This is a genomic window from Paenibacillus sp. FSL E2-0201, assembly GCF_037963325.1.
Lineage (GTDB): Bacteria > Bacillota > Bacilli > Paenibacillales > Paenibacillaceae > Paenibacillus_AQ.
Window position 1 is genome coordinate 1038084 of record NZ_CP150154.1, and the last position, 57671, is coordinate 1095754.

Sequence of the window (57671 nt, forward strand, 5' to 3'; positions counted from 1 at the left end):
ATTATTTAAATTTGTATAATGGTGTCGTTTTATAAGTTATGTTGAAAATAATGGATGTATTTTACATATATATGTTAGTTCTTATTAACTATAACGGAATAAATACCAAAATTTAGGAATAAATCCTTCTAAAAAAATAATAAATTTTTTGTAACTATTTTTCAAATGGAAGCGCAAACATGGATAATGTCAACTTGTTATTGTGATTTTTCTCATGTATGATGCTTTTATCGAACACAGTACAATCTCGCATTTTCCAAAAAACTGGAGAATAGGGTGGTGGGATGAGAATCAAGCCAACTGCAGAAGACAAACTGATTGCGTATTACAGGTACTTCTCTTTGTCCCTCACATCGCTCATGTATCTTCTAGATCAAACGGGACCTTCCGTAATTTATAAATGCCTTGTTATTGCCATACTCTTTCTGTTTGCACAAACGTTCTCATTTTGTTATCGGAGGTTACGAAGCAGGCCAAAGACTCTCGTCCTGGCTGTTAGCGTAGAGATGGTGGGAATTATTGCATTGACCTTGTTTACAGGTGGATACGAGAGTTCGTTTAGGCTCTATGTGCTAAACCCTGTATTGATTGCTGCGGGCTCATTGTCCATTTATTTTGGATGGTCGCTGCTCTTAAGTTACATCAGTATTTTCGCGGTGCTTTGTTATTTTGTTATCAATTCTGCGAACAAAACTTTTCTAGAAATTGTATTTGTAAATGGGAATCTGTTTCTAACACTGGTACTTACGGTTATAATAATGCAGATCGTTAATCGGATGAAGTGGCAACGTGAAGAATCGAATGCTCGCACGAAAGAGACGATGGAGCATATCAAATCGCTGTACCATATCGTGGAAACCTCAAGCCAACATGATTTCATGAATATCGGTCAAGTGATCACCGATTATGTTGTTAAGCTAACGAAGCTAGACAAGGCTTTGTTTTGGTTCGCCAAGAAAAGCGGAGAACCAGCTCCGCAGAGCAGGCAGACCGGCTGGCAGCAGGAAGAGGAACAGTTCCTATTCTCAGAGCTGGGAAAACATGAGCATGAATGGAGATTGCAGCGAGAGCCTATTTTTAGAAATCTTCCGGGATTAGGAGATTTCCTGCTGATGCCTGTACGGATGAGCACCCGTTTTGTAGGGATGATTGGACTCAGGCTGGAGTCTGCAGAGGGGCTGGAAGGCCGCAGATGGTATATTCAACAATTGATATTCTTATCTGAGCTAAGTGCGAATATTCTTGAAAGGCATGAGCTTGGTGTGATCGAGAACCGGTTGATCATCACGAACGAACAGAACCGGATTGCGGATGAAATGCATGACAGTGTATCGCAGAGCCTTTTTGGCATTGTGTATGCGACGCATTCGCTGAAGGAATCGTGGAAGAGAATGTCAGATCATGAGCTAGAAGAACAAATTGAGCTTATTCATGACTCTGCTACCAAGGTTGCTAAAGAACTGCGGATCACGATCTACAGTCTTAGCTCCAAGAAGAGCGGCGGGCCTACATGGTTGGGCATGGTAAGATCACATTTGAAGAGCTTATCCAGATTAAATGATGTTGATATTGATTTAAAAATAACGGGAGATGATTTTAGTCTCCCTTATCCTTACCACAAGGCGCTTTTTCGGATTATCTCTGAAGCCACTGGAAATGCCATCAGGCATGGCGCTGCCAGTCGAGTGGATGTAGAGCTATCTCTGAAGCCGACTTGGATCCGATTATTGATTTGTGACAATGGTGTTGGTTTTGATACTGATTTGTTATGTATTGAATCCGAAGATAGTGTAAGCGGGCTTGGCATGAAGAATATGCAATATTTGACCCAGTCGCTCGGTGGCGACTTTCAGTTGTCCAGTAATGAAAGTTCAGGAACAAGAATTATGATTTCAATTCCTGTCGGTGTAGCTGAATTAAAGAATGCATAAACTTTAGGCGGGAGGTCGTTTCTGTGAAAATCGTCATTGTTGATGATCATCCTTTAGTTAGAAGAGGACTGGCATCTGTCATTTCCATGCAACCGAATGTGCAGTTTGCAGGTGAGGCAACGAATGGTCAAGAAGCGCTTCTTGTGATTGAGGAGACGCAGCCTGATCTCGTACTGATTGATCTTAAGCTAGCAGATGAATCGGGGTTGGATGTCATCAAGACAGCACGTGCTCGTGGTATCGTTAGTAAGTTCATTCTGTTGACGTCATCTGCGAGCAGAGAAGATTTCCTGAAGGCTGAAGAGGTACTGGTAGATGGATATGTACTGAAAGAGGCGCTGCCGGAGGAGTTACTGTTTGCTATCCAATTAGTGCACAAAGGCAGGAAGTATTACGATCCTGGTCTGATGGAAGATAAAATGCGCATGAGCGGAAGCAGCCCAACGGATGAATTGACACCCAAAGAGAAGGAAGTTCTGATCGAGTTGGGACAGGGCGCTTGCAATAGAGAAATTGCCTCACGCCTTTTCATTAGCGAATTTACGGTGAAGAAGCATGTCAGTCAGATTTTAGCAAAATTACAGGTGGCTGATCGTACACAGGCGGCGCTTTATGCAAATGCTGTCGGTTTAACCAAATATGAAATGTCTTATGAGTGAAAATTGAAATAATTCATAAGCATTGTACATGAACACGGACAGAATGTCCGTGTTTTTTTGTGCGTCAAAACTTAAATTAGCCCTAAATATGGTACTAAAGTATACCATCACCCCCTCTTACGGTGTAACACACCTTACTCCAAAGTGAACAGGAAAGTAATGATATGACCCATGTGGCGAATGATGTGGATTGATAGAATTAAAGCAACAACTGAAACTTTCATGAATTATTTCAGAATGTAATTTATACGGAAGGAGGGTTACTGTGGAAAAGACGATTCTGGATTACATTAACCTGATTAAAAAAAGGTTTTGGCTCATCATGGTGTTCGTTTTGATCTCCTGTGCTACGACTTACTATGTTAGCAAAAACTTCGTTGAACCCGTCTATTCCGCTTCCGGACAGTTGCTTGTCAACAACATTGCCAAGGCTCCCGAGAGCAACAATCTTAACGATTTGAGCTTTAGCCTGAATTTAATTGAGAGTTACAAGGAAATTATGAAATCACCGACCATCATGAAAAGCGTAATAGAAAATCACCCGGAGTTTGGTCTGACGGCTGATGAACTAAGCCAGAAGCTTGAGATTAAAACTTCAGAGAAGAGTCAGGTGATCAACCTAAATGTACAGGATGAAAACTACACCAAAGCTGCCGGGATCGTAAATGCGGTTTCGCAGACATTCATTCGTGTATTGCCATCGCTGATGAGGGTAGACAATGTTACCTTGCTGACACCGGCTGATCCGACTGATGTTCCAGGGCCCTCGAACGGCGGGTTTGCGATGAATCTCATTATAAGCTTTGTTGTATCGCTTATGGCTGCTCTAGGAATTATTTTGCTGATGGAAACACTTAACGGCACATTAAGGTCTGAAAAGGAAGCGGAATATGACCTTGGTCTTCCGGTAATTGCTTCGATCGCAACCATTCGTAAACGCGATTTGGGTAAGGCGGCAGGCGGCAACACAAGAGTGAAGGAGGGTGCTTATGTTACGGCTAAATAAGAGTCTGGTTACGGACGTTAATCCATCCTCGCATATCTCGGAATCGTTCCGATCGCTACGCACATATATACGCCACCTTGGATTAGCACAGGATAGCGGAGGGAAAGTGCTGCTCTTTACGTCAGCAGAAGCTGGAGCAGGCAAGACGACGATTTTGTCGAATCTGGCGGTGTCTTTCGTCCAGGATGGGAAGAAGGTAGCGGTGGTGGACTGCAATCTGCGACATCCCGGTCTTCATACAGTGTTTGAAGTAGAGGGTAGTGACGGGCTTGCGGCTTATTTAAGTGGGCAAGAGGAAGCGGATAACATCGCTGTCCTCGGAAATCTGGCCAATCTTTCGGTCATCCCGGCGGGTAAGACTCAGGTTAGTCCGCCGGATTTGCTAGGTAACCCTAAAATGACCGCTTTGCTCGAGGAACTAAAAGAAAACTACGATCTGATCCTACTGGATTCTCCTTCGGCAGTCGACTTCAGTGATGCTCGTATATTGGCGCCACAAGCGGACGGCGTAATCCTGGTGGCCAGATACGGAAAGTCCAAACGGGAATCGATTCGCAAAGCGAAGACGCTGCTTGAACAGACCGGCTCTAATCTAATCGGAATTGCCATGAACCAGGCGAAGTAAATGTTTATGCTTTCGAAGTGAGTTTTGCCCGAAGTGAAATCATTGAAGCTAATACTTACAAAACTTAAGTTTATGCTTTCGAAGTGAGTTTTGTATGAAGTGGGATCATTGAAGCTAATGCTCACAAAACTTTTAGGAGGTAAAGTGCGATGAAAAAAGTAAAAAAAGTAATCATACCCGCGGCAGGACTAGGTACGCGCTTTCTTCCTGCAACGAAAGCCATGCCTAAAGAAATGCTTCCGATTATCAATAAACCAACGATTCAATACATTGTGGAGGAAGCTATTGCTTCCGGTATTGAAGATATCATCATTGTTACTGGTAAAGGTAAAAGAGCTATTGAGGATCATTTTGACAATGCGTTTGAGCTGGAGTCTAGGCTTCTGGAAGATGGAAAACTGGATCTGCTTAAAGAGGTTCAGCGTTCAGCCAAGGTGGAAATTCACTATATCCGCCAGAAAGAACCAAAGGGTCTGGGTCATGCCGTATGGTGTGCAAGACGGTTTATCGGAGATGAGCCATTCGGTGTCATGTTAGGCGATGATATCGTCACAGGAGCCGTACCTTGCCTTAAGCAGCTGATCGATCAATATGAAGAAACACAAAACTCGGTTATCGGAGTTCAAGAGATTCCTGATGAATTCACGAATCGTTACGGTATTATTGAACCGGATTTGCAGGACGGTAAATTGTATCGGGTTAACAATTTTGTAGAGAAGCCGCCACTTGGTACGGCACCTTCCAATCTGGCGATCATGGGCCGGTATGTGTTTACTCCGAAGATCTTTAAGTATCTTGATTTGATGGAAGAAGGCGCTGGCGGAGAGATCCAGTTGACAGATGCTATTCAGAAGCTGAATCAGAGCGAACGGGTATATGCCTATAATTTTGACGGAACAAGATATGATGTCGGCGAGCGGCTTGGATATATTTTGACCACACTTGAATTTGCACTGCAGAGCGAAGATTTGCGCTATCCGGTAATGGACGCAATGTCGGAATGGCTGAATAAAATGGGACAAACCAGCTTGAGTAGTTAAGTTGAGTTCGCAAAATTTTAGATGAGGAGGATGAGCATGCAAAAACTGCCGGAAGACTACGAGGCGGTCCTGCCGAAACTTTACATGCTGCATACCGATGAGAGAAGGAAAGAAGCGGAGTCCTATCTGATAATGAAACGGATGATCGATATCTTTTTTTCCGCTCTTGGTCTTCTCGTGTTAATGCCATTATTTGTTGTCGTGGCGATTCTGATCAAGCTGGAAGATCCGAAGGGTAAAGTGTTCTTTCGGCAAAACCGGGTTGGCAAGAATGAAAAGCAGTTCCCTATGTATAAGTTCAGATCCATGGTTAGCAACGCTGAGGAGTTAAAGGAAAACCTGATGGCCTATAACGAAGTGAGCGGTGCAATGTTCAAGATTAAGAACGATCCTCGGATCACACAGATCGGGAGATTTTTGCGCAAGACGAGCATCGATGAGCTACCTCAGCTGTGGAATGTGCTGATAGGGCAAATGAGCCTGGTTGGTCCTCGTCCTCCACTGCCAGAAGAAGTGGCTCAATATACGGAATATGACAAACAGCGTTTGACGGTTACACCAGGCTGCACCGGGTATTGGCAAGTAAATGCCCGAAACAGTGTGGGCTTCGACGAAATGGTTCAGCTGGACTTAACCTACATTCATATTCGGAGCACCATGCTGGATCTAAAAATCATTGCAAAAACTGGGCTGATGTTACTCGGTTCAAAAGATGCTTATTAATAATGTGGAAATTAGGTGAATGCCGATGCGTGAATACGGAGACGTTCCTAAGCTTTCCATTATCATCTGTACCTACAACAGAGCACCTTTATTGATCAAGACGCTTCAGTCACTTTTAAAGTTGGATTACTTAGAGCAGGCGGAGATCATTGTTGTGGATAACTGTTCCAAGGATGATACTGAAGCGTGCGTCAAAAAGTTCATAAGAACCCATGGAGCTGATGTGGATATCCGCTACATGATGGAACCTATACAGGGGCTGTCAGCGGCTAGGAATACAGGGATTCTGGCTTCCAAATCCCAGCTGATCGCCTTCCTAGATGATGATGCGATACCTTGCCGGAGTTGGATTACAACGATTGTCAGTACTTTTGAGAGTAAACCGGAGGTTATGGCTATGGGAGGCAAAATCTCTCCTATCTTCGAAAGTAAACGTCCGGATTGGTTGATTAAGCCTTTCGAACTTCCATACACCATTGTTGATTTAGGCAGCCGGATTAAGGAATATCCCAAGCAGCTTCACCCTTGTGGAGCCAATATGGCAATGCGGAAGCTTGTATTCGACATCAGTCTTTTTCCTTTAGACCTAGGAAGGAAGGGAGATTCTCTCCTCTCTGGGGAAGAGACTTGGTTATTCGGACAGATTCAAAAAGAAGGGCATTCCATTCTTTATCATCCGGAAATGGCCGTTGATCATTTTGTTCCAGCGGCTCGTTTGACGGAAGATTGGATCATGAGGCGGTATTATAGCCAAGGAATCTCAAATGCTATGAAAAGCGAAGGAATAAAAGGCAAGCTGCTTCTAATGGGAAAAACAGCCGCTAAGCTCGTGTATATCCTGGCTGATTCTATTCTTTCACGAAGCAAAGGGAGAAGACTTTTGAACAAATGCAGGCTGGAGAGTATTCGTGGAACGCTTCATATGATTCTCAATCGGGAGAGGCATTCCGCAGCGGGGTGAGGGATTAACATGACTAATTTTGAGTGGGGCTCCAAATTAAATGTTTTGCCATACGGGATGCTCTATCTCATGTCGGCCCTGTTCTTTGGAACGGCGGTCATCTACCAGCCGATGATTGCGATAGCTGCCGTGCTTCTGATTATTTTGCTGGGAATCTCGATTTCACGGCCGGAGTGGATCAGTTATTTCGTTTTAATAACGACGGCAATATCGATTAACTTTTTATATGATGGCAGCATGTTCGGAATGGAAATACTGTCACTTTATAAATTGGTTATCGTGATGCTGCTTGTTCCTTGTATTCTGGTCAATGGTTTGCGGTTTCGTCTGAGTCACCCCTTGTGGGCAATGGTGGCGCTTCTAGTGATTACCTTTGGATCTTCGATTTGGCTGCCAGAAATGACCTCATCCATTGCTGTTAAAGCTTTTATCGGTCTATCTATTCCATTCGTATTTTTATTAATTAACTGGAAAAAGAATGTAGCCGAGCTGCAAATCAAAATTATCTGTATGCTTCCCCTTGTTAGCGTAGTGGTTGGTTTGTTGCTGCAGCTTGCGCATGTTCATAATTTTCTCAACATCGAGTATACAGGCGCTGTACGGATTCAGGGGGCTAATATTCCTGCGCATCTAGCGATGCTGGCCTTTATGGGAGTAGCGATTCCATTTATAGAGGTGAAGCGGAATCCGCAGCAAGCACGCTTTTTCTATATCATGTTAGTTCTAAATTTCTTTATCTTGATTGGAACAGGAACAAGAGGGCCTATATTGGCACTTGGACTTACCGTTCTCTATTACTTCTATGATATTCTTCGTCAATATTTGAAGGGTAGAACCTATCTGCTAATTCCGTTGTTGGGTGCATTTTTCCTGATTATGGTCGCTGTCTTCTGGCAGCTCGATAATTTTGAGAAACGTTCCTTTGAGAGACAGACAGATACGGCTGTTGATTTATCAGGAAGGTCGGAGGCATGGGAGTATTTCTTAAATAAGGCTGCGGATTCTCCTTGGTCTGGCAGAGGGCTTGGAGCAGTTACGGTAGCAAATGATGGAACGTTGTACAAGGGTTTTGTAGTTCCGCACAACGAGTATATCCGCTTTTACTTCGATGGGGGATATATTGGCGCTATTCTGTTGATGTTCTCTTTATTGGCTGTATTTATTCTGGTGTACAGAGCATTGGCTCCGCCGATCAAACCTTATTATCTGTTATTTATTGCAGCGTTTTTAATCTACTCATTCTCCGATAACACGCTGTCGACGGTCCAATTTATTATTCCGTTCTGTTGGTACCTGAACTGCCTGTATCGATCTTCACAGCCAACCGATTCCCCACAAAAAGAAGTGATACGATGAATCAAGTGAATATGTTCGATGTCAATTTTGATAATTATGATTTTATGGATCTGCTTGATTACATTGATAAAACCATTCAGGAGAGGAATCAGTCTTATATCCTCACTTGCAATGTAGACCATGTGATCAAGCTTCGTAAGGATAAAGAATTTCAAACGGTGTATTCGAAGGCAGGCGCAGTTGTTGCTGACGGAATGCCACTGATCTGGGCATCCAAAATGCTAGGCAAGCCGCTTAAGCAAAAGGTATCCGGAGCGGATCTATTTAATCGATTGGGCAACGCCTTTGAGCAAAGGAAGTACCGGCTGTTCTTCTTAGGCTCAGCTGAAGGCGTAGCGGAACGGGCAGCGATGAATTTGAAAACAGCGCATCCCGGAATAAATGTAGTTGGCTGTTATTCTCCATCCTATGGATTCGAGCACAATGAGGAGGAGAATGAACGCATTATAGAGATGCTGACTGAGTGCCAGCCAGATATCGTGTTTGTTGGTGTAGGAGCGCCTAAGCAGGAAAAGTGGATTTATCGCCACTATACCTCTTATCAAGCTCCGATATCGATCGGAGTGGGAGCGACCTTTGATTTTCTATCAGGCTCAGTGAAACGAGCGCCTAGCTTCATGCAAAAAACAGGGTTCGAATGGTTCTGGCGGCTTAGCCAAGAGCCGGGTCGACTCTGGAAAAGATATCTTGTAGATGATGCACAATTTCTACTTTTATTACTTAAGGAACTGCGTAAGCGGGATAAGGTGAAGGAAGGAGGCTTGGAATGAGTGTATTTACGCCCCCATCTGTTAGGTTTATCAAGGCAGCTGGTATAACAGGGGGAACTGTTGCTGTAGGTGTCTCTCTTCCGCTGATCATCGGATTCTCCAGTGCGCTGCTGAGTTCATCGAACAGTCTGCAGGGAGCCATTCTCTCAGCCATCCTATTCCCAGCCTTCTTGTTAGCCATACTTAGACCCAAAATGCTGGTTGCGTATACCTTGCTAATCTGGGCAGTTGCTCCAGAGCTACGCCGCATTGCTGACTGGTCAGAAGGAGTGTATCACTCTGTATCCTTGCTAAGTTTAGCCCCCTTGTTAACCGGTGTAACCTTGATTATTCCGCTGCTGAAGGAGATTCACAATATTCAAAAAGCCTCCACGCGGATCATGTTACTGTTCGCAGTTGCGCTGGGTTATGGAGCTTTAATCGGCTTGGCCAAGAATGGTATGGGCTCAGTTTATGACTTAGCGAATTATATTGTGCCACTGCTGCTATTGCCGTACTTTGCCGTCACAAAGTTCAAGCCGAGGGATATCGATCGATTGCTTAAGGCTTTTTCCAATATTGCCGTCCTAGTTGCCATTTACGGGATTGTTCAGTATTTGACTGTGCCACCTTGGGATGTGTTCTGGATGAAACATGCGGACATGATGTCCATCGGAAATCCATATCCATTGGAAATTCGAGTGTTCTCCACACTCAACTCACCGGGTCCGGCTGCAACATTCTTAGCATTTGCTTTAGTTCCAATGATACTGGAGAAAAAATGGCGGGGAACATTGCGCTGGATTGGTGTTCTGCTGGTTGTAATCTGCCTTCTGACTACCTTAGTACGCGCGGCATGGCTGATACTTCTGGTGATGTTGCTCATGTACATTGGAACCTCTCCTTCTAAGGGAAAATGGAAAACCTTGATCCAATTAGCTTTTGTGGCTGCTGCGTTGTTCTGGGTAGTACCGAAATTGCCTGGTGCCGAAGGACTGGTGGCCCGGGTAGAGACACTTTCTTCTGTTCAGGAAGATCACTCTTATAATGAACGACTAAGTTTATGGCAAAACATGCTGCCGATGGTCGCCGCCAATCCAGTAGGTCAGGGAATTGGTAGTGTAGGTCAAGGGACTAAGCTTGGTAACGACGGTGAGCTTGGAGAGTATGGAATTATGGATAACGGAGTTATCGCCTTACTGCTAACCTTTGGTGTTCTGGGTGCTATTTTCTTCTTCGGAGCTTTAGGCGCAGTTGTCAAACAGATATTCGCTAGAGTAATCAGAAGGGACCAATTGCAGCCATACGCCCGACTTGCGTTAGCTACTTGGACCGGTGCGATAGTCAGTCTGGTGTCAGATAATGGGTTTCCCGGACTCAAGGGATACTTAATCTGGATGCTAATCGGTCTTGGCCTCAGCGCAAGGGAGATTACTCAGAGTAGAAGGAAGGGAACACCGTATGCAGCAGTTGAATGCAAAGTCTCTCCCCACTAGAACAATCTGGTCATCCTTTAGAATGTTCACAAAGAGTAAGGACAACAGCTCGGCAGCCGTAAAAACTATGTTTGTCAGTGTCATGATCCTACTGATTAACATGTTAACGGGTGTACTGACCGCCCGTTATCTTGGGCCGACAGGGCGTGGGGAACAGACGGCAATGATTAACTGGTCACAGTTTCTGGCGTTTAGCATGAGCTTTGGGATTCCGTCAGCTCTGATCTATAACGCTAAGAAAAACCCGGATGATGCCGGAGTGCTTTATCGTATGGCATTGCTGCTTGGTATCATTTTTGGGGTCATAGCGATGATTATTGGTATCGTGGTCTTGCCTTACTGGCTGAAATCCTTCAGTCCGGAGGTCGTGACCTTTGCTCAGTGGTCTATGATTCTGTGTCCGATTATAGTGATCTCTCAAATTAACAATGCAGCTTTTCAATTCAGAGGAGAATACAAGAGGTTTAATTGGATTCGCTATCTAGTCCCATTGCTTACACTGATAATGATTGGGATATTGATCGCGCTGGATCAGATGAATCCTTTTACAACTGCAGTTGCCTATCTCCTTCCGGGAGCGCCACTGTTTATCGGAATGACGATTTCCTTGCTTCGCACCTATAAGGTGAAGATGAGAGGGGCCTTTCAGAATTTAAAAAGATTATTCACTTACGGGCTGGGTTCTTACGGCAATGACTTGCTTGGTAATTTCTCTACCTATATCGATCAGATCGTAATTGCCGGTTTGTTACGACCTGCTGATCTGGGGCTGTATGTAGTGGCTGTGAGTCTATCGCGAATGGTTAATTTTTTCTCAAGCTCGATTACGGTCGTGTTGTTTCCTAAGGCTTCTGAGCTGTCAAAAGAACAGGCAGTTGAGTTAACATTCAAAGCCTTCCGAATAAGTACGACCTTCACCATGTTTGGCGGAGTAGTCCTGATGCTCTTAGCCCCTTTAGTGATTCCGCTGATGTACGGCAAAGACTTCAATGCAGCATTAACCGTGTTTCGCTTGTTGCTCCTTGAAGTGACCATTAGCGGAGGGACGATCATTCTGGCGCAGGCCTTTATGGCGCTAGGCAAGCCGAAAATTGTTTCGATGCTTCAAGGTTTCGGCTTACTCTTGGTTATCCCAATGTTGTTCCTGCTCATCCCTAAATTTGGCTTACTCGGAGCAGGGATAGCGATGTTGTCATCATCAATCCTGCGATTCTTCTTCATTGTTCTCAATATAAAGTACACCTTAAAAGTTAAACTTCCACGGTTACTCATTACCCGGGAGGACATCCAGTGGATGAAGACGACGATGAATTCTTACATTCGCAAGAAACCGATGGATATGAATGGATAATGCGAAAGACAAAGGAGGAAACCTTCATGGATTCAGTAAAAAGCGTGGTAGGCGGCCAAGGCGATTATCCAATATCGGCTGTCATTATCGCTCAGGATGACGAAGTTCGAATATCTAAAGCCATACAATCCTGCAGGTTATTCGCCGACGAAGTGGTTGTGATTGACGGAGGCAGCAAGGACGGGACAGTACAGCTTTCCGAAAGCTTAAATTGTCGAGTATATGTCAACCCATGGCCCGGATATGCGAAACAGAGGGAGTTCGGAGTAGAACGCGCGGTTCATGATTGGGTCTTCCTTATTGATACTGACGAAGTGGTGAGCGACGAGTTGGCCGCAAGTATTCTTGAACTGAAACCGGGGCTTATCGATCAATCGGTTGCCTATTCTATCTATCGGATCGGCGACTTTATGGGCAGATGGCTGGATCGTGGCGAATATCTAGTGCGCCTTTACAACCGTAAAGCTTATGGCATTCGAAACAGCTTGGTGCACGAAATGCCCGAGGTTTCTGAAGAGCGAACTATACGTTTGACAGGAACGCTCTGGCATTATGGGTACCGCAGTATTAACGATCATGTGGCACGCTTCAATAAGTACACTGACTTGGAAGCTGAAAGTGCGTATGCCAAGGGCAAACGATTTCGGGTCAGTCATCTGCTGGTAAGACCGCCAGCCCGGTTCCTGCAAAAGTATTTCTTACACGGGTTGTTCAAGAAGGGAATGTCAGGTTTCGGTGTATCCGTATTCTGGGTCATGTATGAATTCATGGTCGGCTTCAAGCTTTACGAATTAATTAGATCGGGAAAGCTGACTCAGCACAATGCGAAGAAGAGTCAGATTGAGAAGGAGAATAAAGGAGAGAGAAGCTATGCCGTACAGTGACGGATTGAACATTATGACGACTGGTCTTAGCTGGCCGTCGCTACAGCCGGGTGGGCTTAACACGTATTTCAAATCCGTTTGCGAGCAACTCTCCTCACGTAATCGGGTGCATGCGTTGATTTGCAGTCAAGAAACGCCTGCTACACCCGAGGAATTGATTATTCACAATGCCGGAGATCCAAAGGATGGGATCTGGAAACGTAAGGATGCTTTCCAGCGTAAAGCGGCTGATCTGATGGGAGAGGGCAGTGGCCGTATAGATATTTTATACACTCACTTCGCTCCTTACGGTATTGGTCCAGCGCTGGAAGCAAAAAAACGTGGGATTCCTGTAGTGATGACTTTTCATGGTCCATGGAATGAAGAAATGAAAATTGAAGGCCAAGGCATTAAGCACCGGGTCAAGACAACTATCGCCAAATCCATTGAACATAGAGCTTATAAGCTAGCGGATAAGTTCATCGTGCTTAGTGAGACGTTCCGCGATATTCTCCATAAGCTGCACGGAGTGCCTCTACACAAAATTATAGTGATACCAGGAGCAGCTAATGTGGAACGTTTTATTCCCGCTACGAATCGATTGGCGATTCGCCGAAGCTTAAATTTACCTGAGGGAGCAACAACCGTGCTGACTGTCCGGCGGTTGGTCAATCGGATGGGACTACTCCAGCTGCTTGAAGCTTGGAAGCAAGTTGCGGAGCGTTTCCCGAATGCGATGCTGCTGATTGGTGGCAAAGGGCCGCTGCGGGGGGAACTTGAAGAAAAGATCGCAGACTATGGCTTAAGCAACAAGGTAAGACTGCTAGGCTACATTCCCGATCATGAACTAGCCTCTTATTATCAGGCAGCGGACATGTTCGTGGTTCCCTCACAGGCATTGGAGGGCTTTGGTTTGATTACCGTTGAAGCCTTATCTTCAGGATTGCCAGTGATGGCTACACCGATTGGCGGCAATAAGGAAATCCTGCAAGGCTTCCGGCCGGAATTGCTATTTAAGAGTCCAAGTAGTGACCACATGGCCGAAGGCATGATCCATATGCTTAGCAATCGAAAGCTGCTTCCGAGCCGGGATGAATGTAGAGAACATGTACTGGAGAGATATACCTGGGAGCATGTTACGGATCAAGTAGAATCCGTGTTCCTACAAGCCTTAGGAGAGGAGGTGACCACGTAATGCTTAGAGTGGCCTATATAGATCACACTGCTAAATGGAGTGGTGGAGAAGTTGCCCTATTTAACATCCTTACCCATATTGGAGAACAGATTGATCCACTTGTAATCCTGGCCGAGGATGGTGCGCTGGCTGAACGGCTACGTGAAAAGGGAATGGATGTCCGTATTATTCCGCTAGATGAGAGCATCAGAAGTCGTGGTAGAAATGCAGTCAACTTGGGAGCACCTGCTGCAGCCTTCAAGCTGTTGGCTTACGGTCGTAAGCTTGCTCCGCTCTTAAAAGCGGAGAAGGTAGATTGCGTGCACACCAATTCTCTGAAATCTGCATTATACGGAGCCATCGCTGCTAAAATAGCGGGCGTTCCATTGATTTGGCACATCCGGGACCATATTGGAGCTCCTTATTTAAAGCCTGTTGTTGCTAAAGGAATTCGTTTACTGTCGCGCCTGCTCCCAAATGGAGTCATCGCGAATTCACATTCTACGCTGAATGCTTTGGAGCTGCCGCGTTCGAAGAAAACGCTGGTCGTATACTCCGCATTCGCTAAAGCGATTGGTAATGGGATCGGCATGCGGGATCAGAAGGAATTTAACGTATTGCTAGTTGGTCGATTGGCGCATTGGAAGGGCCAGCATATTGTGCTGGAAGCCGCAAAAAGCTTTAAGAACGAACCTCGCGTGAAGTTCTGGCTGGCCGGAGACGCTCTCTTTGGAGAAGAGGCTTATAAGCAGGAGTTGCTTCAAAAGATAAAAAACGACGAGCTTACTAATGTAAGCATGCTAGGGCATGTGGATGATATTCAAGGCCTTATGAATACCGCTGATTTACTGATTCATACTTCGGTAACTCCTGAGCCTTTTGGCCAAGTGATCATTGAAGGAATGGCAGCAGGATTACCGGTTGTTGCCTCCAATGAAGGCGGGCCGGTAGAAATTGTAGTTCCAGGTGAGACAGGATTACTGATAGAGCCTGGAGACGCGGCGATACTGGCAGACTCCATTAAATGGATGCTGGATCACCCAGAAGAAAGACGGCGGATGGCGGACAATGGGATGAAACGAGTGAAAGAGCAGTTTGTTATCGAGAATACGGTCAAGGACATCGTTGACTACTATAAAGGTTTGTTGGCGAGCACCTGACAGATGAGATGACACGGTAATTCTGAAGATGATGCTCCATAAAACTTTGAGGATGATTCACATGAAAATTGCGATAGCGCACGATTACTTAATCCAAATGGGCGGCGCGGAAAGAGTGGTGGAAGTCTTTCATCACATGTATCCCGAGGCTCCAATCTACACAACGGTTTTTAACGGAAGCCGCCTTACTGACAATCTCAAAGATGCGGATATACGTGCCTCTTGGCTGCAAAAGATACCGGGGGTAAAGACCAATTTTAAAGGGGTGCTGCCACTTTACCCAATGGCCATCCGTGATTTGGACTTTCGCGGTTTCGATATCGTCCTGAGTTCCAGCAGTGCTTTTATGAAAAGTATTCAAGTTCCTAAACATACGTTTCATCTTTGTTACTGCCATACGCCTATGCGCTTTGCATGGGATTATGACACCTACATGGAACGTCAGTCGAATTCCGGGTTGTTCAAGAAAATGCTTAAGGTATACATGCAGCAGCTCAAATCGTGGGACCAGCGGACTTCTAAAAATGTGAATCAGTTCGTAGCCAATTCTTCAGTAGTGAAGACAAGGATTCAGAACTATTATCACCGGGATGCAGATGTCATATTTCCACCGATTAATACAGCCCGTTTCACAAGCTCTTCTAGCATTGGTGACTATTATTTAATAGTATCTCGACTTGTTTCCTACAAGCGGATTGATTTAGCTGTAGAGGCTTTTAACCGTAACGGTCTTAAGCTGTACATCGTAGGGGATGGACCAGATCGTAAACGTCTCGAAGGCATGGCTAAGGACAATGTATCGTTTTTAGGCCGGCTAGAGGATGAGCAAGTAACCGGAATGATGGCACAGTGTAGAGCATTTATTTTTCCGGGAGAAGAGGACTTTGGAATCACACCGCTGGAAGCGAACGCTGCGGGAAGACCGGTCATTGCTTATCAAGCAGGTGGTGCACTAGATACTATTATTCCTTATGTAAATGGTGTGTTCTTTCAGCATCAAGAAGTGGAGGATCTACTAAAGGCTATTTACGAGGTAGAGTCCTTCGCTTGGGATATCGATCAAATTATGGAGCATGCACGTAAATTTGATGAGCAGGCGTTTATGGTTAAGTTCAAGCAGTATGTTGAGCAGGCCTACGTCAATTTTCTAAAAGGAGGATGATTGTATGAAGCTGACAGTAATCGGTACTGGGTATGTGGGTCTTGTATCTGGCGTATGTTTTGCACTGGGCGGACATCATGTCATCTGTGTGGATAAGGACGAGGAAAAGATTAAGAAGCTGAAACGGATGGAATCACCCATCTATGAGCCGGGAATTGAGGAACTGATTGAACTGAATCTTCGTGAGGAACGATTATCCTTTTCTGCGGATCTGCAGGATTCGGTACGTCGTTCAGATATTATCATCCTTGCAGTAGGTACGCCATCGTTGCCTAATGGTGAAGCAGACTTAACCTACATTGAGAATGCAGCTGTTGAAATCGCTAAAGCGATGGAAGGGCACAAAATTATAATGACAAAATCTACAGTTCCCGTAGGAACAAATGAGAAAATCTCCAACATGCTCTCTAAATCTACCCATCATTCTTTTGATATCGTGTCTGCTCCTGAGTTTTTACGTGAAGGGTCAGCGATTCGCGATACCCTCCATCCCGATAGAATTGTCATTGGTCTCGATAATCCAGAGCTGGAACCAACTATGCGCGAGCTTCATAAGGGTTTCACAGTAAATGTATTTGTAACAGATATACGCAGTGCTGAAATGATCAAATATGCTTCGAATGCATTTTTGGCCACGAAGATTTCCTTTATTAACGAGATCGCCAATATTTGCGAAAAAGTGGGAGCTGATGTAACCGAAGTAGCACAAGGAATGGGTATGGACCAAAGAATCGGGTCATCCTTCCTGCAGGCTGGCATCGGTTATGGAGGCTCCTGTTTCCCGAAAGACACTAATGCGCTCATTCAAATTGCGGGCAACGTCGATTACGAATTCAAATTATTGAAATCTGTAGTCGAAGTGAACAAAGGACAACGGTTTATGATCATCTCCAAGCTGCATGAATCACTTGGCAGTCTGCGCAGTTCGACGATTGGGATCTGGGGGCTTGCTTTCAAGCCTAACACTGATGATGTCCGCGAAGCTCCCGCCAGAGAGATTGTTGAGGCGCTGGTGGCTGAAGGGGCTACGGTTAAACTGTATGATCCAATCGCAGCTACAAATTTCAGGCAGCAATATGATCATCCGCAGCTTCGTTGGTGCAATCTGCCAGAGGAAGCGGCTGAGGGCAGCGATGCCGTATGCCTGCTTACCGATTGGAGCCTACTCAAGGACATTGATCTGCATCAGCTGGCGAAAAGCATGCGTAATGGGGTGCTGATCGATGGACGCAATGTGTATTCCAAGGAGCAAATCGAGGGTACCGGCCTCGTTTATCATTCTGTCGGCCGCCCGCAGATGGGTGGATTGAGCGGTTATTCTGCTAGTGTGGCTGGAGCGGTTTAATCTGAGTTATATTGATTGAACTTGTGATTTTTCTATTTAAGGGTGAGGCGTGACTCCAGAGAATGTTTGGACTTCCAGCCGCTGTTGTCTGCAGATTTCCTGATTTTAACCGCTAATAGCGGTAGAAATCCGCAGACAAAGGCGGACGCTATCGCTCCTCCAGTTCCAAAATTCTCTTCCGCCACTCCGTTCCCTTATCTTAAGTTTCTAAGCAATTTATAAAGTTAGGTACTCTGATTATATACCGCAGTAGCAGTAGCATTTGTAGTTGTCTCTGTCTTTGTCCCGTGGTGGCAACTAGCCTTGCTCTTGCCGTTGTTCTTGCAGTTGCTGCTGCTGCCTCCCCGGAGCAGAAGCCAATCTTTAGAAAAACGTGCTTGCTTCCGGCTGGCACAGCCCGGTGCAGCACGGATTAGAATTAAGAAGCAGTTGGTTAGGTAAAGAACGGAAAGGGAATTTGGAACTGTAGAAGCGTTAGCGTTCGCCTTTATCCTCGGATTTCTACCGCGGGAAGCGGTTCAATCAGGAAATCTGAGGATAACAGCGATCGGAAGTCCAAAATCCCTTGGAGTGGTTCATACCTAACAAATTTTTTTAATGCATCCGCTCGAAATAAGGCTAAGCGGAAGCTGACGTTTTGATAACAATTCAAATATGCTCGATTTCCATAATTCAAGGAGGGTTCATCTATGAAAATGGTACTTCTATCAGGCGGTTCAGGTAAACGGTTATGGCCGTTGTCCAACGACTCACGTTCAAAGCAATTTCTAAAGGTACTTGAAAGCCCTCAAGGTGAACCGGAGTCGATGGTACAACGTGTCTGGAGACAGCTGGAGGAAGCGGGGATGGCAGAATCATCTTATCTGGCCACCGGCCGCGGCCAAGTAGAAATGATACAAAGCCAACTGGGAAGTCATGTGCCGATTATCGTTGAACCGGAGCGTCGGGATACTTTTCCGGCTATCGCCTTAACAGCTACCTATCTTTATTCGGTTGCAGGTGTTTCTCCAGCGGAGACGGTAGCGATTTTGCCTGTTGACCCTTATGTAGAAGCATCCTTTTTCGATACCATAGCTATGCTTGAAGGGACTATGCTAGAAAGTGGAGCAAATCTGGCTCTAATGGGTGTTATTCCTGAACACGCCTCAGAGAAATACGGATATATCATTCCTACCACCGAAGAGGCGGGGGAGAACGGTTTTATGAAGGTGAGTCACTTTCAAGAGAAGCCAGACCGCATACAAGCAGAACAGCTTATCGAGCAAAATGCATTGTGGAATTGCGGAGTATTTGCCTTCCGTCTAGGGTACTTGTTAGATATTTTGCAGCGTAAAGGGTTGCCTTTAGGATATGAAGAATTGCAGAAGCAATATAAGCTATTGTCTTCCATCAGCTTTGATTATGAAGTGGTGGAGAAAGAAGAACATATTGTGGTACAGCCGTATGATGGATTCTGGAAGGATCTTGGAACGTGGAATACGCTAACAGAGGAAATGAGCAGCAAGCATGTAGGCAAGGGTTTTGTGACGGCGGATTCTGAGGGGACTTGCTTGATTAATGAGCTGGATATTCCAATTACGGTAATTGGTGCGAAGGATCTGATCATCGCGGCTAGCCCGGATGGGATTCTAGTTACCCATAAAGCCGAGAGTCCACGGATTAAAGAAGTGCTGAAGACCTTTGAACAGAGACCGATGTACGAGGAACGCCGCTGGGGCCATTACAAAGTTATTGATTATGTGAAATATGACGAGGGCAATGAAGTGCTGACTAAACGGATTTTTATATCCGAGGGGAATAATATCAGCTATCAGTTACATCGCAAACGTAGTGAAATTTGGACAATCGTCAGCGGCGAAGCAAGTATTGTGCTGAATGAGAAAAAACATAATGTGAAGGCTGGGGACGTGGTACGTATACCGGAAGGAACGAAGCACGCAATCCTTGCTTTGACGGATGTTGAGTTTATAGAGGTACAGACGGGTTCTGAATTAGTAGAAGAAGATAATATTCGTATTACTTTAGACTGGAATGATATAGAACTACAACAATTCATTTCATAGGTCTAACCTATCTATTTAACCAATTCGGAATTTCTTAAAACAGGTAAATTGACTCAATTATCAAAAAAAGTCATAAAAACACTAAATATATCATTAATTGTCGTCGATACTTACGGTAAGAGAGATTATTTCTCTTAAATTGAAAAGGCAAACCTATCGAAAGGTAGGGACGCAAAGCTATAGGGCCTTCGAAAGAGTGGCAGCCTGGCTACCGAAAGGGAGATTATTTTGAAAGCTTACCGTACGTATCGATTGTTTGGTGCATTTCTGTCACTCGTCCTGTTTCTGACTGCACTTCCGCTTACTGTTGGAATTTCGCCGTCTGTTGTCATAGCTGCTTCAAATTCTGGAACGCCAGTTACCCCGGGAGCCTCACCTGAAGCCGTAAAGCTGCTTAACTATTTTTACTCAATCTCAGGAAAAGGAATCCTTGCTGGCCAGCATGACTATTTAGAAAGTCCAGATGAAATTAACAATATGCTTAAGGGAACCAGCGGACAGTATGCAGCTCTTCACGGTTATGAAATGGGTGCGATCAGTGGCCAGTCTGAAGGAACGATGTCCTGGCAGCGTCAAAATGTGGTAAACAGCGCCATCAACTGGAATAAAGCGGGCGGGATCGTAGCTATGACTTTTCATGCTAACCTGCCGGGCACCTCTTATGACTGGGATAATGTTAAAAAAACGCTTAGCCAAAGTGAATTCGATAGTTACGTTACACCGGGTACCAAGCAATATAACAGTCTGATTGCTGAACTTGACAAGGTGGCAGTATCTCTAAAAAGCTTGCGAGATGCGAACGTCCCGGTACTTTGGAGACCCTATCATGAAATGAACGGGAACTGGTTCTGGTGGGGGAAGAAAAATAACTTTTCTAAACTTTGGAATATTATGTATGACCGTTTTGTTAACGTTCATAAATTAAATAATTTGTTATGGGTATGGAGTCCGAATGCTCCCAATGTTTGGTCAGATCCGTATGCGTTAACTTATCCAGGAGCTGATAAAGTAGATATCCTGGCAGCAGACATATACGAAAATGATTACCAGCAAAAATACTATGATAGCTTGTTGAGTCTAGCCGCGGGCAAACCGATTGCGATCGGGGAAAATGGTGAAATGCCTAATCTGGAGAAGCTTCAACAATCACAAAGTAAATGGACTTATATGATGAGCTGGGGAAAAATGCTTTATGAGAATAACAGTGCAGATACAATCAAAACTTTTATGAATAGCAGCTATACCCTGACTAGAGATAAATTAAATAATAGCTTGGTACCCACACCTAGCGCCGCACCGGCACCTCCCGAAGAAGAGGGAGAGGCAGCAATTCCTCTCGCGAAGGGGCTTGCAGGAGAGTATTACAACAACATGCAGCTATCGGGAGCAGCAGCTCTTATTAGAACCGATGCAATAATCGATTTCAATTGGCGGCAAGGATCGCCGGATGCCGCCCTTGGGATTGATCGTTTCTCCATACGTTGGAGCGGTAAAGTTAAGCCCTTATATGATGAACAATATACATTTTACACTACATCAGATGATGGCATCCGTGTCTGGGTGAATGGGGAATCTGTGATTGATAGTTGGACGAAGCAAAGTGGCACTGAGCGTAAGGGCAATATTACGCTGAAGGCTGGTCAGCTATATGATATCAAGGTGGAGTATTACGAAAATGAAGGCGATGCGAGAGTCCGCTTGATGTGGGAAAGTGCTAGTCAAGTTAAAGAGACAGTTCCAGCAAGTGCGCTTTTTCTTCCGGATGTCTCCTGATTGATGAAAATTAAAGGTCGATCCTTAGTAGCTCTGCGTTATTGCAGAGCTACTAAGCTATAGTCCTCATTAGGTCAGAAGACGATTGTCCGATAACAGGTATGTTATTTATTACCTGTGGAGGCAGTACAGCTACCGAAAGGAGGATTTATTTGCGTAAATATTATAAGCAAAACAGATTGTTGTTTACTATATTACCGGTGTTTATTATTTTTTCCTTGCTGCCTTGGGGAGAGGTTAAGAGTCTTCCGAAGGCTATGAGTGTTTCTTCCTCTCTTCCCCCGGCTATACCAAGCAATCCATCAGCTTCTGAAGAAGCCAAGCAACTGTTGAGTAATTTGGTGAATCTACGTGGCAAAGGTATCCTGTCTGGTCAGCATGATTATCTAGAAAGTCCAGATGAACTGGTTCATAAGCTGAAGAATACTTCGGGACAAAATGCCGTTCTACATGGTTATGAATTAGGGGCGATTAATAATCAATCCAAAAGGACAATCGCCGAACAGCGGCAAGCAGTAATTGACAGTGCAATGGAGTGGAATCAGACGGGTGGCATTGTAGCCATGACATTCCATCAGAGTTTGCCAGGAACTTCTCCAGAATGGTCCAATGTAAACAGAAGTCTCAGTCAAGAGAAGTTTAATGCTTATGTTACGCCTGGGACGGCTCAGTATAAGAGTCTAATCTCTGATCTAGATGAGATCGCTGGATATTTAGAACAGCTGCGTGATGCTGGGGTTCCAGTCTTATGGCGACCTTACCATGAAATGAATGGCGGTTGGTTTTGGTGGGGGAAAAAGGACAATTTTTCAGCGCTTTGGAATATTGTCTATGATCGTTTTGTAAACACACACAAACTGAATAATCTACTGTGGGTGTGGAATCCAAACGCGCCGAATGAATGGGCAGATTCTTATGCCGCCTATTATCCCAGTGCAGATAAAGTCGATGTTCTGGCTGCGGATATCTACAATAATGATTATAAGCAGTCCTACTATGAGGACCTGCTCACACTTGCTGAAGATAAACCTATCGGAATCGGGGAAAGTGGGCAGCTGCCGAACCCGGATGTATTAACCAACAAACAAAATAAATGGGTTTATATGATGACCTGGGGCAAATTGCTGACAGAAAATAATACGCCACAGTCCATCAAAAGCTTCATGAATAACTCGTTTATAGTATCGAGAGAGGATTATGTTCTCACAACAGAAGTCCCTTCGATAGCACCGGTAACCCCAACGGGTTTAACTGGAGAATACTATAACAATACTGATTTAGAGGGAGAACCGGTGCTTATCCGCAATGACCGTAAGATTGATTTTAATTGGCATGGTGGGTCACCTGCATCAGAGATAAATGAAGATCACTTTTCTGTACGCTGGAAAGGGAAACTCAAACCCAAATTCAGTGAAAAATATATGATTTCGGCATCCTCTGATGATGGAGTCCGTGTCTGGATTGACGGAAAGCTGATTATCGACAATTGGAAAAATCAAAGTTCAACCCTTCATAAAGGTAGTATCCCGCTCACAGCAGGAACGCTTTATGATATCCAAATTGAATATTATGAGAATGAAGGGGATGCCAATCTTCGCTTGCTATGGGAGAGTTCCAGCCAGAAGCAGCAGGTGATTCCACAAGGGGCATTGTACCTTCCTTAATCTAATGAAATGATAGGGCAAGACATTCCGAAAGAAAGAGAGGACCTATGGATGGGAATAACGAGGAGAATATCTAATAGAAAAAATAAGATATCAGCAAACAAACCATTACTGTTATTACTAAAATTCGCCGCATTAACCGTCTTGTTTCTGTTGTCTGTCTCAGTTTTCGGAACGAATAGAACGAATGATTATAAGGTAGGTGCCAATATACCGAGACTGTCTACAGGAAGTGATCTTGCAGCAGAAATACCGGATGGTACTGTGATCTGGAATCTGGGACAACATGATGGCTCAGCAGCTGAATTTGCTGCGAGTGGCACTTCCGGCAGCAAGAAGGAATTTAATGTTACTTCTTCAGTGCTCAAATCATCGGCTTTTCAGAGCTTGCCTGCAGGCTTGAATGGAAAGACCCAGCCGGAATTAACGATCACATATCAGCTAAATAAGATCCCGGAGAACGGGGTCTTATTTAGCGTAGGTATTCTAGACGCTTATAAATCTGTGCCGCAAATGAGTGTGTTTTCCAATCATCAATTGTCGGGGATCATTCAAATTGCGGGCGTTGCTGGCACAGAAAGTAAATATAGCTTTCAAAAGACCTATGAATTATATATCCCCAAGGAGCAATTAAAGATAGGATCAAACGAATTGAAGCTGCAAACGGTTCGCTGTTTATATTGCAGTGACAAAGAAGACGAATATTCCTGGTGGACATGGGATAATCTCCGTTTAGAGTCTCTTAACGCTCCAATTTCCGAGCCTATTCATGGCAGCTACACACTGACCGGAACAGTAGTGAATAATAAGCAGTTTTATTTTGATGAAGGTGCAGTTACGCACTTGCCTTATGTTATCAAATGGCTAGGTATGGCTTATAGCGGTAATGTGATGCGTACCAGCTGTGCTAGTGATGTCGGGAGATCCTGCTCGAATATGATGGAATATTACAAGGTATTGCAGGATTACAACATGCAGGCGGTTGCTCTGTATTTGCATACTGGTGATATTAAGCTTAAGACAGATGGATCGTTGCCTGCTGATGCGGAGAAAAAGCTGACAGATTATTTTGAACAATATAGCCCCTATTTTCAATACTATGAGGTAGATAATGAGCCAGGGCTATTCAATCGTTCTAAGGCAGTAAATTTGGCGATTGCGGACTGGCTAAATAAAAAGGGCAAGCAAATCGCGCCCCATTTACAAACTGTTGCTCCAGGATGGGCGTATTGGCCGGGCTACAGTGAGGACTCCTGCGGTAATCAGAAGGGAACTGAGAAGGCATGTGGAGATCCGGATGGATGGGAACGTGATCCAGAGCAGCGTATGGAGCTGGAGAAGGTTACGGATTTGACCAATGGACACTCGTACGGCGACTCTTATATTTTTAGTAACGGGGGAAGCTTTACAGAGAATTTGAAGACTTTCGCTGGCGCAGACAATGGACTCGGCAAAAAAATGCTGACCACTGAATTTGGTACCTCGGACAGTCATGTGGACGCCTATCAATACGGGGCAACGGAGCGGACAGCCGCGGTATTCGATCGGATCATGCGTGCACATATCGGTTATGCGGATATGTTTGTGCAGCATGCTGCTTTTTTTAAGGATTTCAGTTTATTCAAATACGGGTTTAATTTAGAAGAACATGATCCGGCGACCACAGAGATTTATTATACAAAAGAAAATGAGGATTCACGTGTCAGCATCATGAGAAGGCTTAGTCTTGCTTATGCTACGCATGGAGCTCCATTAACTTATCAAGTTGCAAATAAAGATGTGTTAGCCGATAAGTTGGTTTATGTTCGGGCCGTGGATACTTCCACGTTGAAGCCTCTTGCGGGAAGCGGAGCGACCTCGAATAAGGTACTGGTTAATTTCGTTAACTTTGAGTCTACTCCGCAGACCGTGAGTGTAAATGTGACTATGCCGAAAAACGTTATATATGAAGGGGAACGTTTTGGAAACGGGGATACGTATGAAAAAGCAAGAAGTTATGTAACAGGGAAAAAGGCTACTCCCACGTTAACCTTTACGGAGAAACTTGCTCCGGGAGAGGCTGTACAGTATATTTTGCAGCCTTCCTCTGAAGTAAAACCGTCGGCGCCTAAGGGATTCAAAGCCGCGGCAACAAAAGGTTTATCTGTGAAATTAAATTGGCTGGAGGCACCGGGAGCAAGCTACGAGCTGCTTCGTGCTGAAGGTAGCGGTGGGGAAATGAAGGTGGCAGCTACTGATGTGAAGCTTACAGAATATACGGATCATAATTTACGTGAAGGGACGTTATATACCTACGCGGTAAGGGTATCTGGCTCCAATTTACTGTCCGATAAAGTTCAGATTACAGCCACCGGACTGGTTCCTCTGGATCGTACGAAATGGAAGGTAACCTCAAATGTGAATACGGCAGCCTCAGCTCCGAGTCTTGCCATCGATGGGGATCGGCGCACGCGCTGGGATACGGGGAAACATCAGGTTTCCGGAGAGTATTTTCAGATTGATCTGGGTGAAGCACATGAAATTGAAAGAATAGATTTGGATAGCACGCTTTCACCTTTTGATTATCCAAGAGACTATGTAGTCTATATTTCTGACGATGCTCAGAACTGGAACAAACTTACCTCTGGAAAAGGCACGAAAGAGCTTACTAAAATATCCTTCTCTAAAGTGAAGACGAGGTATATCAAGATTGTACAGAACGGAGCTGGCGGGAATTATTGGTCCATTCAAGAGCTTCAGGTGTATTCCAGAGAATAAGGCTACCATTTGAATTTATGTAATCATTTATAGCGCATACTAAATAACCTCTGCGAGACAATTCTCTCGCAGAGGTTATTTTTATGCTTTAAGTTGCTTCTAAATAAAATGGAGACCTGACATATAAGGTAAGGGAATTGCCTCTGACTCCCCCGAGGGATCAGAGGTGTGAAGCGGACTCGCTGGATCAAAGAGCAGCGATATCAGCTCCTTGTCGTCCTGGACGGACGACAAGTCGTGACCCTTGCGGCAGCCTTCGGTCTGCCGCAAAAGCGCTGCCCGGTCTGCGATGCAGACCGTCCCGCTGTTCGCGCCGGCGCTTAAGGAGGCGCCGGCCTCACGCAGGAGCGCGAGCAAGCCGCGCTCCTGCCACGGCACTGGCACCTGCAGCGCGCCTACGCCGCCGCACAGTGCCGCCTTAGCCAGCAGCGCCGCTACCGCGCTCGGCTGGCCGGCCCATTCCACCGCCGTCGCCGTGCTCGGCGCGGGCACATCTGCCGCCGCTGGCACAGCCACCGCGGCAAACCCCTCGATGCTGCCGTCCCGAACGGCTACGAGTGTGCGCTGGGCTAAGCCCAGCACACCCGCGTAAGCCTCGGTCCCCAGCAGCAGCGCCAGCTCACCCGGACTATACACATGTCCGGTTTCGCGTTCATTCAGCAGCCGGTTGACGGCGAAGAAGTCGCCCGGCTGCATCGGCCGCAGCGTCCATTCTTCCCCTGCTGCGGCCGCAAGTGCCTGAGCCGAGCTTTCGTTCAGCTCGGCAAATTGCGTACCTCCGAACGGTACGCATCCTGCTCGGGTGTACAGTGAGCGATCACCCGAGACAAAAATCAGCGATGCGCCCGCTTCCGCAGCATGGGCTTGGCATTTCTCCAGTAGCTGACCGGCTAGTCCTTGTCCACGAAATGCAGGGGCGGTGCAGACCGCACCTATGGAGAATACATTCAGAATAGCATCACCAGTTTTGATCGTAGAGGGTACGAGTCCCATGAAAGCTGCAACCGTTCCGTCCTCGGTAATAGCCGCATACGAATGACTGAGTCCCGGGCGGAAAATAAGTGGAAACAGTTCTTTCATTGAAATGGCACCCGGTTCACGAAAGATGGAATCTGCAAGCAGAGCTGCTTGATCCAGCTCCGCAGGTTTAATTAATCTCAATTGCATAACATTCAGCCTCCTATATGTACACACGATGGGGAGAAAGCATTTACATAAAGTATAAGGCCAGGGGAATGAAATCTCCAATCTTGTTTATATTATTCAATGTCTCAAAAGGATATGGATAAGGGTAATAAAGTACATAAATAAGGAAGCTTCTTATATTTTAAGCTAGAAGTGAAAGGGAAGTGAATAATCGGTGTCCCAACTTGCAGATAATATTATATTATTACTGGCTGCGCTCCTGCTTGTAGGCGTATTTTCCACCAAGTTTTCCACTAAATTTGGAATGCCAGCTTTAGTGCTGTTCCTTGCTGCGGGGATGGTGCTGAGCCAATTTATTTTTTTTAACAATGCTTCCTTAACACAAATGGCCGGGATCTTCGCATTGGTTGTCATACTATTCGAGGGGGGGATGCAGACGAATATTAAGGATATTAAGCCTGTTATTCGTCCAGCATTATCCTTATCAACGGTAGGCGTAATAATGACGACAGTCATCGTAGGAGTATTCGCCAAGCTAATTCTCGATGTGTCATGGGCAGAAAGCTTTCTGTTTGGAGCGATCGTTGGATCGACAGATGCGGCTGCAGTCTTCTCGGTTCTTGGCGGTAAGAACATTGATAAACGTTTGACCTCTACGCTAGAAGCGGAATCAGGAAGTAACGATCCAATGGCGGTTTTCTTAACCGTATCGCTGATCGAATGGATACAGCATCCGGATATCGCGATATGGGGGCTTTTGTTGTCTTTTATATGGGAGATGGGAATTGGCTTAGTACTGGGTTTTGTGCTGGGTAAGATCGCAGTTTACTGCATCAATCGAATTAATCTGGATTCAACAGGTCTTTATCCGGTAATGGCTATTGGTTTTGCTGTTCTGACCTATGGTTTATCTGCATGGGTACACAGCAGCGGATTGCTGGCTGTTTATGTTATGGGCCTTACTCTTGGCAATTCCGAGCTCATGTATCACCGTACCATTATGAATTTTAGTCACGGCTTTGCTTGGATGATGCAAATATTCATGTTCATCCTGCTGGGCTTGTTAGTATTTCCTCAGGAACTGGCGGAAGTGGCTTGGCAAGGCATCTTGTTATCCGTCATTCTGATGGTTGTAGCAAGGCCAATCGGTGTATTTATAAGCCTGCATTTTTCCAAATTCTCAATTCGTGAAAAGACATTGATTTCTTGGGCTGGACTGCGTGGAGCCGTTCCGATTGTGTTAGCGACTTATCCGCTGCTGGCTGATCTGCCACACGGACGACTATTCTTTAATGTTGTATTCTTTGTCGTGCTGACCTCGGCGGTGATTCAGGGAACTAGTATTTCTCCGCTAGCTTCCCGATTGAAGCTTGTGGGGCAAGAAGATTCAGATCAGCCTTCACTGATGGAGCTGGTTGCTCTTGGCAAGACAGACTCGGAGTTCAATCATATTGGAATTAATCCTAATATGCCGATTGCTGGACAGAAAATTTCAGAAATAGGTCTGCCAGACGATATCTTATTTACGGCAATTATCCGCAACAAAAAGATTGTCACCCCTCATGGCAGTACTGTTATTGAGCCTGGGGATACTGTGTATGTACTAAGTCCAAAGAGCAAACGTGATGAGATGAGGGCTTTCTTCCGCAGTAGAAAAGGAAAGACCGCGGAAGAGGATGTTTCTTTAATCTAAAGAAGAGGGCCTTTTTCCAAAGTGTGACACACATAATAGGCCTAATAACATAAGTTGTGCTAGAATCGGCACAATATATATAATCTCCAGAATAGTTGCAAAATGCAAAAGAGTGTGTTAAATTGTATATAGATTTAGAACGAGTCTAAATACAATTATAATAAATGAACCATAGGAGGTTTTATTAATGACAACACAACTAAAGAGCCATACTGAACTGCAAGCTGCATTGAACCGCCAAACCGCAAACTGGTTCCTGCTCGGAGTAAAGCTTCATCATTATCACTGGTATGTTAGCGGATCTCAATTCTTTACACTGCATGAGAAGTTTGAAGAGTTATACAATGAAGCTGCAGGTTATGCGGATGATTTGGCTGAGCGTTTGCTTTCTATTGGTGGACAACCAGCCTCCACGATGAAGCAATATCTTGAACTGTCCGACCTACAAGAAGCACGCGGTGGCGAAGATGCTAAGGGTATGGTGCTTGAGCTCGTTAGAGACTTTAAGACGGTTGCTAAAGAACTGCAAGAAGCAATTGCAGCTGCAGAAGAACTAGGTGATCAACCAACTGCGGATCTGTTGATTGGCATCAGAAGCAGCATTGAGAAACATGCTTGGATGCTGAATGCTTTTATCGGTTAAGACAATATCCTTATAAGGGATAGAACATACAAAGAGCGCCTGCGTATCGTTAACGCAAGGCGCTCTTTCTTTTGAATACTTCTATTTAATAAATACTCCACCAAATGGCACGGCTTCGCGCAGGAATCGTTTAATAATACCATCATCGTTATTATCTCTTTCAAATCGGCGATTCTGGCGTCCAGCTTGAAAAAGCACAGGTCCATGGCCCGTCATCTTCCAGTGATAACTCATATGCTGGCTAGCTAAATGGTTGCCGTAAACGGTAAGCTCCAGCTTCGCGTTCTCAGGATAGGCAATTATGCTGCCTGCATCCACATAGAGTGGATTGTAAGGATGAAGCTCAGCTTCACAAACCGTTCCTTCAGTCAGTATGCCAATGATACCATTACCCGTAAATTTTACCTTCACAATATCTCTTGTAACGAGCACATTCTTCATACTCAGTACCCGTGTATTCATCGTAACTCCTTCGCTGTAGAAGAAGAGATGTTTAAAGTCGTACAACAAATCGCTCTTACCATCAAGATGTAGAATCTTTACCCGATAACCCGGTGGAAGGGCGGCGACAAAATGGCAAGGACCAGACATATCTGAACGAATCAATTTTTGCTTGCGATAGATGCCCTTCACATCCATAAATCTGTCTGCTCGTCCAGTGGCAGGCCCCTGATAAGCGATAATTTGCTGTGGGTGCAGCACATGAACCTCTTCCTTCTCCAGGAGAGTGAAGGCTACGGCTTGTCCGCTCCCGCTGTCGCTTTCATCTTGGACATCGATGTTCATATTTCATCTCCCTCATGCTGTAGGCGTTATCTTTACTAAATGTTCAAGATTAGCGCAGACGGTCTCCTTTTCTAGAACGGTGAAGCATGCTGAAACGGATAATACGGATGAGTATAAAATACCCTAGAACTAGACCGATCCCCGTAAAAATAGTCACTTTAATTTTATGATAATATTCTTCGCGTGCGGTCCGGTCATTTTGCAATGCATCAACCATCTGCGTCAGTTGGCGATTCTGTTCCTGCAAGGCTTCGTTCTGTGTCTGGTAGGCTTCCATTTCCTGCATGGTATTCGCAAGCTTATCTTTAGCTTGCTGTAGCTCTTCTGCTGTCTGCTGAAATCCTTCTTTCAATTCATTGACTTCGTTTGGAAGCTCAGAGAAACTTTTGAATCCATTATAGATATCACTGAATATATTTGCTTTTGCTACTGGGGCTGGAAGAGCTATGGAAACGGTCAGCAGAAGCAGGAGCGAACATAACAGCTGTAGATATTTACGGTATTTATGTTGTTTCATCTATATAATCACCACCCGATTTAGGCTTTTTATTTCTTTTATTTTAACACAGCTTGACAGCTTCTGACAGCGTACGCTAAGCGTGAATGGTGTATCTAGTGTCAGTAATATTTGCCTGCTAGATACGATGTTGCACTTCCTTATAGAGCTCTATTTGGCTGAGTCTTCATGATTGAGAAGAGGGACTATTTATCGTATACTTTGGACGGGAAGGGGCTGCTGCAAAATGAATAAATGGCTTAAGACAATGTTATTTTTGGTCGGATCTGCTTTTTTGACGAGGTTGATTCCGTTCTCATCTTTGTTTCGGAATTTAGACACGATGATACATGAATTTGGTCATGCGCTGGTGACTTTACTGTTGTCAGGCAGTGTGCTGCGGATTGAGCTATACGCGGACCATAGCGGTGTCACTTATTCAGCTATTCAAGATGGAGGCAGAGCGATCCTGGTATCGCTGTCCGGTTATTTGCTGGCATCCTTATTCGCATTGCTGCTTTTCTATCTCTATAGTAAAGGACGGCATGATTGGGGTCTTATCTTGGCTACTACGGTTGCATTGATAATGCTGTTAATGTACGTTCGGGGAAGCTTCGGAATGACGTGGTTGAGTGGGTTTATTGCGCTGAACGTTTTAATGCTGGTGGTTTGGAAAAAGGCCAGCAAATTCTATTATCTGTTATTAGCTTTTTTGACCTTGGAAGAGTCTGTAATGGGGAGTTTATTTTTGGTATACGCGGCCGCTGTATCTCCTTCTCGCGCGGGAGATGCCAGTAATCTGGCAAGGATGACATCGGTGCCGGCCATATTTTGGGCAATCCTATTTTTTATGTTTTCTCTGCTTTGCGCCAAATGGGCGCTGGGCCTATTTTTTAAGCGAGAACGAGTGCAGCCTAAACTTCAGAGCCGTTAAAGATAAAAAGCTTAAAATTTTCGTCATAAACAGACAAAAGGGGTTATTTTTGTGAGAGTCAGTCTACTTAGTATGTAGAATGGCTCTTTTTTTGTCGATAATATAGAACCGAACATACATTCCATGACATGGAGTTGTCCGCCAATATTGGTACATTAATAGAAGACCCAAAAAAAGAAAGAGGTGGAAAATATGATGGAAAGTATTCATCCTACATTTACGTGGGGTCAAGATCGTATTTTTGCAGGTGGCAATCGCGATGCTGTTTTGCTTGTCGAATGGAAAGGAAATATGCCTTCAGAACATAGCCGACCTATGAGCCATAAGGTGGTAGCACGTGATATTGAACTACAAGTTTGGCTTGAGCCGCATCTAACCTTTAAGCGCTGTTATGGATGTGAGATGGAGGCTGGAGAAGGTCATTCGCTCTTGCTTAAACTTGGCAAAATAAAAACAGGACAACGCAAATTCATAGGGCTGGAGTTCAGTACCTCTAGTTCTGTAGCCGGTAAATATGAGGCGCTCTCCCTACAATGGAAGTATAAAAAGCCAACTGTAGAGCGTGTTCGTGAACTCCCTGTGAAGGTGCTTGAGCTGGAGTACGCGCATCATACACGCATTCTGAGCGATACTTGCTGCTTTTATGTTGAGAAGCATCTGGAACTGCTAAAGACGTCTGAAACGGTTGAGGAGGCTGCTGCGTTACGAAATAAAGGACAGTATAGTGAAGCTCGGGAGAAGCTCAATCGTCATGCGGATAAGCTATTGCTGCTCGCGGTACGCTCTGGAGATCCTTTGCTGCTGAAAGAGGCTGAAATGTTGTATAAGCAGATAGGTTTCGAGCTTCAGCTTCGTAGTAAAGCCGTTGGTGGTATTTAATATAGGACATGCTGATCGGGGATGCACATAAACGAAAAAAGACCTATACATAAATTGGATTTTCAAGCGGATTCGGCGGAAAATATTCAGAAGAATTGTAATATAAAATGTGGTAACATAGTAAAAAAGTTCTATCACAATTTACTTTTTTTCATAAAATAATGGGTCTATTTAACCATAAATCAAGGGGAACTGAATATGACAGACCGATTAATCCGACTGATGCGCATTATTACACTTGTTCAAGCCAAGCCAGGGATATTAGCCCGTGAATTGGCGGAACGCTGCGGCAACAGCGAGAGAACGATATACCGGGATATGGACGCGCTTAGCGCCATGCATATTCCCATAACCCACCTGGGGCATGGAAAAGGTTATGCTTTTATTGGGAATTTTGCACTCTATCCCTTGGATTGGTCGGAAGAAGAAGCAACCGCATTTTCGCAATTACGCTATATTATGGAAGATATAAAACCGGTACTACCTATAGATTTTGAAAGCGCGTATGAAAAAGTAGTCGCAGCTGAATATAAACGGAAGGCGGAAAGAGAAGAAACAATAGAACGTGCAAGAAGAGAAGTAGGGGTGGGGTGGGCTGAAAGGCACAGTTCGCAGATGGAACAACACTCTTTTCTTACTCCGATCCTAGAGGCTTTATTAAAGCAAAAGAGTATACAAGCGAATTATAGTGAAAATGCATTAGAAGAGAAAGGGATCACCATTGATCCTTATTGTCTGGTCCCGCTGGAAAGTCGTTTTCATCTCATAGGATTTTGTCATCGCCAGGGTGTTATTCGTACATATCATATCAACGATTTTTCTAATGTGAAGCCATTAAATCGTTTTTTTTCGAAGGAAGCATTTGATGTGCAAGCCTTTATGAAGCAGAAATGGTCACTCGATCGGGATAGTTTACAGGTAGAATTCAAAGTGAAATTCTCGGAACGGATAATGGAAGGAATTAAGAAGGACGAATTGCCTTTTAAGCCAAGTAAAGTGGATCGTCAAGCTAGATGCTTTCACTTTAAGGTTTCAGTGGAACAAGATATAGGATTTGTCCGCTGGATTAAGAGATTTGAAGAGGAAGCGGAAATCATTGAACCGTACTATTATCGTGAAGTAATCAGGCAGCAGTTGGAAAAATGGAGTTCGCACTATAAATAGTGATACGCTCATTTGACCTTCGTTCAATTCGAAAGATGGGGTGCTTGTGCAACCATTTAAATGGTTGCCGGAGGCATCCTTTTTTTGCGAGTAGGTCGAAGATGTAATCCTTTATAACTCTCTAATCATAACAATATATAACTAAACATAACTAAACGCAACTCAATCTATAGAAAATCGAAAAAACGTATGCTAGAATAGCATCTACATATATACATATGAAAATGGGAGGAATGGAAATGTTTAAGAAATGGTCAATCCGGATCTTTGGCGCATTAGCAATTTTTTTGGTTGTGAATTTATCTGCGAGCGCAGTGGTAGAGGTAGAGGCAGCCGCCAAGAAGACAGAGATTATAGTATCGGCTGCAGCCAGCTTGCAGGATAGTTTAGATAAAATGGCGCTTCTCTATGAGAAGAAGCATCCCGATATTGATTTGGTCTTTAATTATGCTGCATCCGGCACATTACAGAAGCAGATTGAACAAGGTGCTCCGGCTGATCTATTCTTCTCTGCCGGGGATAAACAGATGAATGCGTTAGTGGATGCTGGACTGATCTCTGACCATAAGGTGCTGCTTAAGAATCAGTTGGTTCTGGTCGTCCCTTCGAATTCAAAAGCTTCATTAAATACGATCACTCAGCTTACGGACAAATCGTTTAAGAAGATAGCGGTAGGACAGCCTGAATCTGTACCTGCAGGCCAATACGCTCAGCAATCGTTAACTGCGAAGAAGGTATGGGATACGCTGCAGAACAAGCTTGTATTCGCGAAGGATGTCCGTCAGGTTCTTTCTTACGTCGAAACGGGGAATGTCGATGCAGGCTTTGTCTATAAGACAGATGCATTGACTTCGAAGAAGACGAAGATTGCTCTTACCGTGGGTCCGCATGTTCACAAAGCCATTAATTATCCGGCAGGTATCGTGAAGAATTCGAAGAATCAGAAGGAAGCTAAGGAATTTTACAGTTATCTTCAGAGCAAGGAAGCCAGTGATATTTTTACAAGCTATGGCTTCTTGCTTCCTTAATATGAAATCATGAGTAGAAGCGGGGTGAATAAGGATGGAAATAAACTGGACTGATTTCTTCGCCCCGGTATGGCTTTCCATTAAAATATCAGTAATTACCAGTATTATTGTGTTCATTCTGGCAACAGCTGCAGCGAAGGCTATGGCAGGTCGGAAATTCCCAGGTTATACCTTGGTCGAGACTGTAATGCTTCTCCCTCTCGTATTGCCGCCGACCGTTGTAGGATTTGTTCTGTTGGTCGTTTTAGGTCGACGCAGCTGGATTGGCAGATGGTATGAACAGATGACGGAGCATACGATTCTCTTCACATGGGGGGCTGCGGTTATCGCCGCGGTTGTTGTAGCCTTTCCTCTCGTCTACCGTACGGTGAAGGCGGGCTTTGAAGGCGTGGAAGCGGATCTTGAAGATGCGGCGCGTGCACAGGGAGCGAGTGAACTGCAGGTACTGCGATATGTCACATTGCCCCTTGCAGGTCGCTCACTAGCTGCAGGGTATGTGCTGGGTTTTGCTAGAGGGCTGGGAGAATTCGGTGCTACGATCATGGTAGCTGGTAATATTCCTGGCCGTACGCAGACTGTTCCTACAGCGATCTATGTCGCGGTGGATGGCGGCAACATGACGCTTGCTTGGATGTGGGTGTGCTCCATCATTGTTATGTCTGCTGTGATGTTGATGTTTGTGAACCGGCGTACTTAATTTGTGGCGTGAGAAGCCGCTCCGCGAACTGTTGCTCCATCAATCATTAGAAAAATAAAGGAGCTATTCTCCGGTAATTTGGAGAGTAGCTCCTTTGTACTTTTAACGGATGTACCCTTTTTATCAAGTCTCGTAAATAATCGTCCCTGTTTCCGTGAGATCGTATCCGTGAATGGACGCAAGCTCACTTTGAAAGGCTGGCGAGCGCAAAATATCAATCACGGCGGTGATCCACTGCTCATGCTCCGGTTTCTTTAGCATTACGAGATCATAACACTCTTGAATCAAGGGGATGAAATCAATGCCATCGACAATTTTGGCAGCTTTTTCGGTACCGATGGCCACATCGGCTTCTCCTCGTGCCACTTTACCAGCGACCGCTAAATGGCTGTTCTCTTCCTGCTCATATCCGGATAGGCTTGCAGCAGGAATACCGTGCAATCGAAGTTGTTCATCCAATAACACGCGTGCGCCTGCGCCTCGTTCTCTATTGATCAGTGTAAGTCCATCCTGTTGGAGATGAGACCACTCATGGAGACCTCTAGGGTTTCCCTTTTGAACATATAATCCTGCACTTCGAGTCAACAGACGGACTACAACATAAGGGAAGCCCACAAGTATTTTACGGATATAGGGAAGGTTATATTCTCCAGTATCGCCGTCGAGCAGATGGGTACTGACGATGTCCGATTCTCCATGATACATGGCAATTAAACTATCGAGACTGCCCGCGTAGGAACGAAGTGGGCGCTCAGTAGGCAAGGAACGTTCCAAATATGTGGCTAGAATATCGAGTGACATATCCTGACCCGTAATCACGAGGCTCTGTCCTGCAGCTTTACTGTTAACGTGGCCAGAATGTGAGGCAACTTGAGTTAGATTCGCCCCAGCAAAAGTCAGTGGTAATATCGATGGGGCAATGCCACTCCGGGTATTTTGTTTGTAAGCTTCTAAATCGGATTGATCGACTCGCATCTGTTTTCCTACACGGTAGGAGGGAAGCTCCCCTTTTTTGATCAGGTCATATACTTTTAATTTAGAGATCTTCAGTAAGCGGGCAATTTCCTCAGCCGTATAGGATGTATTATCAGACATGATAAAAGCCTCCAGAACTTCATAATAGGACAAGACTACCTTATTTTGAAGTCCTGTGCAATTAGGCTATTGTGGTTTACCCGCCTGCTGTGTGTTGGATAATTTGATCAATTCTGATACGGTGACAAATCGATAACCTTGCTTTTCTAATTCCGGTAAAATAATTTTAAGCGCTTCTCTGGTCTGAGATTGACCATGTACATGGTCATGAAACAGAACGATGTCGCCATTATGTGCATTTCGAATAACCTTATTCGCGATACTCTGAACCCCAGGGCGATTCCAGTCGCGTGTATCCTGATGCCAGGACCATAAAATAGGCTTTAATCCCATATTATTCGAAATATCAACTAGTGTCTCATCATACATTCCACCTGGAGGTCTGAACAAAGAGCTATGCTTTCCAGAGACCTTTATAATTTCTTCCTCAGTTAATTTCAGCTCTCGCTCAAACTGGGCCTTATTAATAGGTTTTCTAAAATAAACGTGATTGTAGGTATGGTTAGCTAATTCATGCCCTTCGGAAATGACTCGTTTCGCCACATCTGGATATGTTGCAATTCTTTTTCCAATAGCAAAAAAGGTGCATTTTGCATGATATTGACTCAATACCTTTAATATTTGATCGGTTTCAGAAGGGTCAGGACCGTCATCAAACGTCAATGCAATCACTTTTTGGTTAGTATGTACTTCCCAAATCATGTCTCCTCTTTTTTCGTAGTAGTCGCGGTTTTTACTTGGGCTACCTAGAGCAGAGTTCGTGAAGCATAACAAGAGAGAGAGGGTAGTCATCATAATTTTGCTGCTAGTTTTCATGAATTTCACCTGTTTTTTTTATTTTAGAATGCTCCTTTGAATGGTCAAAATATTCATAGTTTCAGTTTTGCAAAGACAATCAGCCTTTTTTCATGTTCTTTCTTCTTTCTGCTATATCTGCCTGTGCAAGTAATAAGATTCATTCTAGCTTCAGTAGACTTTCCGAAAATTCGTTCCAAGGGTGCTTCAGCAGTATTGAAGATTTCTACAGACTCTACAATATAAGTTAGTTTTCGTCCGTCTGAATTAGAGACGGTAATTTCATCGCCATGCTTGAGCTTTTTGAGTTTGAAAAAGACAGCTGGACCTATATAACTGTCCACATGTCCGTCTATAATTACATTGCCCTTTGCACCTGGCAAAATTCCTGGGTATAGAATTCCGGCAATATTGGTGTCTGTAGGGACGTCCATTTGTCCATCAGAGAGCAAAGTAACCGGTTCTATTTTGGCGCTTACCTTAATCGCTGGAATGTTTAGCTGAGTAGGCATAATAGGTTTGGGTAATGATGGTTTAATATTAATATCATTCTTTCGAATAGCTGTAGTAGGAGTTATTATCATTTCTTGTTGCTTTGTTTGCAACGGCTTAGTTTCTGGACTGCTTTCCTGTGAGTGTGAGTCATTACAACTGGCAGTGGTTAAAGTGATGACAATCAAGATTAATGAATATATCCATTTTTTCATGTTTAAGAAAAGAAAGAGGGGATTCCCCCTCTTTCATCCTCCCTATTCAGTTTGTTCGCTAGCACCGCCGTGGCCTGTTTTTGGCATTTTAGTTGCTTTCATTTGAATGCTTTTAGTTTTAATGCTTTTTGCTTTTAAGCTCTTAGCCTTCATGCTCTTTGCATGAATTCCTTTAGTGGAGTGACTCTTCATATTCATTTTCTTTTCATGCATTTTATGTTCTTTTTCTTTCTTTATTTTCTCAGCATGTACTTTTTTCTCATGTTTCGTTTCGACTGGTGCAGCGGAAGCCGCAGAAGCAACGGATAGCATTAAGCAAGTGGATAAAAGAGCTACGGACAATTTCTTCATAATCATTTAGTGGATTCCTCCTAGATGTTTTTTCCCTACGAAGATTAATATCTCCATTTCAGTTGCTTTTAGATTGGTGGATTACTTCCATTGGAGTTTGGGATTGGCATAGCAATTGTATTTTGATGTGAAAATTGTTATGAAAATGCCTTATAATGAAGTTCAATATACAGACATTTGGTTAGGGGTGGGATTATGACACTTATTGAGAAAAGAGAACACCGGCAGTATCCGGAAATTACCCGCCTAGAAACGTCGAGAGCTGCTTATGAGCGTGATTACTCACGCTTGATTCATTCGCCTACTTTTCGTAGGCTGCAAGGCAAATCTCAAGTGTTCGGGGCTGGCACGGGTGATTATTACCGGACACGCCTAACTCATTCACTTGAAGTCGCACAAATTGCTCGAGAGGCAGCGAAAAGTCTGCTTAGATCTTACCCAGAGGTGGAGACAAGTAAGGCGGAGAATCCGGGGCTTGTTATAGATCCAGAGGTCGTAGAATGCGCGGCCATAGCACACGACTTTGGTCATCCGCCCTTCGGTCATAAAGGGGAAGAGGTGCTAGATAGCATACTGGAGCAGCTAATTGAAAAAAAGACGAATGAGGCTGCACAACAAGCTGGTGCAACGGGTGCTGATAAGTTGTTCATTCATGAGCAGATGAAGCAGCGCTATGAACATTTTGAAGGCAACGCTCATAACTTTCGATTGATTATGTTTCTAGAGAAGCGTGAGAACATTGATGGACTAAATCTGTCGGATGCCGTGCTCCTCGGAGTTAACAAATATCCTTTTCCCGGCACCTCGTTAAAAAAGGGGATGTACCTTCATGAGTGGGCATATATTTCGGAGATTCGCAAAGAGTGGGGAATCCCGGCAGGGAAGAAAACGTTGGAAGCTCAACTGATGGACCTTTGCGACGATATCGCCTATTCTGCACATGATTTGGAGGATGGAATTAAGGCTGGAAAGATTGAAGTGCATGAACACTTTATGCATGATTCCTATATTCAACGACTAATTGTGGAGAAGATCACAACGTTAGAGGATTTCTTTTGGAAGGGTTGGGAGGAGGAAGGTATTCGCGCTAAGGTTGAAGAGGTGCTTAGTTCATTTCTTAGAGTATGGATGGAAAAGATGCCAACTTGCGAGAATGACTATTCCAGAACTCGGCGTGAAGTTAAGGCTTATTGGGTAAGCACCTTTGTTGCAAGTTTAGGTGTGATTCCTGATGGAGACTGGAAGAAGGTCACCTTTATAAAGGAAGGAAAAGAAGATGAGGATATGCTGCGGACCGTAAGCGTGCTGAAAAGCTTTGCTTGGGTTACGATGATTCGTGATCTACGTGTGCAGCGGCTACAGAAGCGTAGTGAGTGGATTTTACGCCGTTTATGGGGAGCTTTTCTTGATCCGCAGACGTCCAAAGCCATTATTCCCTCAGATTGGCTGCAACGCTTCGAGAAAGATCAGAAACAAGCCAATCCCATCTGGACTTGGGAACATATGGTGATTGATTATATCGCAGGGATGACGGATGCCTTTGCTGAAAAAATATATAATGAGCTATATGGATTGAAAGTCGGATCGATTTATGATTTGGATTAAATAAAGGTGAAGATTAAAGCAGGTCTCCAATGAATTGGAGACCTGCTTTTTTGTCTTTTGGTGAACCATATATATTTTGTTAGTATTTTGTTAGCTATTCTTTAAATGTATAAATGCCAATTAACCCGCTTAACGACTCTATTTTCTAACAAAACTATTATTTTTGTGAATAAGTTATTGTTAATATAGGTGTTTGGTGCTAATATAATAACTAAATTGTTATTGGAAATAAATTGGGAGGTTGATAAAGAAGTCGAGTTTTGTACTTGAACAAAATGAAAACCTTTACAAAACAGGAGGTAAATTGAATGAAGAGGTTCAAAAAAAGCTTGATTCTATTTCTTACAGCAATAATGCTTGTTACAATGGCTGCACCTGCGTTAGCTAACGGAAAAACAAAAGAAAACCTCAAGACGCACTGGGCTGGAGAAAGTGTAGATAAGTGGCAAGGTAACGGTGTTGTTCAAGGTTATCCGGACGGTTCTTTTAAGCCGGATCATAAAGTTACGCGTGCTGAGCTTGTAAGTATCATTAATAAGCTATTTGGATTTAGCACTCTTTCGGAAACGTCATTCTCGGATGTGCCTGCTAAAGCTTGGTATGCAAGCGCTTTATCTATTGCGAAACAAGCTGGTTATTATAAAGGTTTTCCTGACAATAAAGCGAAAGCGGATGCTGAAGTCACTCGTCAAGATGCCGCAACATTACTTGCTTCTGTTTTTTCACTGGAGCCAGGGACTAAAGCGAGTACATTTGCAGATCAAGCATCCATCAGCGTTTATGCTAAAGATGCGATCGGGGCATTGAGCGGAATTCTATCCGGCTATCCAGACGGTACATTTCGTCCAAACGACTCGATTACAAGAGCAGAGGTAGTTACTATCGTGGACAGATTGGTTAGCGGATACTACAATACAGCGGGTACATTCACTGGAGGAGATATCCAAGGGAATGTTGTCATAAACCGTAGTGGGGTTGAACTTAAGAATGCGGCTGTCTCAGGTAATCTTTATTTAACCTCCGGGATAGGTAATGGTGAGGGTGTTTTAGAGGATGCAACTGTGAAAGGTAATGTTTTTGTATCTGGTGGTGGAGAGCATTCGATTCATTTGAAAAACTCTAAATTGGCTTCTGTAAAAGTGAATCGTCCTGAAGGGAAAGTACGGGTCGTTGTAGATGGCGGGACAGTAATCACTCAGTTGACTATTGATAGCGTTTCAATTATAGAAGTAGGTTCAGGTTCTATAATTGATCAGCTTGTGATTGGTAGTGCTGCTACGGGAACATTGATTACAACTAAAGGTACCATTAGTAAGCTTGTAGTAGGTGCTTCCTCTGTTGTCTTTAATGGAGTGACTTTAGTAGCGGGAACATACACTGTGAAGGATGGAGTTCTTGTTGGACAAGGAACAAGCACGCCAGCACCTGGTGGCTCAGGGGGTACGGGTATAGCGCCTACAGCAACACCAGTACCGACGATTACTCCAGAACCTACGGCAACAGTTGCTCCAACGGCAACACCGGAAGCTGGAATTCATATCGTTGACGTTGATGCATCGGCCGCTACCAAATCGCTGTTTGCTTATCTGGACAGCATGAGCGGCAAACAGATCATGTTCGGGCATCAGCATGATACTACTGTCTCTTTTGCTGGTAAGGATAAGAATGGAAATGTTATTTCTGACGTATACAGCTCCACCGGTGATTATCCTGCAGTTTTTGGTTGGGATACACTTAGCTTAGATGGATATGAGAATCCTCCTGGAGTTAGCGGAGATTATGAAGCGAGTAGATTAGGACTATCCGCTGCCATGAAGCAGGCACATGATTTGGGTGGTATTGTTACGCTAAGTACACATCCTTATAACATGGTGACGGGTGGAGATTTTAAGGATACTAGTAATACTCCGGGAGCGAGTCATTCGGTGGTATCGCGTATATTGCCGGGCGGAGATAAGAATGGAGAGCTTAATAAATACCTCGATCGTATCGCTAATTTTGCCAATAATCTAAAAGATGATGAGGGCGACCTGATTCCAGTCCTGTTCCGACCTTTCCATGAACAAAACGGAGGCTGGTTCTGGTGGGGTGCGGCTACAACGACGAAGAGTGAATACGCGGAACTGTACAGATATACAGTTGAATACCTGCGTGATGTTAAAGGCGTTCATAACTTCCTTTATGTCTTCTCACCAAACGGATCTTTTAACGGAAATGAAAGCGAATATTTAACGACTTATCCAGGTGATCAATTTGTTGATATTCTTGGAATGGACCAGTATGACAATAAGGAGAATGCCGGTTCGGAAGCTTTCCTGGGTGGTCTTGTTAAAGACCTTAAGATGATTTCTCAGCTTGCTCAAGACAAAGGTAAGATTGTTACCCTATCTGAATATGGTTATAGTGCAGCTGGTATGAAAACAACAGGCAATAATGAGCTGGAATGGTTCACTAAAGTATTGAATGCGATCAAGGCTGACCCTGATGCGGCAAAAATATCGTATATGCTGACTTGGGCAAACTTCGGTGAAGGTAATAATCTGTATGTTCCTTATAAGAGTGTTCCTAACAAAGCAGATCATGAGTTGCTTCCCGATTTTGTGAATTTCTATAAAGATGATTTCACGGCATTTGCGAGTGATGTGAAGGATGATAATAAGTACAATCTCGAGGTTGAAGTAGCAGGAAAGAAACCTTTCATGCACATCGTAACTCCAAATAATATCAGTACAATAACAGATGCCGTAACCGTCATTCGGGCCAAGGTATTAAATGCAGTGCCTAGCAAAGTGACTTATACTGTGGCTGATTCTGGAGTAGAGGTGGAAATGACGCTAGGTGCGGATGGTTACTATAGCGCTTCATGGCAGCCAGACGCTGGTCTCAACGGCAGTTCAACTGAGATTACAGTGAGAGCATACGGAACCGGAGATGCTACTCTTACGCAAACTAACTCCGTATTCTTAAAAATCAAAGAAGTGCCAATAAAAGTGATTACTTTTGATACGGAGAAGGATTTGGAGCAAATCCAAAACAATGGTACTTGGTCTGGGCTTACAAATAACGCAGAAACGATCAAGACTGTATTACAACATGCGTCACTTGATGCTGACGGTAAGCTCGTTATTAACATTACAGAAGGGCTATCCGCCGAGGATACTTGGCAGGAATTGAAGCTACAATTGAATGATCTGGCGCTGGATGGAGTAGATCTCTCCCAAGTTACACGTGTGAAGTTCACAGTGTTGATTCCGGAGACTGCACAAAATGGCGCTAACAATGCTGCGGTACGCAGTGTGATTCAGTTGCCGCCAGATTGGGATACGAAGTATGGCATGGACTCATCCTATAAATCTTTGTCCGATTTAGAGAAAGTTATCGTAGATGGAACACAATATTATAAATTTGATGTTTCGATTGATCTGGATAATGCCGCTAAATCAGTGGAAGCGACAGGACTAGCAATATCTATTGTTGGCAGTGGTTTGGAAGTCGAAGGTGAATTGCCAATCTACGTAGATCAAATCGGTCTTTATAATACGTATACTGCTCCTGTTGCTGATAAGGCGCTGGTGGATAATTTTGAAGCTTATGGCTCCAGTAATGAAGCTTTGGCAGCGAAATATCCTAAGGCTGGTGGAGATGATGTGAGCGTATCTTTAAGCACTGAGCATAAAGCATCCGGAGATTACGGGATGCAACTGCGCTATACGATTAATAATGCAGGTTATACCGGAGTAGGTAAAAGTCTGGGTTCATTGGACTGGTCCGACTATAATGCACTCAGTATGTGGGTAGCTTCTGATGGAGACAACGCTTATGCTGAGAAAGGTGAGCCGCTTAAGCTAGTAGTGCAGCTTGTCATTGATGGAGGATATTTCGAAGCTTATCCGGTCATTAATCCTGACAAGAACGGTAAAATAGTACTAAGTCTGAAAAATTTGACTGAGATGAGCTGGGGAAAAGCCGGAGAGCTTACTCAGGAAAGACTGAAGCAAGTTCAGAGCTTCAATTTGTATGTGAATGCGATGGACGGACAGAGCCACGAAGGTTCGCTTTACTTTGATGATATTCAAGCGGTTTATGATGGGACACTTCCGGATATGTCGGAAGAAGGAAATGGAGGTTCACAGGGACATGCGCCCGGTGTGTTATACGCCTTCACTAAACAATCTGATATTGCAGGGTGGGTTATAGACCACTCGTCTGCCAATGCTCAGCTTCCAGTATTTGATGCCAATGAAGAAGCGGTAGGCGTACAATTCGATTTGATTAATACCGGTAATAATGCAAATGGCAGCTCCAAAGAATCCTTTGAACTTGCTATTAATCCTGAGAAGCTAAATATCACAGGGTTGGATTCAATCAGTGCTAAGATTAAGCTTTCGGGTGGGACAGCTAAAGCGCGTCTGTTCATCAAGACAGGTGCGGACTGGAAATGGACCGATAGTGGCAATCCTGTTCTTGTAGATTCAACGGGTTATACGACATTATCTATCTCACTACCGACCGCAGGAGTAGACTTGGCTGCTGTGAAGACGATTGGGATTATCATTGAAGAAGTTTCCAATGATGGAGGAACTTCGAATCTATATCTGAAGGAAGTATCTCTGGAGAAAGCTGTCCCAGCTGTTCATTATGGCTTCGAAACAGGAAATGAAGGCTGGTCCTTGAATTCTGGTTCAGCTACAGTATCTTCTGATGTGTATGCGGAAGGGAAGCAATCTTTGAAACTTGATTTCACATGGAACGGAGAGGATAAAGATCCTTTTATAGCAGTCTCAAAAGCAGCTGCTCTTGATCTGAGCTCATTCTCTAAGCTTGCTGCTAAAATTAGAATCGTCTCCGATCATCCTGACGTACAAGCTAAGCTGTATCTTCAATTAGGAGGCTATGCAGTATGGGTAGATTCGGGTGCTAAGATAGCTTCTCAAGATGGATTCACGGAGTTCACAATTGATCTCAGCAATCTATCTCTTGAGAATTTGAAAAAAGTAGACGCTATTGGCATTCAGTTTGTTACACCTTCTACAGCTGGTACGGCTACAGCTTATATTGACGAGATTATAGCTTCTAAATAAGAGCACTGCGATTTATGTGTGAAATAAGGGTCCCTGCTATCCATTAGGATTGTCCTAATGGATAGCAGGGACTGTTTCGTATGGTTAGTTTATAGCTAAGCTCTCTTTAAGTGTGATCCCAGGATTTTTTTTCATTATAGAACAAGTGTTCTTAAAAATCAAATGTTAAATTTAATATTGGCGGGCATAATCAACGAGATTCAGGGATGGAGTGCCAGTAGATAAATAGGAATTCATATTTTCGGTAAAAATATTTACGATCCGATTAGCGTATTGATCGGTTACGCCAGCGGAATGAGGAGTGATGACTACCTGGTCCATAGTCCAAAGCGGATGATCCTGCGGAAGCGGTTCGGTTTCGAATACATCTAATCCGGCACCTCTAAGCTGCCCGCGGTTCAGTGCATCAATTAGAGCCTCAGTATCCGTAGTTGCACCACGTCCAACGTTAATGTAGTAGGAGCCTTGTTTGAAGGCAGAGAAGATTGCAGTATCGAATAAATGCTTAGTTTCATCGGTAATTGGGAGTATATTGATAATAAAGTCACCTTGGCTCACAGCTTCTGGCAGGTGGTCCGTGGTATACACTTGATCAAAATCAGCGAGTGGCTTGCCTGAGCGACTTACTCCGATCGTCTTCATCCGGAAAGCTTTAGCAATTCTGGCTGTTTCGCTGCCGATGGCTCCAGTCCCGACAATAACGGCTGTCTTACCGAATAACTCACTTTCACTGCCGTCAGAATTCCAGTAGCGGTTCATCTGATTACGAACAGCTGTATGCAAATTACGCGTGAAGAGAAGCATGAAGCCGAAGATTACCGCAGAAATAGGTTCGGCGTGCACTCCGCTCCCGCTAGTTAACAGGATTCCACGTTCCTTAAAACGCTCCAGCGGAAGCTTCTCAATTCCTGCAGACCAGGATTGAACCCAGCGAAGGGGAGAATCTGGACGAAGAAGGGTATCGGCGATGCCTTTGCCCCAACCGATTACGATTTCAGCATCAGCGAGCAGCTGCAAATCCGGATTTTTCCCGTCTCCTTGAGTGAATGTATAACCGGGTGCTGCTGCTTTGACCCTTTCTTGTTGCTCGGCGGTAAGTGGTTGTAAACATACTATGGACTTAGTCATGATGTATTCCTCCTGCTCTACGGTTTGATGAAAATGGATAATGTTATAGGATAAGGATACCAAATCTATAGGAGAAGGTGAAATTGATATGAACGCTAACGTGTCGGATAAAGATTCAGAACGGTTGTTTATTGCTGTGAAATTACCCTCAGCACTTCAACAAGTTTTGGCGGAAGAGTGCTCTAAACTATCTCAAGAGTTTCATTTTGCAAAATGGACTCATCCAGCGGATTATCATATTACCCTGCAATTTTTGGGAGACACTCCAAAGACGAAGATCCCGGATTTAATCATGGCGTTGAAGCAGATGGCAGGGCAATGCCGCCCCTTTAAACTATCCTTGGACAAATGGAATACATTTGGTCTTCCAAAGGCTCCAAGAGTGTTATGGGTAGGGGTTTCTGGCGAATTAGAGGAGCTGAATTTACTAGCTGAGAGAGTACACACTGCGACACTTCCATTAGGATTTTCAGCCGAATCTAGGGAGTACAAACCGCATCTCACAGTGGCACGAAAGTACCTTGGAAAAATTTCATTTGATGATAAATTGCTGGAAAACTTACTGAAATTGGATGATGAAAAAAGATCAGAAATCTTTCATAGAGACTGGACGATTGATAGTTTTGTGTTGTATGCTACCAGAATGTATGCCATTCCTATGTATGAAATGATTGAAAATATTACATTTTAAAATCGGTATTTTAGTTTTCAAAGCTTCCGTTTTCGGTTACATACAATAGGAATGTGCCGTGAAATAGGAGGAATATCATGTTAATCTTTAAACAAAACCGCTATATCGCGTTGCTTGTTGGCGTTATACTAGTGTGTTTCTCTGCCATAAGCTTAATGCAACCTAACCAGGTTGCCGAGGGGAAAATAGATAGTGTGCAGATGGATAAGTTGCAATCCACCAGCCGAGCATCGATAATTAGTTATTTGCAAGAAGAATCAACAGCTAGTAAGACGAGGGGCACTAATAAAGTTTCACAAACGAATAAGCTTTATAACACAGTTAACCTGTTCAGTTCCGCTTGGAAACCAGAGCAGGGTGTAGAATGGCTTAGTAAGAATAAAATAAAGCTACAAAATACATCGCAAGCTTCCATAGTTCGGGTAAAGGCTGATGTAGTACAAACTAGTCCAACTGCGCAGAAAGCGACGCAATTGGCGGAAACAGCAACAAAGAGTGCTCAGACTGTAGTTAAGACAGCCTCAGCATCTCAGAAAAACCCCCTCACAACATTGTACTTCTCTCGGACCGAGCTATTAAGCCAGGAGCAGCAAAGTAAAGCAACCCGGCGCTACGCAGTATCCGAAGAAGAACTGCTTCTGCTACAAAAAATTGTAATGGCAGAGGCGGAAGGTGAACCGTACCAGGGCAAGGTGGCAGTTGCCAACGTTGTTCTGAATAGGCTACGGTCAGCCAATTTCCCCGACACGATATATAAGGTCATTTATCAAAAGCACCAGTTCAGTCCTGTAGCTAACGGGCGTCTTAAACGTGTGAAGCCTAATGATGATAGTATTAAAGCGGTGAACGCTGCGCTTTCTGGCGTGAAAGAAGTTCCCGATGATACTTATTTTTTCCTATCACTTAAGCTTGCGGAGGATCTTACCGTGCATCATTCACAGGAGTATGTTAAGACCATTGGCAATCATACTTTTTATAAATAAATGACCGATTCTGTGAACCTCAGCTATTTATAGGGTAAACTAGACTATATAACCCTGGAGGTGGAACAATTGTCATGAAGATCACTTATTACGGACACTCAGCACTGCTGGTAGAGACAGAGCAAGCGAAAGTTATTATTGACCCTTTTTTGTCAGGAAATCCGAACTCCGGTATTTCACCTGATGACATTACTGTAGATGCTGTTCTGCTGACACACGGTCACTCTGATCATTTTGGAGATGCTGTGCAAATTGCCAAACAGAATGATTGTCCGATCTTTGCTGTTTTTGAGCTTGCAGAATACTGTCGAATGAAGGGTGCCAAGGTTAAACATATGAATATAGGTGGCAGTCATATTTATGGTGCCATTACCGTTAAATATACTCAGGCGTTTCATTCCTCATCGATTCAGGAAGGCGACCTTTGGATTTATGCTGGACAGCCCGCTGGGATTTTATTGACGATAGAGGGGAAGACGGTATTCCATGCAGGTGATACCGCACTGTTCAGCGATCTGCGTCTGATTGGTGAGAGAACTGCGATTGACTTGGCAGCTCTGCCAATAGGCGATATGCTGACCATGGGACCGGATGATGCGCTCCTTGCTGCGCGCTGGCTGCGAGCAGATAAGGTCATACCGCTTCATTACAATACATTTCCGGATATTGCTCAGGATGCTGTGGGTTTTTGTGATCGGCTGCGCCAAGAAGGGGTAGAAGGATTCCCGCTTAAAGCTGGCGAAAGTATAGAAATATAGTAAATCCCGATTACATGTTAACACAAAAAAAGCAGGTATCTAGGGAGTTCCCCGGTTACCTGCTTTTCTTTATGGTGTAATACACACAGCTTCTTCGCCTCGGGCTTGAGCTCTTGCCCCTCTGATGTCAGCTGTTTTGTCTACCGGATTGCCTAACATCTGCAGAACAGTAGTCGCGCAGGTTTGCGGCTGATGCTTATCTGGAGCAAGACGGCGTTTACGCTGCTCTTCGAGAACAGAATACTCATGGAGCATCATAGAGAACCATTTGTCCACTACTTCAGAGTCGAGCACCTCTGCTAGCCCTAGCTCTACGAAATATTGGCAGTTTTTCTCTTCCTGACCTGGAATAGCTTTATAGAAGAGCATTGGAATTCCCTTCGCCTGACCTTCCGTACAGGTCATGCCTCCAGGCTTTGTGATCAGTAGGTCGGAAGCATCCATCAGTTTATTGATTTCACTGGTGTATCCAAGAATCCTGACGTTAGGATGATTGAGTCTTGGATTGGACTTCATTTTGGCTATAAGCTTCTCGTTGCTACCCATACAAAAGATAAGCTGGATGTTATCCATTCTAGCTGTGAGTGAATTCATAATCTCTTTGCCGAACATCAGTCCCCAGCCTCCACCCATTATGAGTACAGTAGGGATATCTGCTAGACCTAGTTCCTTACGGAGCTGCGTCTTGTTGGAACGTTCCCAGAACTTTGGATGCACTGGAATGCCGGTGACTGTTACAAGCTCTGGAGCGATCCCACGGCCTGTGAGAATAGATTTGACACGCGGGGTAGAGACGAGATATCGGTTGACCTCAGAATTTACCCAGCTACCGTGTGCATCATAATCTGTAATTAACGTATACAGCGGTACCTCCAATCCGCGACGCTTTAGTCTGGAAATGACAGCGGCTGGAATGGGGTGGGTGCAAATAATCAAATCAGGCTTTAGCTGCTCGATTACTTGTGAGGCATGTGTATAAAAAATCCGGTGAAGTGCCATCTTAGTCAACGGGTTCAATGATTTATGATATTGTGTCTTATACATCATGCCGACCAGCTTGGGCTGGCTGCTAACTGTTTTTCGGTAAGCGGAAAGAATCCATGGGGCGACCATCGGGTTAAGAAATTTACCTAGCTCGATGACTCGGCACTGGACATCCGGATTCAGTAGCTTTATCCCTTCGGCCAGAGCATAGGCTGCTCCTGTGTGGCCCGTACCGAAGCCTTCCGAAAACAGCAGTACTCTTTTCTTTCGCATAAGTTCACCTGCTACTTTCCTTTTCAATAGAAATGCGGAATTTCTTCTAACTTAGATTAGGGAAAACTGTTCTCTACTCACATTATACAAATAAGACGTAAATAGAAAGTTAAAACCCTGCAATAAATAAAAAAATAAAAGATTTTCTAAAGTATTGCAAACTGCTGAGCTACATGTTAAAGTAATGAATGACCAATTGACCGGATTAGTAAAGTGGTCAGAAAGTCGGCGGTAATGATATTTTCTGGAGAAAGGAAGTGGGCACGGGTGGCAGTGGTGGATCGAAGACAGCAGGTACTTCAGGCCGCAGCAAAATCCTTTTCATTATTCGGCTATAAGGCGACTACCATGGATCAGGTTGCAAAGATCGCAAATGTTGGAAAAGGAACCATTTACACCTTTTTTACAAACAAGGAGCAATTGTTTGATGAGATCCTGCGCGATATGATGGTAGAAATGAAGATGATTGCTGATCGCGAGATCAGGCGAGACAGACCTTTCTTTGATAACCTGCATCGTGTGCTGGATGCCCTGCTGGAATTTCGAAGTGAGCAGGAGTTATTCATCAAACTTTCCCAGGAGAGTCGCGAATTCGGAACGCCGCAGGCAGGAGAAGGGCTCGAGAAGATCGAGAACTTAGTTTTAGAATATTTAGAACGGGAGGTGCAACAAGCGCTCCAAAAGGGAGAAATCAAACCTTGCGATCCTAAAATCGTATCTGTAGTCATGTTCAGGTTATATATTGTATTGACTGCTGAACTGAATAAAACACATACTCCCTTGGACAAGGAACAGATTAAGATGTATTTTCATTTGTTTCTCGCCGAAGGATTGGCACAGTAAGCGTTGATTCAGGATAGGGATGGCGTTATCAGATTCGCTTTCCCTTAACAATTTTCAAGCTGTTTTAGGCATTGAAGAAGAGCCGAAAGGCGTTTTTTTTATCCCCTAAATTGACCAAATGGGGAAAACAGTCACTTAGTGTTACGCAATATTTCGTAAACAAAGCATTTTAAAGAGAGCATAAGCTCATAAGGAGAGAACCAGAATGAAATCATTATCCGTATTTACCAAGGATCTTGGCGCAGCCCTGAGAAATCCAAAGGTGCTGATTCCGATGATTGCCATCCTATTTATTCCGGTGATGTATAGCGGATTCTTCCTAAAGGCATTCTGGGATCCGTATGGCAAGATGAATGAATTACCGGTTGCTGTGGTCAACCAAGACGTCGGTGCTAATTATGAAGGAAAACAACTTCAGGCCGGAGATGATCTGGTTGAAGAGCTTAAGGTAACCGATGGCTTTCAATGGAACTTTGTTTCACTAGAAGAAGCGCAAGCAGGAATGAAGGACAATACCTATTATATGGCGATTATTGTTCCAGAAGACTTCTCTGCTAAAGCAACTACGCTTTTGGATGATGAACCACAGCCGGCAAAAATTATTTATGAGCCGAATGAAGGCTACAACTTCTTGGCCGGTCAAATCGGTGGAACGGCTGTAGCAGAAATTAAATCTAAAGTATCCGCTAAGGTAACAGAGGCTTATGTAGATTCTGTGTTCAATCAGATCACTGATGTATCTAAAGGACTCGGTGAAGCGGGAGATGGAGCTAACAAGATCGCCGACGGTGCAGGCAAGCTGGATGACGGCGCATTGAAGCTGAAAGAAAATCTTCTTGTACTGACTGAAGGAACCGGCAAGCTTCAAAATGGTTTAGAACCACTTACTAAAGGTGTATCTGACTTGAATGCAGGTGCTACGGCTCTGCAAACTGGATCTAGTACATTGGCAGGCGGTTTGCAACAATTATCAGACGCTCATACACAGCTTCAAGATGGTGTTGCACAAAGTGCTGCCGGTAGTAAACAGCTTAGTGATGGCTTGCAGCAAGCTGTAACAGGTGCTACACAGCTTCAAGCAGGAACGAAGTCTGCTGTAGATGGTACTACTAAACTACAAGCAGGAACACAATCTTTAGTTGACGGCAGCGCGAAGCTGAAAGAAGGTCTAACCTCTTCCGTTGATGGCAGCGCGAAGCTAGAAGCAGGATTACAGGCTTCCGCAGAAGGCAGCACTAAGGTTACTGAGGGCGCTAAAGCGGTCGCTCAAGGTTTGCAGCAATTGGCACAGGCTAGTCCTGAGTTGGCACAAAATCCAGCCGTACAGAAGCTCCTAGCAGCCAGTGCAGCTGTTGCACAAGGTAGTGAACAACTGCAACAAAGTCAACAACAGTTGGTACAAGGAGCAAGCGCACTTCACAGTGGGCAAGAGCAGCTTGTACAAGGTGCCACTCAGCTGCATGCTGGTTCGCAGCAGGTTGATGCTGGTGTAACTCAATTGCATGACGGAGCAAAGCAATTAAATGCTGGTAGCACTCAGCTCTTGGCAGGACAACAAAAATTAGCACAAGGTGCATCTGCACTTGTAACGGGTGGCGATAAGCTGCAAGCAGGTATGCAACAATTCGGCGCGAAGCTTAGTGAAGCTGCAGCTGGGGGTAGCAAACTTGCTGAGGGTGGTAAAGCTCTCGGAGATGGTACAACGAAATTACTCAGTGGTGTTGGTGAACTAGGCAGCGGTATTGGTGCTGTAGCTGACGGTTCCAAACAATTGGCTGACGGTGCAGGCGAGTTGAAGAATGGGATGGATGATCTGAAATCTGGATCAACAGAACTAGCAACTAAGCTTGGTGAAGCTGCTGAACAAACAGGCAGCGTGAATAAGTCAGATAAAATGATGGAAATGTTCGCACAACCAGTTGTAGTTGAGGATCAAGTTGTAAATCATGTACCGAACTACGGCACAGGGTTTGCTCCTTACTTCTTATCCCTTGGGTTGTTCGTAGGTGCTCTGATTTCTACGATTGTTATTCCAATGCGTGAATCAGCAGTTATTGGCGCTAGCCGCCTGAATCGTTTTATCAGCCGTACGCTTACTTTCTCAATCATGAGCTTTATCCAGTCTATGCTGGCTGCTGTGGTTGTATTGTACGGACTTGGACTAGAAGTACAAAGTGTTCCATTGTTCTTCCTATTTACATTCTTGACTAGTTTAGTGTACACATGGGTAGTTCAATCCATTGTTACTTGGCTGGATCAACCGGGACGTTTTGTTGTTATCGTTATTCTTATTTTCCAATTAACAACTAGTGCCGGAACATTCCCGCTTGAATTGATCCCGAACTGGATGAAATTCTTTAACCCACTGCTTCCAATGACTTACACAGTTAGTGGTCTTAAATCAGTAATTTCTACAGGGGACTTCAGTGCAATGTGGAGTGACGTAGGTGTACTTGCAATCTTCGGTCTTGGATTCCTTGCTCTTACTTTCGCTTACTTCATGACCCGCAGTCGGGACAATGAAGCTGGAATGAAAAGTGAACAAGCTATGACTGTATAATTTGAAAAAAGTATAAAAAAAGCGTCTCCTTCGGGAGGCGCTTTTTTTGAGTTCAAATCATTAAAAACCTTTTTCTTGCAAACATTCATAGGTGATGAAAATCCTTGAAACGCTTTCATTGCATAAGTTCTTATGCGTTCCTTGTGCATAATTATGCAGAGTGAGGTTTTTTTAAACTTTTGTCCACTAAAGCTGTGTCGCAAAAAGAAATGTTAATCAGCATCATAAAAAAGTTTAAATTGCGCTGTTGTCACCTCGGTGATAAAATAATAGCACTAATCTGGCTTGAATAATTATTAAAATTTTAATCTGAAAAATTTTCCTAAGATTACGCCATACTTTATAATAGAAAGGTTGCGTTCGATGAGACACACTGAACTGCCCGGAAAACAGGGCCTGTATGATCCCCAGTTCGAAAAAGATGCTTGCGGCATGGGATTTGTAGCCCATATTAAAGGCAAACCGTCCCATGATATCGTTAGTAACGCTTTGACAATGCTCTTTAACATGGAGCATCGGGGAGGACAAGGTAGCGAACCCAACTCTGGTGACGGAGCAGGTATTATGCTGCAAGTTCCGCACCGTTTCTTTGCAAGTGAAGCTGAGAAGCTAGGCTTTGCATTGCCTGAACAAGGCCATTATGGCGTGGGTATGATTTTTTTATCTCATGATGAAAAGGTTCGGGCTCAACATGAAACTCTCTTAAGCACAATTATTGCTGAAGAAGGTCAGGAAGTACTCGGCTATCGTGATGTACCTACCTATGATGAAATGCTTGGCAAGACAGCGAAAGCTGCTAAGCCTTTTGTGCGCCAAGTGTTTATCGGTCGCTCGTCCTCAGTTACGAACGAATTGTCTTTTGAGCGTAAGCTTTATGTCATCCGCAAGCGTGCAGAGCTTGCGATTCGCTACGGTGGTGTAGAAGAGGCTGAATCCTTCTATATTCCAAGCTTATCATGCCGTAAGATCGTATATAAAGGCATGTTGACTACAGAACAAGTCGGACAATTCTACCTGGATTTGCAGAACGAAGAGCTGGAATCAGCGATCGCGTTAGTTCACTCCCGTTTCAGTACAAATACCTTCCCAAGCTGGGAACGTGCGCATCCCTACCGCTTTATGATCCATAACGGTGAGATTAATACCTTGCGGGGTAATGTGAACTGGATGCATGCTCGCCAGTCGCTGTTCAAGAGTGAAGTGTTCGGCGAAGATTTGAACAAGATCAAACCTGTTATTAACCCGGATGGATCGGACACTGCAATGTTCGATAATACCTTTGAATTTCTGTACTTGAGCGGACGCTCCTTGCCGCAGGTAGCTATGATGATGGTTCCTGAACCATGGAGCAATCATGACAGTATGGACGCTGACAAAAAAGCTTTTTATGAATACCACAGCACTTTGATGGAGCCGTGGGACGGGCCTGCTGCAATGGGCTTTACGGATGGCGTACAAATTGGCGCTATTCTAGACCGTAACGGCTTACGTCCTGCTCGTTATTATGTAACGAAGGACGATATGATTATTCTCTCCTCCGAAGCGGGTGTTCTGGACATTCCAGCAGAGGACATCTTATATAAAGACCGTCTGAAACCTGGACGCATGCTGCTCGTGGATACCAAAGAAGGCCGTATTATCTCCGATGAGGAAGTCAAATCGGCTATCGCCTCCGAGAAGCCTTACCGCCAGTGGCTGGATGAGCATTTGATCAGTCTCGAGGAGCTTCCAGATGCGCCTGAGCTGCCAAATCCTAAGCATGACAATGTGCAGCAGCTACAACAAGCATTCGGCTATACTTTTGAAGACTTGCGCAAGGTGCTTGAGCCAATGGCATCTACCGGTGCTGAAGCTGTCGGTTCCATGGGTTATGATGCACCGCTCGCTGTGCTTTCGGACCGTCCGCAGCGCTTATATAACTATTTCAAGCAAATGTTTGCCCAAGTAACGAATCCTCCAATCGATGCTATTCGTGAAGAGCTGGTTACCTCCACAACAACTACGATTGGTCCTGAGCGTAACTTGCTAAAACCAGAACCAGAAAGTTGTCGCCAAATTTCGCTGCACACACCGATTCTTTCGAATGAAGATTTTGCTAAAATTCGTCATGTTCGCCGTGCGGGCTTCAAGTCGATGTCTATTCCAATTCTTTTCCCAGCGGAGCTCGGTGCAGAAGGAATGCGTATCGCGCTTGAACGTATGAACGAGGCTGCTGATCGCGTTATGGCTAAAGGGCATAACATTCTGATTCTGACGGACCGCGGTGTAGACAGTGAGAATGCTGCGATTCCAGCTCTACTTGCGGTATCGAGTCTGCATCACCATCTAATCCGTCAAGGAACCCGGACAAAAGTTAGTATTTTGCTCGAATCCGGTGAACCTCGTGAAGTCCATCATTATGCACTTCTGCTCGGTTATGGTGTGAGTGCAGTGAATCCATATCTGGCATTTGAAAGCCTGGATGATATGATCGGCCAGGGCTTACTGCGTGGAATCTCGCATGAGAAGGCTGTGAAGAACTATATTAAAGCTGCGACTAAGAGCGTAGTTAAGATTCTTTCCAAAATGGGAATTTCGACTATTCAATCCTACCGGGGGGCACAGATCTTTGAAGCTGTGGGTCTGAACTCGGAATTCGTGGATCGTTACTTTACTTGGACACCTTCCCGCATTGGCGGTATTGGCCTAGAGGAAGTGGCAACTGAGGCACTTATTCATCATAACCGTGCTTTCACGGATAAAGACGGAAATGATAAAGTGCTTGATTCCGGTGGTGATTATCAATGGCGAAATGATGGGGAAGAGCATTTGTTCAACCCACAGACGATTCATCTGCTTCAGCACTCTGTGCGTAGTGGAGATTATAAGATTTACAAGAAATATGCTGCACTTGTTCAAGGTGAAAGTGAAAAGCATCTGACGATTCGTTCCTTATTGCAGTTCAAGTCCGCTTATGAACCGATTCCAATAGAAGAAGTAGAACCAGTTGAATCTATTATGAAACGGTTTAAGACAGGCGCGATGTCCTTTGGTTCCATTAGTAAGGAAGCGCATGAGACACTTGCTATTGCAATGAACCGGATCGGTGGTAAGAGTAATACTGGTGAGGGCGGAGAAGACCCAGCCCGTTATATCCCGGATAGCAATGGCGATTCCCGTCGCAGTGCGATTAAACAAGTAGCCTCCGGACGTTTTGGGGTTACCTCGAACTACCTTGTTAACGCTGATGAGATCCAGATTAAGATGGCTCAGGGTGCTAAACCAGGGGAAGGCGGACAGCTTCCAGGTCGTAAAGTTTATCCTTGGGTGGCTGAAGTGCGTGGCTCAACAGCTGGTGTGGGCTTGATTTCTCCTCCACCGCATCATGATATTTATTCGATCGAGGATTTGGCAGAGCTGATCTATGATCTGAAGAATGCAAATCCACGTGCAAACATTAATGTTAAGCTCGTATCTGAAGTCGGAGTAGGTACGATTGCTGCTGGCGTAGCCAAAGGGCGCGCTGATATTATCCTGGTTAGCGGTTATGACGGAGGTACAGGTGCCTCACCGATGAACTCCATCCGTCATGCAGGTCTTCCATGGGAGCTTGGCTTGGCTGAAACGCATCAGACGTTGATGCTGAACAATCTGCGTGACCGTGTTGTTCTGGAAACAGACGGAAAAATGCTTAGCGGACGCGATCTGGCAGTAGCTGTATTACTTGGTGCTGAAGAGTATGGCTTCGCTACTGCTCCACTAGTAGCTGTAGGTTGTATCATGATGCGTGTCTGCCAAATGGATACTTGTCCGGTTGGTGTTGCGACACAAAATCCAGATCTTCGTAAGAACTTTACGGGTGATCCGCAGCATGTGGTTAACTTTATGACCTTCGTGGCGCAGGATTTACGCGAAATTATGGCGAGTCTTGGCTTCCGCACGATTGAAGAGATGGTAGGCCGTACAGATTGCTTAGACGCTGCTCAAGCTTCGCAGCATTGGAAGAAGAAGGGCGTAGATTTGAGCAGTCTGCTGCATACGCCTGAAATGCCAGAGGGAAGCACACGCTTCTGCAGTAAACGTCAGAATCATGGTCTGGAAGAGACACTTGATGTCTCCAAACTGCTGGATCTGGCTGCACCTGCACTAGAGTCTGGTACGGCTGTAGAAGCATCGCTGCCGATTACGAACGTTAATCGTGCTGTTGGAACCATCCTTGGCAGCGAGTTGACTCGTAAATACGGGGCAGCCGGCTTGCCTGACGATACGATTCGTCTTCATTTCACAGGTTCAGCTGGTCAAAGCTTGGGGGCATTCGTGCCTAAGGGGATCACGCTTACGGTGGAAGGCGATTCCAATGACTACGTTGGTAAAGGACTGTCGGGTGGTAAGATTATTATCAAGCCTTCTCCGAAAGCTACCTTTGCTGCTGAAGACAATATCATTATCGGAAATACTGCATTCTATGGAGCGACAGGCGGAGAAGCTTATATCAGCGGTATCGCTGGTGAGCG

44 protein-coding genes and 1 riboswitch (1 of these 45 only partly in view) are annotated in these 57671 nt (G+C 44.5%); of the genes, 35 read left to right on the top strand and 9 right to left on the bottom strand.

All coding sequences use genetic code 11. The annotated features are described in order from the left end of the window. The first annotated feature begins 506 nt into the window (after nucleotides 1–506). From NSU15_RS04560 to NSU15_RS04655, 20 genes are all read left to right on the top strand, one after another. Complete coding sequence (locus NSU15_RS04560) at nucleotides 507–1931, top strand: ATP-binding protein (protein WP_339289377.1); 1425 nt, start codon at nucleotides 507–509, stop codon at nucleotides 1929–1931. 23 nt (nucleotides 1932–1954) lie between these two features. Beyond that, nucleotides 1955–2590 carry a response regulator transcription factor gene (locus NSU15_RS04565; RefSeq protein WP_036676623.1) on the top strand — a complete coding sequence of 212 codons (636 nt, stop codon included), beginning with the start codon at nucleotides 1955–1957 and terminating at the stop codon, nucleotides 2588–2590. A 265-nt stretch (nucleotides 2591–2855) separates the two neighbouring features. Further along, nucleotides 2856–3596 carry a Wzz/FepE/Etk N-terminal domain-containing protein gene (locus NSU15_RS04570; RefSeq protein WP_042124427.1) on the top strand — a complete coding sequence of 247 codons (741 nt, stop codon included), beginning with the start codon at nucleotides 2856–2858 and terminating at the stop codon, nucleotides 3594–3596. Next, nucleotides 3580–4221: a CpsD/CapB family tyrosine-protein kinase gene (locus NSU15_RS04575; protein WP_076119863.1), complete on the top strand. Its 642-nt coding sequence runs from the start codon at nucleotides 3580–3582 to the stop codon at nucleotides 4219–4221. The genes NSU15_RS04570 and NSU15_RS04575 overlap by 17 nt, the downstream gene beginning before the upstream one ends. A 149-nt stretch (nucleotides 4222–4370) precedes the next feature. Further along, nucleotides 4371–5261 (top strand): UTP--glucose-1-phosphate uridylyltransferase GalU, encoded by an 891-nt coding sequence (gene galU, locus NSU15_RS04580; RefSeq protein ID WP_036676615.1) that lies wholly within the window; start codon nucleotides 4371–4373, stop codon nucleotides 5259–5261. A 30-nt stretch (nucleotides 5262–5291) separates the two neighbouring features. Continuing rightward, a complete protein-coding gene (locus NSU15_RS04585; RefSeq protein WP_042124430.1) occupies nucleotides 5292–5984 on the top strand; it encodes a sugar transferase in 693 nt (230 codons plus the stop codon). A gap of 25 nt (nucleotides 5985–6009) precedes the next feature. After that, nucleotides 6010–6945, top strand: a complete 936-nt coding sequence (locus NSU15_RS04590; RefSeq protein ID WP_339289379.1) for a glycosyltransferase — start codon at nucleotides 6010–6012, stop codon at nucleotides 6943–6945. A gap of 9 nt (nucleotides 6946–6954) precedes the next feature. Next, a complete protein-coding gene (locus NSU15_RS04595) occupies nucleotides 6955–8301 on the top strand; it encodes an O-antigen ligase family protein (protein ID WP_042124434.1) in 1347 nt (448 codons plus the stop codon). Continuing rightward, entirely contained in the window at nucleotides 8298–9071 is a 774-nt protein-coding gene (locus NSU15_RS04600; RefSeq protein ID WP_042124436.1) for a WecB/TagA/CpsF family glycosyltransferase, read from the top strand. The genes NSU15_RS04595 and NSU15_RS04600 overlap by 4 nt, the downstream gene beginning before the upstream one ends. Further along, nucleotides 9068–10546: an O-antigen ligase family protein gene (locus NSU15_RS04605; protein WP_339289381.1), complete on the top strand. Its 1479-nt coding sequence runs from the start codon at nucleotides 9068–9070 to the stop codon at nucleotides 10544–10546. Before NSU15_RS04600 ends, NSU15_RS04605 begins: the two co-directional genes overlap by 4 nt. Further along, nucleotides 10512–11897: an oligosaccharide flippase family protein gene (locus tag NSU15_RS04610; protein WP_042124440.1), complete on the top strand. Its 1386-nt coding sequence runs from the start codon at nucleotides 10512–10514 to the stop codon at nucleotides 11895–11897. Before NSU15_RS04605 ends, NSU15_RS04610 begins: the two co-directional genes overlap by 35 nt. 26 nt (nucleotides 11898–11923) lie before the next feature. Beyond that, the gene (locus NSU15_RS04615) at nucleotides 11924–12781 is read left to right on the top strand and encodes a glycosyltransferase family 2 protein (protein ID WP_042124442.1); all 858 of its coding nucleotides are present in this window, start codon (nucleotides 11924–11926) and stop codon (nucleotides 12779–12781) included. After that, on the top strand, nucleotides 12768–13955 hold the full coding sequence (locus tag NSU15_RS04620) for a glycosyltransferase family 4 protein (RefSeq protein WP_339289382.1): 1188 nt from the start codon (nucleotides 12768–12770) through the stop codon (nucleotides 13953–13955). Before NSU15_RS04615 ends, NSU15_RS04620 begins: the two co-directional genes overlap by 14 nt. Beyond that, a complete protein-coding gene (locus NSU15_RS04625) occupies nucleotides 13955–15094 on the top strand; it encodes a glycosyltransferase family 4 protein (RefSeq protein ID WP_339289384.1) in 1140 nt (379 codons plus the stop codon). Before NSU15_RS04620 ends, NSU15_RS04625 begins: the two co-directional genes overlap by 1 nt. 61 nt (nucleotides 15095–15155) lie before the next feature. Next, entirely contained in the window at nucleotides 15156–16256 is a 1101-nt protein-coding gene (locus tag NSU15_RS04630; RefSeq protein WP_339289385.1) for a glycosyltransferase, read from the top strand. Nucleotides 16257–16260: 4 nt separating this feature from the next. Further along, entirely contained in the window at nucleotides 16261–17601 is a 1341-nt protein-coding gene (locus tag NSU15_RS04635) for a UDP-glucose/GDP-mannose dehydrogenase family protein (protein ID WP_339289386.1), read from the top strand. 689 nt (nucleotides 17602–18290) lie between these two features. After that, a complete protein-coding gene (locus tag NSU15_RS04640) occupies nucleotides 18291–19664 on the top strand; it encodes a sugar phosphate nucleotidyltransferase (RefSeq protein WP_042124450.1) in 1374 nt (457 codons plus the stop codon). Nucleotides 19665–19800: 136 nt separating this feature from the next. Next, nucleotides 19801–19880, top strand: a riboswitch (cyclic di-GMP riboswitch). A gap of 12 nt (nucleotides 19881–19892) precedes the next feature. After that, nucleotides 19893–21437, top strand: coding sequence for a glycosyl hydrolase (locus NSU15_RS04645; protein ID WP_081389889.1), 1545 nt, complete (start codon nucleotides 19893–19895; stop codon nucleotides 21435–21437). 152 nt (nucleotides 21438–21589) lie between these two features. Further along, a complete protein-coding gene (locus NSU15_RS04650; RefSeq protein WP_052414461.1) occupies nucleotides 21590–23101 on the top strand; it encodes a glycosyl hydrolase in 1512 nt (503 codons plus the stop codon). A gap of 51 nt (nucleotides 23102–23152) precedes the next feature. Further along, entirely contained in the window at nucleotides 23153–25858 is a 2706-nt protein-coding gene (locus tag NSU15_RS04655) for a discoidin domain-containing protein (RefSeq protein ID WP_081953995.1), read from the top strand. 99 nt (nucleotides 25859–25957) lie between these two features. Here NSU15_RS04655 and NSU15_RS04660 read toward each other — a convergent pair whose 3' ends face one another. Beyond that, complete coding sequence (locus tag NSU15_RS04660) at nucleotides 25958–27025, bottom strand: GNAT family N-acetyltransferase (protein ID WP_339289388.1); 1068 nt, start codon at nucleotides 27023–27025, stop codon at nucleotides 25958–25960. 193 nt (nucleotides 27026–27218) lie between these two features. On the opposite strand from NSU15_RS04660, the gene NSU15_RS04665 reads away from it, so the two are divergent. Continuing rightward, nucleotides 27219–28697 (top strand): potassium/proton antiporter, encoded by a 1479-nt coding sequence (locus NSU15_RS04665; RefSeq protein ID WP_042124457.1) that lies wholly within the window; start codon nucleotides 27219–27221, stop codon nucleotides 28695–28697. Between the two features lie 187 nt (nucleotides 28698–28884). Then, nucleotides 28885–29340: a Dps family protein gene (locus tag NSU15_RS04670; protein ID WP_042124459.1), complete on the top strand. Its 456-nt coding sequence runs from the start codon at nucleotides 28885–28887 to the stop codon at nucleotides 29338–29340. A gap of 81 nt (nucleotides 29341–29421) precedes the next feature. Here the strand turns inward: NSU15_RS04670 and NSU15_RS04675 are convergent, their stop codons facing one another. Together NSU15_RS04675 and NSU15_RS04680 are read right to left on the bottom strand one after the other, a co-directional pair. Next, nucleotides 29422–30126, bottom strand: coding sequence for an AIM24 family protein (locus NSU15_RS04675; RefSeq protein WP_076119873.1), 705 nt, complete (start codon nucleotides 30124–30126; stop codon nucleotides 29422–29424). A 49-nt stretch (nucleotides 30127–30175) separates the two neighbouring features. Then, the gene (locus tag NSU15_RS04680; protein ID WP_076119874.1) at nucleotides 30176–30643 is read right to left on the bottom strand and encodes a hypothetical protein; all 468 of its coding nucleotides are present in this window, start codon (nucleotides 30641–30643) and stop codon (nucleotides 30176–30178) included. A 226-nt stretch (nucleotides 30644–30869) separates the two neighbouring features. Between NSU15_RS04680 and NSU15_RS04685 the strand changes: the two genes are divergently transcribed. The 5 genes from NSU15_RS04685 to modB all read left to right on the top strand — a co-directional run bounded on the left by NSU15_RS04685 (nucleotide 30870) and on the right by modB (nucleotide 35324). Beyond that, nucleotides 30870–31556 (top strand): M50 family metallopeptidase, encoded by a 687-nt coding sequence (locus NSU15_RS04685; protein WP_076119875.1) that lies wholly within the window; start codon nucleotides 30870–30872, stop codon nucleotides 31554–31556. Between the two features lie 192 nt (nucleotides 31557–31748). Then, nucleotides 31749–32435, top strand: coding sequence for a hypothetical protein (locus NSU15_RS04690; protein ID WP_339289390.1), 687 nt, complete (start codon nucleotides 31749–31751; stop codon nucleotides 32433–32435). Between the two features lie 198 nt (nucleotides 32436–32633). Further along, nucleotides 32634–33599, top strand: coding sequence for a WYL domain-containing protein (locus tag NSU15_RS04695; protein ID WP_076119877.1), 966 nt, complete (start codon nucleotides 32634–32636; stop codon nucleotides 33597–33599). Between the two features lie 239 nt (nucleotides 33600–33838). Beyond that, complete coding sequence (gene modA / locus NSU15_RS04700) at nucleotides 33839–34627, top strand: molybdate ABC transporter substrate-binding protein (RefSeq protein ID WP_339289392.1); 789 nt, start codon at nucleotides 33839–33841, stop codon at nucleotides 34625–34627. Nucleotides 34628–34661: 34 nt separating this feature from the next. Beyond that, nucleotides 34662–35324, top strand: coding sequence for a molybdate ABC transporter permease subunit (gene modB / locus NSU15_RS04705; protein ID WP_339289394.1), 663 nt, complete (start codon nucleotides 34662–34664; stop codon nucleotides 35322–35324). Nucleotides 35325–35447: 123 nt separating this feature from the next. Here modB and NSU15_RS04710 read toward each other — a convergent pair whose 3' ends face one another. The 4 genes from NSU15_RS04710 to NSU15_RS04725 all read right to left on the bottom strand — a co-directional run bounded on the left by NSU15_RS04710 (nucleotide 35448) and on the right by NSU15_RS04725 (nucleotide 38278). Further along, nucleotides 35448–36419 carry a helix-turn-helix transcriptional regulator gene (locus NSU15_RS04710; RefSeq protein WP_339289396.1) on the bottom strand — a complete coding sequence of 324 codons (972 nt, stop codon included), beginning with the start codon at nucleotides 36417–36419 and terminating at the stop codon, nucleotides 35448–35450. Between the two features lie 66 nt (nucleotides 36420–36485). Beyond that, nucleotides 36486–37235, bottom strand: a complete 750-nt coding sequence (locus NSU15_RS04715) for a polysaccharide deacetylase family protein (protein ID WP_052414462.1) — start codon at nucleotides 37233–37235, stop codon at nucleotides 36486–36488. Nucleotides 37236–37288: 53 nt separating this feature from the next. Then, nucleotides 37289–37921, bottom strand: a complete 633-nt coding sequence (locus NSU15_RS04720) for a class F sortase (RefSeq protein WP_042124477.1) — start codon at nucleotides 37919–37921, stop codon at nucleotides 37289–37291. 42 nt (nucleotides 37922–37963) lie between these two features. Further along, nucleotides 37964–38278 (bottom strand): hypothetical protein, encoded by a 315-nt coding sequence (locus tag NSU15_RS04725; protein ID WP_052414463.1) that lies wholly within the window; start codon nucleotides 38276–38278, stop codon nucleotides 37964–37966. Nucleotides 38279–38467: 189 nt separating this feature from the next. Here NSU15_RS04725 and dgt point away from each other — a divergent pair, with 189 nt between their 5' ends. Together dgt and NSU15_RS04735 are read left to right on the top strand one after the other, a co-directional pair. Beyond that, complete coding sequence (gene dgt, locus NSU15_RS04730; RefSeq protein WP_042124479.1) at nucleotides 38468–39877, top strand: dGTP triphosphohydrolase; 1410 nt, start codon at nucleotides 38468–38470, stop codon at nucleotides 39875–39877. Nucleotides 39878–40185: 308 nt separating this feature from the next. Then, nucleotides 40186–44958, top strand: coding sequence for a glycosyl hydrolase (locus NSU15_RS04735; RefSeq protein WP_339289398.1), 4773 nt, complete (start codon nucleotides 40186–40188; stop codon nucleotides 44956–44958). Nucleotides 44959–45129: 171 nt separating this feature from the next. Here the strand turns inward: NSU15_RS04735 and NSU15_RS04740 are convergent, their stop codons facing one another. After that, on the bottom strand, nucleotides 45130–46086 hold the full coding sequence (locus NSU15_RS04740; RefSeq protein ID WP_042124481.1) for a D-2-hydroxyacid dehydrogenase: 957 nt from the start codon (nucleotides 46084–46086) through the stop codon (nucleotides 45130–45132). An 88-nt stretch (nucleotides 46087–46174) separates the two neighbouring features. Here NSU15_RS04740 and thpR point away from each other — a divergent pair, with 88 nt between their 5' ends. From thpR to NSU15_RS04755, 3 genes are all read left to right on the top strand, one after another. Further along, nucleotides 46175–46777: an RNA 2',3'-cyclic phosphodiesterase gene (thpR, locus tag NSU15_RS04745; RefSeq protein WP_339289399.1), complete on the top strand. Its 603-nt coding sequence runs from the start codon at nucleotides 46175–46177 to the stop codon at nucleotides 46775–46777. A gap of 77 nt (nucleotides 46778–46854) precedes the next feature. Continuing rightward, the gene (locus NSU15_RS04750) at nucleotides 46855–47760 is read left to right on the top strand and encodes a cell wall hydrolase (protein ID WP_339289401.1); all 906 of its coding nucleotides are present in this window, start codon (nucleotides 46855–46857) and stop codon (nucleotides 47758–47760) included. Nucleotides 47761–47834: 74 nt separating this feature from the next. Then, nucleotides 47835–48518: a metal-dependent hydrolase gene (locus tag NSU15_RS04755; RefSeq protein WP_042124486.1), complete on the top strand. Its 684-nt coding sequence runs from the start codon at nucleotides 47835–47837 to the stop codon at nucleotides 48516–48518. Nucleotides 48519–48587: 69 nt separating this feature from the next. Here NSU15_RS04755 and NSU15_RS04760 read toward each other — a convergent pair whose 3' ends face one another. Next, complete coding sequence (locus NSU15_RS04760) at nucleotides 48588–49775, bottom strand: glycosyltransferase (RefSeq protein WP_076119887.1); 1188 nt, start codon at nucleotides 49773–49775, stop codon at nucleotides 48588–48590. Nucleotides 49776–50042: 267 nt separating this feature from the next. On the opposite strand from NSU15_RS04760, the gene NSU15_RS04765 reads away from it, so the two are divergent. From NSU15_RS04765 to gltB, 3 genes are all read left to right on the top strand, one after another. After that, nucleotides 50043–50618: a TetR/AcrR family transcriptional regulator gene (locus NSU15_RS04765; RefSeq protein ID WP_094871433.1), complete on the top strand. Its 576-nt coding sequence runs from the start codon at nucleotides 50043–50045 to the stop codon at nucleotides 50616–50618. 205 nt (nucleotides 50619–50823) lie between these two features. Next, nucleotides 50824–53178 (top strand): YhgE/Pip domain-containing protein, encoded by a 2355-nt coding sequence (locus NSU15_RS04770; RefSeq protein WP_042124492.1) that lies wholly within the window; start codon nucleotides 50824–50826, stop codon nucleotides 53176–53178. A 363-nt stretch (nucleotides 53179–53541) separates the two neighbouring features. Continuing rightward, nucleotides 53542–57671, top strand: partial view of a glutamate synthase large subunit gene (gltB, locus tag NSU15_RS04775; protein WP_339289406.1) — the 5' portion only. Its footprint extends 466 nt past the window's final position; only the first 4130 of its 4596 coding nucleotides appear in the window; its start codon is at nucleotides 53542–53544; its stop codon lies off the right edge, out of view.

What these genes read in the sequence shown, in the direction of transcription:
- dgt (WP_042124479.1), top strand. Translation starts at nt 38,468, where the DNA reads ATGACACTTATTGAGAAAAGAGAACACCGGCAGTATCCGGAAATTACC.
- NSU15_RS04620 (WP_339289382.1), top strand. Translation starts at nt 12,768, where the DNA reads ATGCCGTACAGTGACGGATTGAACATTATGACGACTGGTCTTAGCTGG.
- NSU15_RS04640 (WP_042124450.1), top strand. Translation starts at nt 18,291, where the DNA reads ATGAAAATGGTACTTCTATCAGGCGGTTCAGGTAAACGGTTATGGCCG.
- NSU15_RS04720 (WP_042124477.1), bottom strand. Translation starts at nt 37,921, where the DNA reads ATGAAAAAATGGATATATTCATTAATCTTGATTGTCATCACTTTAACC.
- NSU15_RS04755 (WP_042124486.1), top strand. Translation starts at nt 47,835, where the DNA reads ATGAAGATCACTTATTACGGACACTCAGCACTGCTGGTAGAGACAGAG.
- NSU15_RS04615 (WP_042124442.1), top strand. Translation starts at nt 11,924, where the DNA reads ATGGATTCAGTAAAAAGCGTGGTAGGCGGCCAAGGCGATTATCCAATA.
- NSU15_RS04685 (WP_076119875.1), top strand. Translation starts at nt 30,870, where the DNA reads ATGAATAAATGGCTTAAGACAATGTTATTTTTGGTCGGATCTGCTTTT.
- NSU15_RS04675 (WP_076119873.1), bottom strand. Translation starts at nt 30,126, where the DNA reads ATGAACATCGATGTCCAAGATGAAAGCGACAGCGGGAGCGGACAAGCC.
- NSU15_RS04655 (WP_081953995.1), top strand. Translation starts at nt 23,153, where the DNA reads ATGGGAATAACGAGGAGAATATCTAATAGAAAAAATAAGATATCAGCA.
- NSU15_RS04625 (WP_339289384.1), top strand. Translation starts at nt 13,955, where the DNA reads ATGCTTAGAGTGGCCTATATAGATCACACTGCTAAATGGAGTGGTGGA.
- NSU15_RS04715 (WP_052414462.1), bottom strand. Translation starts at nt 37,235, where the DNA reads ATGAAAACTAGCAGCAAAATTATGATGACTACCCTCTCTCTCTTGTTA.
- NSU15_RS04750 (WP_339289401.1), top strand. Translation starts at nt 46,855, where the DNA reads ATGTTAATCTTTAAACAAAACCGCTATATCGCGTTGCTTGTTGGCGTT.
- NSU15_RS04630 (WP_339289385.1), top strand. Translation starts at nt 15,156, where the DNA reads ATGAAAATTGCGATAGCGCACGATTACTTAATCCAAATGGGCGGCGCG.
- NSU15_RS04760 (WP_076119887.1), bottom strand. Translation starts at nt 49,775, where the DNA reads ATGCGAAAGAAAAGAGTACTGCTGTTTTCGGAAGGCTTCGGTACGGGC.
- modB (WP_339289394.1), top strand. Translation starts at nt 34,662, where the DNA reads ATGGAAATAAACTGGACTGATTTCTTCGCCCCGGTATGGCTTTCCATT.
- NSU15_RS04610 (WP_042124440.1), top strand. Translation starts at nt 10,512, where the DNA reads ATGCAGCAGTTGAATGCAAAGTCTCTCCCCACTAGAACAATCTGGTCA.
- NSU15_RS04635 (WP_339289386.1), top strand. Translation starts at nt 16,261, where the DNA reads ATGAAGCTGACAGTAATCGGTACTGGGTATGTGGGTCTTGTATCTGGC.
- NSU15_RS04560 (WP_339289377.1), top strand. Translation starts at nt 507, where the DNA reads ATGGTGGGAATTATTGCATTGACCTTGTTTACAGGTGGATACGAGAGT.
- NSU15_RS04590 (WP_339289379.1), top strand. Translation starts at nt 6,010, where the DNA reads ATGCGTGAATACGGAGACGTTCCTAAGCTTTCCATTATCATCTGTACC.
- galU (WP_036676615.1), top strand. Translation starts at nt 4,371, where the DNA reads ATGAAAAAAGTAAAAAAAGTAATCATACCCGCGGCAGGACTAGGTACG.
- NSU15_RS04585 (WP_042124430.1), top strand. Translation starts at nt 5,292, where the DNA reads ATGAGCATGCAAAAACTGCCGGAAGACTACGAGGCGGTCCTGCCGAAA.
- NSU15_RS04660 (WP_339289388.1), bottom strand. Translation starts at nt 27,025, where the DNA reads ATGCAATTGAGATTAATTAAACCTGCGGAGCTGGATCAAGCAGCTCTG.
- NSU15_RS04710 (WP_339289396.1), bottom strand. Translation starts at nt 36,419, where the DNA reads ATGTCTGATAATACATCCTATACGGCTGAGGAAATTGCCCGCTTACTG.
- NSU15_RS04740 (WP_042124481.1), bottom strand. Translation starts at nt 46,086, where the DNA reads ATGACTAAGTCCATAGTATGTTTACAACCACTTACCGCCGAGCAACAA.
- NSU15_RS04600 (WP_042124436.1), top strand. Translation starts at nt 8,298, where the DNA reads ATGAATCAAGTGAATATGTTCGATGTCAATTTTGATAATTATGATTTT.
- NSU15_RS04695 (WP_076119877.1), top strand. Translation starts at nt 32,634, where the DNA reads ATGACAGACCGATTAATCCGACTGATGCGCATTATTACACTTGTTCAA.
- NSU15_RS04605 (WP_339289381.1), top strand. Translation starts at nt 9,068, where the DNA reads ATGAGTGTATTTACGCCCCCATCTGTTAGGTTTATCAAGGCAGCTGGT.
- NSU15_RS04725 (WP_052414463.1), bottom strand. Translation starts at nt 38,278, where the DNA reads ATGATTATGAAGAAATTGTCCGTAGCTCTTTTATCCACTTGCTTAATG.
- NSU15_RS04680 (WP_076119874.1), bottom strand. Translation starts at nt 30,643, where the DNA reads ATGAAACAACATAAATACCGTAAATATCTACAGCTGTTATGTTCGCTC.
- modA (WP_339289392.1), top strand. Translation starts at nt 33,839, where the DNA reads ATGTTTAAGAAATGGTCAATCCGGATCTTTGGCGCATTAGCAATTTTT.
- NSU15_RS04575 (WP_076119863.1), top strand. Translation starts at nt 3,580, where the DNA reads ATGTTACGGCTAAATAAGAGTCTGGTTACGGACGTTAATCCATCCTCG.
- thpR (WP_339289399.1), top strand. Translation starts at nt 46,175, where the DNA reads ATGAACGCTAACGTGTCGGATAAAGATTCAGAACGGTTGTTTATTGCT.
- NSU15_RS04690 (WP_339289390.1), top strand. Translation starts at nt 31,749, where the DNA reads ATGATGGAAAGTATTCATCCTACATTTACGTGGGGTCAAGATCGTATT.
- NSU15_RS04595 (WP_042124434.1), top strand. Translation starts at nt 6,955, where the DNA reads ATGACTAATTTTGAGTGGGGCTCCAAATTAAATGTTTTGCCATACGGG.
- NSU15_RS04670 (WP_042124459.1), top strand. Translation starts at nt 28,885, where the DNA reads ATGACAACACAACTAAAGAGCCATACTGAACTGCAAGCTGCATTGAAC.
- NSU15_RS04770 (WP_042124492.1), top strand. Translation starts at nt 50,824, where the DNA reads ATGAAATCATTATCCGTATTTACCAAGGATCTTGGCGCAGCCCTGAGA.
- NSU15_RS04735 (WP_339289398.1), top strand. Translation starts at nt 40,186, where the DNA reads ATGAAGAGGTTCAAAAAAAGCTTGATTCTATTTCTTACAGCAATAATG.